The following is a 55,578-nucleotide window of genomic DNA, read 5'->3' as shown; positions in this document are numbered from 1 at the left end:
CGGGCTTCTTCCTGCAACGCGGCCTGGCCGGCCTCGTCGGCGGCGAGCGCGGGGTGTGCGTTCATGTGTTTGTCCAATTTATTACCTAGAAGCAAAAACGCGTCACTCCCACCTGCCCGACCTCGCGCCGGGAGGTGGGAGCGACGCTACCCACATTCAGGGATTGCTCACCTTGGGTTTGCCCGATTACCAGATCGCCTTGCCCGAACCGTCTTTCAGGTTGTTCTTCCAGGCGGCTTCCACCAGCTTGGTGACGGACTCCGGCATCGGCACGTAGTCCAGCTCGTTGGCGGCGGCGGTGCCGCTCTTGAAGGCGTAGTCGAAGAACTTCAGGACTTCCTTGCCCTTGGCGCCATCGGCCTGCGACTTGTGAACGATGGCGTACGTCACGCCGGTGATCGGCCATGCGTTCTTGCCCGGCTGGTCGGTCAGGACGACGCCGAAGCCCGGTGCCTTGATCCAGTCCGCGTTGGCGGCGGCGGCCTTGAAGTTGTCGTCGTCCGGCTGCAGGAAGTTGCCGTCGCGGTTCTTCAGCTGGGTGTGGGCCAGCTTGTTCTTCTTGGCATATGCCCACTCGACGTAGCCGATCGAGCCCTTGATGCGCTGGACGTTGGCGGCGACGCCGTCATTGCCCTTGCCGCCCACGCCGACAGCCCATTTCACGGCGGTGCCTGCACCGATCTTCGCCTTGAAGTCCGGATTGGTCTGCGACAGGAAATTCGTGAACAGGAACGAGGTGCCCGAACCGTCGGCACGGTGCACGACCGTGATGTCTTCGGCCGGCAGCTTCACGCCCGGGTTCAGGGCGGCGATGGCCTGGTCGTTCCACTTGGTGATCTTGCCCAGGTAGATGTCCGCGACGACCGGACCGGTCAGTTTCAGCTGGCCCGGCGCCACGCCGTCCAGGTTGACGATGGCGACGACGCCACCCATGATGGTCGGGAACTGCATCAGGCCCGCTTCGTTCAGCTCTTCGACCGGCAGCGGCATGTCCGATGCGCCGAAGTCGACGGTCTTGGCCTTGATCTGCTTGATGCCGGCGCCCGAGCCGATCGATTGGTAGTTCAGGCCATTGCCGCTGGTCTTCTTGTACATCTCCGCCCATTTCGCGTAGATCGGGTAGGCGAAGGTGGAACCAGCACCGGTGATGTCGGCGGCCAGGGTCGCGGTGCTCGCGAACGCGGCGGTGGTGCCGATGATGATGGTTGCCAGCAGTTGCTTCATGCGCATATCAAGGTCCTTTGGTTAGGTGTGACACGGTTGATGCTGCGCAGTGTAGTGAGCAAATATGACGGCTTTATGACATGACCAACCTTGCCATATGACATGCGGGATGCATCATGTGACGGCCCGAAAAAAACATGTCACACAGCCCTGCGTGCCTTGTCACAATGTGCGGCTCCACCCTCTCCCACCGTCGAGAAAAGTGCCTTGTAAATACTTTTTCTTATGCTAATTTGAAAGTGTTTATGCAGTATGGAGGAGTAGTCCTACAATCTCGAATGACAAATGAGGGGGGGGAGCGCTCAACGGCGTTCGAACGGTATGTTATTCATTACAGGGATGCTGACCGGGATGGTCGTCCTCGTGCTGTATGGGGTGATTTCCGAAGGCATCGGGTGTTCACAAAAGTTGCACGACCGCTATCACGAATAGCATTGGGGGCCGCAGAGGTCTCATCAAAGAAAAAGCGGCGGGGCCCAAGGCACCCGCCGCTTTTCTTGTCAACCGGCCAATGAATCAGCGCAGGAAGCGTGACACCTGGCTCATCGCCGCCAGGTCCAGGTTCATGAACTGCAACCCGGCCTTGAATTCACCATTGCTGAAAATACAATACATCACCTTGACGCGCCCATGCAGGGGGAACGGCGTGCCGTCGACGAGCAGGTCGAAGCCGACCTGGCCCGTCTGCCCCGCCTGCAGCGGATGCGGCACGGTAATGCTGACGCCATTGGCGCCGATGTCGGATGTACGTCCCTGGACGGGGGCCTGGCCTTCCATCGCCAGGACGGCCCGCACCTTCAGGATCTTGCGTGCGGATTGCCTCTGATCTATTGCCACGATTAACCTGTGAGCCTTTTAAAAACGAGGTGGCATTATAGGTGCAAACGATAACCTTGCGTGTTACCGCTATTTAAGTTACGGCGATCAGTCGAGCTCGCGCAGCTTGCTGAATGCTTCATCGATCCGCTCGACGGCCACGATATTCATTCCCTCGATCTTTTGCTTCGGCACATTGGCTTTCGGGATCACGGCGACGGAAAAGCCCAGCTTCGCCGCCTCGCGCAAACGCTCCTGCCCACGCGGGGCAGGGCGGATCTCGCCGGCCAGGCCCACCTCGCCGAACACGACGAGGCCGCGCGGCAGCGGCTTGTTGCGCATCGACGAATTGATCGCCAGCAGGACGGCCAGGTCGGCCGCCGGCTCCGTGATCTTGACGCCGCCCACCGCATTGATGAATACGTCCTGGTCGAACGCGGCGATGCCGGCATGGCGGTGCAGCACCGCGAGCAGCATCGCGAGGCGGTTCTGCTCGAGGCCGACGGACAGCCGGCGCGCATTCGGCAAATGACTCGCGTCGACGAGCGCCTGCACTTCGACCAGCAGCGGCCGGGTACCCTCCTGCGTCACCATCACGCAGGAACCGGGCACCTGGTTGTCGTGTTGCGACAGGAATAGTGCGGACGGGTTCGACACGCCTTTCAGTCCCTTTTCCGTCATCGCGAACACGCCCAGCTCGTTGACGGCGCCGAAACGGTTCTTGATGGCGCGCACGAGACGGAAGCTGGACTGCGTATCACCTTCGAAATACAGCACGGTGTCGACGATGTGCTCCAGCACGCGCGGCCCCGCGAGCGCGCCCTCCTTCGTCACGTGGCCGACGAGGATGATCGTCACGCCCGTCTGCTTGGCCACGCGCGTGAGCTGCGCCGCGCATTCGCGCACCTGCGAGACGGAACCGGGGGCCGACGTCAGCGCATCCGAGTACAAGGTCTGGATGGAGTCGATGACGGCGACGTCCGGCTTGAGGTCGGCAATGGTGCCGAGGATTTTTTCCAGCTGGATCTCGGCCTGCAGCTTCAGGTCTTTCGCCTCGACCTGCAGGCGGCGCGCGCGCAGGGCGATCTGGGCGCCGGACTCCTCGCCGGACACGTACAGCGTGCTGCGCGCCGCAGCCAGGTTCGCCAGCGCCTGCAGCAGCAAGGTCGACTTGCCGATGCCGGGATCGCCGCCGATCAGCACGACGCCGCCCGCGACGAGGCCGCCGCCCAGCACGCGGTCGAATTCGTCGATGCCGGTGCCGAAGCGGGGCACATCGATCGCCTCGATGTCGGCCAACGACAGCACGGGGGCCGTCTGCGCCAGGCTTTTATGCATATGCGGCGTCTGCGACATGCGGTTCAGGCCGGCGGTCTCGACCTGCTCGGTCATCGTGTTCCAGGCCTTGCAATCGGCGCATTGGCCGGTCCAGCGGCTGGCGACGCTGCCGCAATCGCTGCAGACGAAACTGGTACGGGGTTTAGCCATGATTCCTTTTATTTACAAGACGGGATCGCACCCGAGCGGCGCCTCGGCCACGCGTACGCGCGGCGCCACGGCGCACATCAATTCATAGCCGATCGTGCCGGCGGCATGCGCCACCTCGTCGATCGGGAGACCATCGCCCCACAGGGTGACCTTGCTGCCCACGCGCGCGTTCGCAATGGGCGACAGGTCGACGGCCATCATGTCCATCGACACCCGGCCGACGAGCGTCGTGCGGATGCCGTCCACCAGCACGGGCGTGCCGTGCTCGGCGTGGCGCGGGTAGCCGTCCGCATAGCCGCAGGCAACGACGCCCACCGTCATGTTCCGGTCCGCCTGGAAGCGGCTGCCGTAGCCCACGCTGTCGCCCGGCTCGATGTGCTGGATGCCGATGATTTCCGATTTCAGCGTCATCGTGGGCAACAGGCCGTAATCCTTCGCCGAGCGGCCGCCCGGCGTGCCGCCGTACAGCATGATGCCGGGGCGCACCCAGTCGCTCTGCAATTCCTGGACGAGCTCCGCCGTGTGCAGCACGCCGCCCGAATTCGACAGGCTGCGCTCGCCCGGCAGACTGTCCGCGCCCAGGCGGAAGCGGCGTACCTGCTCGCCGATCGACAGGCGCGGATGCTCCAGCTCGTCCGCGTTCGCGAAATGCGTCATCAAGGTGATGTTGCGGATGCCCGGAATGGCGCGCAGCCGCTGGTACGCCGCGGCGAACTCGTCCGGGAGGAAGCCGAGGCGGTTCATGCCCGTGTTCATTTTCAGGTGCACGTCGATGGGACGGTAGAGCTGGGTGTACTCCAGCATCTTGACCTGCTCGATGCAATGGACCGTGCTGTTGACATTATGTTCAGCCAGCAAGGGGATGTCCGACGTGTCGAAGATTCCCTCTAATAACAGGATCGGCTTCACCCAGCCCAGCTCGCGCAGGCGCAGCGCGTTTTCCGTTTCGATCAGGGCCAGGCCGTCGGCCTGCGCGAAGCCGCGCATGCCCCGCTCAAGGCCGTGTCCGTACGCATTCGCCTTCACCACCGCCCAGACGTTCGCCTGCGGCGCACAGGCGCGCGCACGGGCCAGATTGTGCTGCATGGAGTCGAGGTGGATGGTGGCGTGCAGGGGACGTGGCATGGCTTGCAGATGGGGGCGACGGCTGAGAACGAAAGGTTTATTTTACTCCCGGCAGTGAAATGCCGTATTGTCGATTCCTTGGGCTAAGCGGTCTTTCATGGTATAAAGCAACCCATCCAGTTTTTTGAACCTTTCGAATGAACCGTGGTTTTTATACCATCATGGCGGCGCAGTTCTTCTCGTCGCTGGCCGACAACGCGCTGATATTTGTCTCGATCGGTCTGCTAACGGCGATGAAAGCCCCGGCTTCGCTCACTCCGCTGCTGAAGCTGTCGTTCGTCTTGTTCTACGTCCTCCTGGCGCCATTCGTCGGCGCGTTTGCCGATTCGATGCCCAAGGGACGGGTGATGTTCACCGCCAATTTAATCAAGGTTTTCGGCTGCTGCCTGATCTTCTTCGGCGCGCACCCTCTCATCGCCTGCACCGTCGTCGGCTTCGGCGCCGCCGTCTATTCCCCCGCCAAATACGGCATCCTGACCGAGCTGCTGCCGGCCGAACGACTCGTCGCGGCCAACGGCTGGATCGAGGGCCTGACCGTCATGTCCATCATCCTCGGCGCGGCCATGGGCGGCGCCCTCGTCAGTGCCCACGGCAGCGCCTGGCTGATGACGCTGGACGTGCCCTATATCGACACCGGCATCAACTCCTCGACCAAGGCCCAGCTCGCCGTGCTGATCGGCGTGTACGCGCTGGCGGCCGGCTTCAACCTGCGCATCCCGGACACCGGCGCCCGCTACGAGCACCAGGAACGCAATCCGGCCAAGCTGATCGCCGATTTCGCCGACTGCTCCGCCACGCTGTGGAAAGACAAGCTGGGCCAGATCTCGCTGGCCGTGACGACGCTGTTCTGGGGCGCCGGCGCGACCCTGCAATTGATCGTGCTGGAATGGGCCAAGCGCTCGCTGCACATGTCCCTCGACAAGGCGACGGGGCTGATCGGCGTCGTCGCCATCGGGTCCGCGATCGGCGCGGCGATGGCGGCGAAGATGATCCCGCTGAAGAAATCGCTGACCGTGATCCCGCTCGGCATCATCATGGGCCTCGTCGTGACCTCGATGACGATCGTGTATTCGCTGCCGATCGCCGTCGTGCTGCTGCTGCTCATCGGCCTCCTGTCCGGCTACTTCGTCGTGCCGATGAACGCCCTGCTGCAGCACCGCGGCCACGTGCTGATGAGCGCCGGCCACTCGATCGCCGTGCAGAACTTCAACGAGAACCTCTCCATCCTCACCATGCTGGCGCTGTACGCCATCATGATCACGCTGAGCCTGGACCTGGACATCATCATCGTCCTGTTCGGCCTGTCGCTGGCCGGCATCATGTGGCTGATCGGCCGCCGCCACGCGGCGAACCAGCGCGAGCACGACTCGCTCGCGCTGATCGGCGAGCACAAGCACTGATTCAAGGCGTCGGTCGTAACACCGGGGTCAGAGCCCAAATTTTGGCAAGGTCCATAACGCAATTTCCAAAAACCGGGCTCTGACCCCGGTTTGCGGCGGTTAAGGATGCAGGCGGGCGTTGGCGCGGTCGCGCCAGTCGTCCGGGACGATGAAGCCTCGTTCGAATTCCACGATGTTGTCCGGCTCTTCGCGCACGAGCGCCACGAGCACGGGCGCGCTCGAGGCCATGAAGTGGTCTTCCAGTTCCGCAGCCAGCTGGGCCTTGTCCAGCATCCACACAGCCGATTGCGCGCGGAACGGCGGCAGCCATTGCAGGCGCGGCAGGATCAGGAAGCGGTCGCCGGGCAAGGCATCGAGTTCGGCCAGCGGGCACCAGAAGCCGCGGCAATGGCCCGCCGTGATGCCCTGCATGGCCTGGTACGTCCCGCGCGGATAAAACAGCCAGCCCTTGACGAGCGCGCGCGCCGCGACGACGGGCCGCGGCAGCACGTCCTGCGCGGCCGGGTGGCTGCCCAGTTCGAGCTGGCGCTCGAACACCTTGCGCATCTTGCGGCCGAGGCTGTCGGCCAGGTTCGGACCGACGAACGTGTCGAAGCCCGTCGTGGCATCGCCCTGCAGCAAGTAGAATTTGGTGGCGAACTCGATGTGCTCGACGCCGCCCTCATTCCCCCCACCCTCCGCATCCAGCAGAAAATCGAACTCGCCGACGGTGTCGTTGCGGCTGGCCCGTACCTGCAGGCCATGCGCGACGAGGCGGCCCTGGTGCGCGAAATAAAAGGCCATCAGCTTTTCCGCGTACAGGCCGAGGCGCGTATACATTTTCGAACCGAGTGCCGCGTCCAGCGGTGCGGGATCGGCATCGAGTTCGGCCAGCCAGCGCGCTGTCTCTTCCGTCATCGGACCGAGCGTCGCGATGCGGCCTTCCCAGTGCGGGTCGTGGATATCGAGGAGGTCGGGGGCGTCCAGCAGCCAGGCCAGCGCCCGCACCCGCGCACGCCGCAGATGGCGCCAGCGGCGTTCGAACAGCGCCTGGTACGTGTCAGCCTGAGCGCGCACGGGCGTTCCTTGCCCTGCACAAGTCGGCCCACGCGAGGGCCTTGTCGGCGCCGCGCCGCAGCAGTTCGCCCGGATGCAAGGTCGCCACCAGGTTCACCGTGCGTCCGCCCGTCTCCAGCGCGTGAGCGCTGCCCCGCGCGCCGGCCAGCGGTTCCGGCAGCGGGCGGCCCAGCAAGGTGTTGGCGGCGATCTGGCCCAGGGTCAGCACGGTCTCCGCGCCCGTCAACGCCACCTCGCGTTCGAGATAGGGACGGCACGCGGCCGCCTCCTGCGGCGTGGGCGCGCGCTCGCCGCCGTTCGGCGTCGTCGGGCGGCATTTGATGAGGTTCGTCACGTAGACGTCGCGCTCGCGGCCCATGCCAACGGCTGTGAGCATATTGTCCAGCAGCTTGCCGGAATCGCCCGCGAGCGGGACGCGCGCCTTGTCATCGGCAGCCGTCGTGGCCCCGGCCGCGACGACCCAGCGCGCCTGCTTCGCGCCCGTGCCCGGCACCGGCGCGCGCCCTTCGCGGCACGCGCTGCAGCGGCGGCACGCGGCGATGGCGATGGTGAGCTGGTCCCAGTCCATGGCCGCGATCTCTTCCGGCGTCGCGTCGCTCGGCAAGGCGGCATCGTCCCAGGCGGAATCGTGGTCGGCCGGCGGCGCCAGCGCGGACACGGATTGCGCGACGGGTTGCAGCGGCGTCGGTCCGGGCGGACGCGGCCCCGCCGGCGCAGGCCGTGGCGGGAGCACGGCCGGCGCCGGCTGCGGCGCGGCCGGCTCGGCGACCGGCGCCAGTGCGGACGCCGACTGCGCCACCGGCTGCAGCGGCGTCGGTCCCGGGACGATGGCCACGTCGGCCTCGACGGCAGCGGCAGCAGATGCCGGCGCCGTGCGCAACTGCCACAGCGGCCCGAGGCCCATCTCGTTCAGGAAGATGGCGTCGCGTTCGCTGACACCGTTCATAACACATACCTCATCACGATCGCATCCTCGCGCCGCCCTTCGTGCGCGGGATAATAGCCCTTGCGGCGGCCGATCTCTTCATAGCCGTAGCGCCGGTACACCTCGAGTGCGCGCGTGTTCGACGGCCGCACCTCGAGCAGGATCGACGCCATGCGCTCTGCCCGCGACCTGGCCGCGATGCGGTCCAGCAGATAGCGCCCGACGCCGCGCCCGTGCAGCGGCGCCGCGACGGCCACGTCGAGCAGATGGGCTTCGTCCAGCGCATACATCAACAGGAAATACCCGGCCAGCGCGCCCGTCGGCGCGCGCAGCACCCAGGCGTCATAGCCGCTCGCGAGCGAGTCCATGAAATTCGCGCGGCTCCACGGATGCGGAAATACGCTGCATTCGAGGGCATGCACCTCGTCGACGTCGCCCACGACCATCGGGCGCAGTTCCAGGTGCGCGACCTCCGTCATCGCGCATCCGCCTTGGCCGCGTTGATGGCCTGGCGTTCGGCGCTCGTGTACGCGACCTTGTTGCGCAGGTAGAGCGGTTGCGCCTCGTCGGCCGGCACCGCGCGGCCCGCCGCCAGTGCAGCCACGCCCAGCACCGCGAATTCGCGCGCATGCGGCAGGATGTCGCCGTGCGCACCGGCCGCAAAAGGCGCGTCCGCGAAGGCTTCCGGATACGCCGCGAAGCCATTTCCGCACGCGGCCAGGCCGTCGACCATCTCCGGCGCGACTGCGCCCGGCGCGCTCAGCGCAGGCTCGCGCACGGCCTGCCATGCGCCGGTCCAGCGGTACTGCGCCCAATAGACTTCGCCCATGCGCGCATCCAGCACGGCAAGCACGTCGGCCGCGCCCGTGCGTGCGCGGCACGCCTCGGCCATCGCTTCCAGCGTCACCAGCGGCAGCACGGGTTTGCGCGCGCCAAACGCGAGACCCTGCGCCACGCCACACGCCGTGCGCACGCCCGTGAACGAACCCGGACCGGCGCCGAATGCGATCGCGTCGCAGTCGGCCAGGGCGATGCCGGCGTCGCGCAGCAGTGCCTGCACCATGGGCAGGACGGACTGCGAATGCGTGCGTACGCCGGACGATTCGCGGGTCAATACGCGGGGCAATAGAGGGGTGTCCGCGCCGTCCGCGCTGTTCAATAACGCGCAGGACGCCAGCTCGGACGAGGTTTCGATGGCGAGGATGATAGGCATGGCGTATTGTAACCCGGCGGCCCGGCCAGCCAAAAGCGCGGAACCGTTGTAGAATCGCGCCCATGTCCAGTCTGACCCTCGAGCCCGATACCCGCGACCAGGTCGCCGCCGCCCTCCACGGCGACGGCTGGATCGTCGCCTGCCTGTGCGCCGCCTGGTGCGGCACCTGCTCGTCCTACCGCGCCGCGTTCGACGGCCTGGCCGCGCGCCATCCCGACAAGACCTTCGTCTGGATCGACGTGGAAGACCAGGCCGACATCGTCGGCGACCTCGACGTCGAAAACTTCCCCACGCTGCTCGTGCAGCGCGGCGATGACGTCGCGTTCTTCGGCACCATGCTGCCGGATCCGAAAGTCGCCGACCGGCTGATCCAGGCGCAGTCGGAGCTGAGCAGCGCCGAACTCACGCGCCAGGCGGCCTCCACGCCGGAACGGCAGGCGTGGCAGCGCGAGTGCAACCTGCGCACCCTCATCGCCAACGCCGACGAGTGATCAACTCAAGCGCAGCGGCAGGCTGCGCAACCGCTGCCCCGTCAGCTTGAACACGGCGTTCGCCACGGCCGGCGCGACGGGCGGCACCGCGGGTTCGCCCATGCCTTCCGGCGGTTCCGCACTCGGTACGATGATGGTCTCCACCTCGGGCGCCTGCGTCATCCGCAGCACGGGATAATCGCCGAAATTCGTCTGCTGCGGCCGGCCATCCCTGAACGTGATTTCCCCCGCCAGCGCGGCCGACAGGCCGAACACGACGCTCGATTCGACCTGTTGCGCGACGATGTTCGGATTGACGACGAGGCCGCAATCGACGGCGCACACGACCTTGTGCACACGGATCTCCCTGTCTTCCACCGACACTTCCGCGACCTGCGCGACCACCGTGCCGAACGACTGGTGCACGGCGACGCCGTGCGCGCGGCCGTCCGCGGGCGTGCCCGCGCGCGCGAGCGCGGCGTCCAGCACGGCCAGGTGGCGCGGATGGTCTTTCAGCAGCGCGCGCCGCCACGCGACCGGGTCCTGCCCCGCCGCATGCGCCACCTCGTCCGCGAAGCTCTCCTTGAAGAACGTGTTGTGCGAGTGGCCGACCGAACGCCAGTACCCGATCGGCACGGCGCTGTCGACGGTCACGTGGCGGCTGCGGCGGTTCGCGATCGCGTACTGCAGGTCGTACTCGCCTTCCGCCGTCGTCTTGTCCGGACCGACGCCGGGCAGGCCGAGATTGCGCGGGAAGTACTGGTGGCCGATGGCGCCGCTCGCCAGCTTGCTGTCCCACGCGAGCACGCGCCCGTCCGCGCCGACGTGCGCCGTGTAGCGCGCCAGCGCGGCCGGGCGGTAGACGTCGTGGCCCGTGTCGTCCTCGCGCGTCCAGAGCAACTGCACCGGGCGGCCGCGCGTCTGCATGGCCACCGCGACGGCCTGCGCCACCATGTCCGTCTCCAGGCGCCGGCCGAAGCCGCCGCCCAGCATCGTCACCTCGATGGTCACGTCCTCGCGCGCGACGCCCGCAACCTTCGCCGCCACGTCCACCGCGATGCTCGGGACCTGCGTGGGCGACCACAGCGTTACTTTGCCGTTCAGGACCTGCGCCGTGCAGTTCTGCGGTTCCATCGTCGCGTGCGCGAGGAAGGGCGCGCGGTATTCGGCCTGCACGGTGCGCGTACCCGCGAGTTCGGGCGCGTCCTGGCTGCCGGCCTCGAAATACGCATGGCCCGATTCTTCATCGAGCGCCTTCGCAAAACCGGCGAACACGGACTCGCTCGACAACGCGGCATGCGGGCTCGCGGTCCACTGCACGGGCAGCGCCAGCGCGGCCTGCCTGGCCTGCCACCATCCCTTCGCCACCACGGCGACGCCGGCACCCGCGCCGGACAACGACGCGAGCGCGGACGATACGTCGACGACGTGCTCCACGCCCGGCAGCGCCGCCACCTTGCCCGCGTCGAACCCCGCGACACGCGCACCCAGCACGGGCGCCATGCACAGCGCCGCGTACAGCAGGCCTTCCGGCCGCACGTCGATGCCGAACACCGCGCGGCCGTTGACCTTCGATGGCGCGTCGCGCCGCGGCACGGGCTTGCCGATCAGGCGGAAGTCCGCGGGCGTCTTGAGGCGGACGTCGTCTGCATCGATGTCGCCGCCCAACGCGGCCGCGCGCCGCGCCAGCAGGCCGTACGGCGCGCGCCGTCCGTCCGGATGGAGCACCATGCCGTCGCGCGTCGACAGCGTCTCCGGTGTCGTCTTCCACTGTTCGGCGGCCGCGCGCAGCAGCATCGCGCGCGCGACGGCGCCGGCCGTACGCATCGTCGGCCACGCATCCTTCACGCTCGTCGAGCCGCCCGTGAACATAATGCCCAGCTCGCGCGCCACCTTGCCCGCGACCCAGCGTGCGCCCAGCTGGAAGTTGCCGGCATCGTCCGGATGGAACGGCAGGGTGTCGCGCAGGACGGTGAGGTTGGCGAAGATCTTGTCGATGGGCGCCTGCACGACGCGCACGGCTGCCAGCGGCGCGTCCAGCTCCTCGGCCAGCAGCACGGGCAGCGCCGTGTGCACGCCCTGCCCCATCTCGCTGCGCGGGACGACGACGTCGATGGTGCCGTCGGGAGAAATCGCGACCCAGCCGTTCAGGGCAACGGTGCGGGCATCGTGCACGGCAGCCGGCCCGGTCGCGCGCAAGCGCTGGCGCGGCGGCGCCACGCCCCAGCCGACGACGAGCGCCGCGCCCGCGGCCAGGCCTTTCATCAGGAACCGGCGCCGGCCCCCGCGCACGGTGCGTACCGGACCGCCGTCCTCCTTATCCGAACCTGGTCCGCCCGTGTCCCGCATCGTCCTGCCTCCATGTCTCCAACAATTCAGCCGGCTCCACCGGCCGGCCGTACAGATAGCCCTGCGCGCGCCGGCAGCCGTGGCGCAGCAGGAAGGCCGCCTGCTCGGCGGTCTCCACGCCTTCCGCGATCACCGCGAGATCCATGCTCTTGCCCAGCTGGACGATGGCGACCGCGATCGCCTCGTCGTCCTTGTCGGCGGGGATGTCCTTGATGAAGCTGCGGTCGATTTTCAAGGTCTGCACCGGCAGCTGCTTCAGGTACGCGAGCGACGAGTAGCCCGTGCCGAAATCGTCGATCGCCAGTTCCACGCCCAGCGCGTGCAGGTCGTTGATGTACTGGAGCGCGTCGCCCGTATTCATGATCACGGACTCCGTCACCTCCAGCTGCAGCCGCTGCGGCGCCAGGCCGGTGCCGGCCAGCGCGCACGCCACGAGCGGTGCGACGCTGCCGCGGTCGAACTGGCGTCCGGACAGGTTCACCGCCACCTTGGGCACGTACAGCCCGGCCTTCTCCCAGCATACCACCTGGCGGCACGCCTGTTCCAGCACCCAGGCACCCAGCTGGCAGATGAAGCCGATGTCCTCGGCGAGCGGGATGAAGCGCGCGGGCGGCACGTGGCCCAGTTCCGCGCTGTGCCAGCGCACGAGGGCCTCGACGCCGATCAGGCGGCCCGTCTCGATCTCGACCTGCGGCTGGTAATGCAGGCGGATCTCGCCCCGCTCGATCGCGCGCCGCAGCAGGCCTTCCATGCGCAGTCTCTCGGCCCCGTCGCCGTCCATCGACGGCGCATACAGCTGGTAGCCGTTGCGGCCGCGCGCCTTGGCCTGGTACATGGCCACGTCGGCATTCCGGATCAGCATGTTCATGTCGGCGGCATCCTGCGGGAACAGGCTGATGCCGACGCTGCCCGTGACGAACAATTCGTAGTCCGACACGAGCACGGGCCGCTCGAACAACTGCATCAGCTTTTCCGCCACCAGGCGCGCGCCGCGCGCGCCGTCGACGTCTTCCAGCAACACGATGAATTCGTCGCCGCCCAGGCGCGCCAGCGTGTCGCCGTCGCGCAGGCACTCGGCCAGCTGGCCCGCGACCTGCTTCAGCAGCTCGTCGCCGATGTGGTGGCCGAGCGTGTCGTTGACGGTCTTGAAGCGGTCGAGGTCGATGAACATCACCGCGAGCTCGCGGTTGTTGCGGGCCGCGCGCACCATCGCATGCCGCAGGCGGTCGTGGAACAGCAGGCGGTTCGGCAGGCCCGTGAGCGGGTCGTGGTGCGCCAGGTGGTCCAGCTTGTCCTGCGATTCCTTGACCTTCGTGATGTCGGAAAATACGCAGACGTAGTGCGTGACGGCGTCGGCATCGTCGCGCACCGCGGACACGGTCAGCCACTCGAGGTAAGTCTCGCCGTTCTTGCGGCGGTTCCGGAGTTCGCCGCGCCAGAAGCCCGTCTCCGCCAGGTCGGCCCACAGCGTCTCGGAGAACCCGGCGTCGTGGCTCGCCAGGCGCGTGAGGCTCGAATGCGTGCCGACCGCTTCGCTCTCCGTGTACCCGGTGATCTGCGTGAAGGCGGGGTTCGTCGCAACGATCTTGCCGTGCAGGTCGATCACCATCACGCCGTCGGCGATGTGTTCCAGCACGGTGGCCGACAGGCGCAGCTTTTCCTCGGTCTGGCGCCGCTCCGTGATGTCGGCGAACACCCAGATGCTGCCGTCGTCCTGGCGTTCCGGGTCGAGCGCGCGGCCGCTCACCGTGCACCATACCAGGCTGCCGTCGCGGCGGCGGAACTGGCGCTCGTCGCCGAAATCGCCGCCGCGCGCCAGCACGGGTTCCGCCACCTCGATGCCCTGCACGTAATCCTCGACGGTCGGGAACAGCACGCCGATCGGATCGCCCAGCAGCTCGCCCTCGCCGTAGCCGAACAATTCGTCGAAGCGGCGGTTGGTCGACACGACGCGGCGCTCGCGCACGTACATGATGCCGAACATGACGTTGTCCAGCACCGCGCCCTGCTCGGCCAGCAGCGCCTCGATGCGCATCTCGTTGTATTTGCGCTCACTGATGTCGGAGATGATCCCGTCGATCCAGAACGCGGCGTTGCCGTCGAAGCCGACCGGCTGGCCGCTTTCCAGCACCCAGCGCTCGATGCCGGCGGCGTCCGTGATGCGGTATTCGATCTCGTAAGGCCGCACGGCCAGCACGGCCTCCTTGACGAAGTGCCGCTGCATCCTGCGGTCTTCCGGGCAGATGACGTCGGCCCAGCGGTCCGTGTGCGCGCCGATGAATCGAGCCGCAGGATAGCCGGAGATGTCTTCGATGGCGTCGCTGACGAAGTCAATCAGGCCACCCGGCCGGGCGCGGAACACGGCGCCCGGCACCTGCGTGACGATGGTGCGGAAGCGTTCCTCGCGCCGCGCGATGTCCTGGAACAGGTCGCCGATCGCGATCCGCATGTGTTCCAGCTGGCCGCCGAGCCGGCCCAGTTCGTCGTTGGTGGACAGCGCGAGCGGCGCGTCGAACTGGCCGCGCGACAGGTGGTCGGAAAAGCTCATCAGGGTGCCCAGCGGCGCCAGCAGGCGGCGCCGCAGCAGCATCAGGATCAGCAGCAGCGACACGCCCAGCTGCACGGCCAGCACCAGCGCGTAGCGCACCTGCTTGGCGCGCAGCGATTGCTGGCTCAGGCTGTCGTCCATCTCGACCGTCACGTGGCCGATCGGCTGGCCGTGCACGACGACCTCGCGCTCGGCGCGCAGCACGTGGCCGGCGGGCACGGCGGCCGCGCGGCGGTCGATGAAATCGCCCTCCGCCTGCGCGCCCACGTGCACGCGCACGACGGCCGGGTCGCGCATCAGCGAATCGACGAGCGAGCGGGCCGCGTCGATGTTCATGTTCCACAGCGATTCCTGCATGCCGAGGGCGAGGATGTCGGCATTGCGCTGCAGGGTCTCGTCCAGCTCGCGGCGCGCGGCCTGCTGTTCCTGCACGCCGATCATGAAGTAGCCGCCCACGACGGCCGGTATCGCCAGGCCGCCGGCCACCAGCACGAGCAGCGCGGCGTACAGCGAGCGGCCGTACAGCCGCGCGAGGCGCGACGGTAACGCGGACAGGGCGGCACGAGATATGAAGGCCATGGCGGACGGATGCGGTGCCGGTCAGCCTGTGGCTGATACGACAACTTTATGTGGTAAATCAATAAGTTAATGCTTTTTTTGATTATGCACGCAACAGTTGCCGTACGTCACATCTTTTTAACGGCGCGCGCATGGTGGTAGCGGAAACCGTTACCTGGTTGCCACGTTGGCGATGCAAACTTACGTGATTTCCCATGCCGGTTGTGGAATTTCGCGATTGCGGGCGGTCTCCATGTTGCGTCCTGGCTGGACGTCTCTTTTCAATCCGGCAATGTCCCAAAGTATCTTTTCGAATGCGCTGTTCCCTGTAGAATTTTTTTAATCGACTCCTAGGAGGATACGAATAATTGAAGTTTTACATGCCAAAAGTGTTATTTGCGGGCGCCAAGCGGCAATGATGCAGGCTTGCTATCATCGGGGTCTTTATATATTGAGGAGGCATCCATGACACTTTCCCTGTACACGGCTTCGGTCCCCGTGTTCCGCCAGATCCTGGGCAGCCTGTCCGCCATCCTGACGAAGGCCGAGGCGCACGCGGACGCGAAGAAGCTGGATCCGAACGCGCTGCTGCAGGCGCGCCTGTTCCCGGACATGTTCCCGCTCGTGCGCCAGGTCCAGCTGGCGACGGATTTCGCCAAGGGCGCGGCCGCGCGCCTCGCGGGCGCCGACGTGCCGCGGTACGACGATGTGGAGACGGATTTCGCGGGCTTGCAGGCACGCCTTGAAAAGACGCTGGCCTTCCTGGACACGGTGGCGCGCGAGGCGGTGGATGCCGGCGGCGACCGCGACGTGACGATCGGCACGGGCGCCAACCAGCGCCAGTTCAAGGGCCAGGTTTATTTATTGCACTACGCGCTGCCGAACTTCTATTTCCACGCCGCGACGGCGTACGACATCCTGCGCCATAACGGACTGGAGATCGGCAAGCGGGATTTCGTCGGGACGTTCTGATCAGGTATTGCGGCGCGGGTAGCCCTGCGCCAGGATGCGCTGCCACACCACTTCCTTCTGCTCGGCCGTCATCGAGACCCAGTGGGCCACCTCGACGACGGTCCGGCCGCAGCCGCGGCAGATGTCGTCGAAGGTGGTCGAGCAGACTGCGACACAGGGCGTGTCCGGCCTCACCGGCAGGGGCGTTCCCTGCTGCGCGTCAACGGGCGGGGCCGACATCGAGCTTGTCCCAGCCTTCGTGGCCGAGCTGTTCCATGGTCTCGATATTCTTCTCGAAGATCTCGGCCGCATCGGGGATCGCTTCCACGGCACGGTCGATGCTGTCTTCGCGCAAGAGCTGCAGCACCGGGTAAGGCGAACGGTTCGTAAAGTTCTCGATGTCGTTCGGGTCCGTGTCCGCGAACTGGTAGTCAGGGTGGAAGCTGGCGATCTGCAGCTCGCCGTCCAGGCTCATGTCTTCGACGGCGGCGTCGGCCACGTCGAGGAATTCATTGAAGTCCAGGAAATCCTGCAGCACGTACGGGTGGATCAGCAGGGTCGTGTCGACCTGCTCCGGGTCCGTGTCGGCCAGCAGCTGCAGCTCGTCCATCAGCGTGTCCAGCAGGGATTCCGGCGTGCGCGCGTGGGAGACGACATAGCGCACCTGGTCCTTCACTTGCACCGCCTTCGCGAACGGACAAAGGTTCAGGCCGATCACGGCGCGGTCGACCCAGCGCCGGGTGGCGGCGATGATGGCGTCATCGTCCACGTTCTCGTTGGTAGTGCTCATTCGATGCTTTCCAAAAATACAAAACTGCTTGGTGCAGAGACGGCAATTGTACGCTTTTTGCGTCCTCTCATGGAACATCCGACAAGCCGGACTAACTTGAAAGACAGGCTGGTATTACCCGGCAGTCCATGAAGTCCAGGTACAAATTTGACAATGCCAGGCTCGTGAAAGCACCGATTTTCTCCGTCGAAATTTCATATACACCCAGGGGTATCCATAGAAGCGCTTGATTTTCGTCAGTCAAAGACAAGCTTGATGGAGCCATACCCCCGAATATATCGTCTTAACGGGTGTCCTCGTTAGCAAAAAGAATAGACAAGATTTTTTGTAACTGCGCCGACATATTTCTTGACTGACTCGGTAACTGGTCCGTACACTCCGACTTCACTCGTCAGTCCTGCCGTTCCTGGACGCAACACTGGAAAGCTATGAACGAAACGACTCGCTCCACTTACGCCCTGGCCATCGCGCTCCTGTCCGTCTCCGCGATCAGCCACGCCGCCGACAGCGCCCCGAGCCCGATCGCCCAGAGCAGCAGCAGCGCGGCCGCCATGGCCAAGGCGATCCTGCCGCAATCCCCGACCCCGTCCAAGTCCGACGACTACAAGGACCCCGACCTGTGGGCCCGCATCCGCAGCGGCTACGCCATTCCCGACATCGACAACGCCCTCGTCGCCAAGCACGTGCAGTGGTACGCGAGCCGTCCGGACTACCTGACGCGCACCTCGGGCCGCGCGTCGCTGTACCTGTACCACGTCGTGCAGGAGCTGGAAAAGCGCGGCATGCCGACGGAACTGGCCCTGCTGCCCGTGATCGAATCCGCGTTCAACCCGCAGGCCCTGTCGAACGCCGACGCGGCCGGCATCTGGCAGTTCGTGCCGGGCACGGGACGCGACTTCAACCTGCAGCAGAACATGTTCAAGGACGAGCGCCGCGGCGTACTCGCCTCGACCGACGCCGCCCTCACCTACCTGCAGCGCCTGTACACGATGTTCGGCGACTGGCAGCTGGCCCTCGCTGCCTATAACTGGGGCGAAGGCAATGTGCAGAAGGCGATCCAGAAAAACCGCGCGCTGGGCAAGCCGACCGACTTCGAGAGCCTGGCCGAGCTGATGCCGGCGGAAACCCGCAACTACGTGCCGAAGCTGCAGGCCGTCAAGAACATCATCGCCAATCCGGCCCAGTACGGCGTCGCGCTGCCGACGATCGACAACACGCCGTATTTCGTCGCCGTCGACAAGACGTCCGACATCGACCTGGCCGTGGCCGCCCAGCTGGCGGAGATGTCAGTCGACGAATTCAAGGCCCTGAACCCGCAATTCAAGAAGCCCGTGATCACGGGCGAATCGACCAAGATCCTGCTGCCGAAGGAAAACGCCGAGAAGTTCAACCTGAACCTCGCGCAATGGGGCCGCGCGCTGTCCACCTGGACCACGCACAAGATCACCTCGGCCCGCGAAAGCATCGCCTCGCTGGCCGCGAAACTGGGCACGACCCCGGAAGTCATCCGCCAGGCCAACAATATCCCGCCGCAGATGCGCCTGAAGGCCGGCTCGACCATCCTCGTGCCGAAGACCAGTGCTACCGCGGGCAACGACATCGCCGAAAGCATCGTCGAGAACGCGTCGATGGTGCTGGAAGCCGACCGCGGCGAATCGCGCCGCAACGGCCGCAAGCTGTCCGGCGCCCAGCGCTTCAAGGCCAGCGCCGCGCATGCCGTGGCCGAGATCAAGAGCCGCGTGTCGCGCGGCTCGAAGCCGGCCGTCAACGCCAACGGCCGCAAGCGCCGCTGATTTCGTATCGTTTCGACCACGCGACGGGCCCACGGCCCGTCAATACGCGCACATCTGGACGCGTGCCGTGCACGCTATTCAAAAGTGCGGTATAGTGTTGGTTGTGCGCTGCAATAAACATGGCAGTTCGCCGACAGCAGTACCACTAGCAGCTACGCAAGCCCAGGCACCCACGAAGGGTGCCTCTCCATAAAGCCCTCCCGCCCTGTGTGCCGAAACTGGCACCGTCCCGGCGCAAAGCTTTTGTGCCGAAATTTCTTTCGTTTCAGAGTCATTTCGTATCGTTGGCTCGCGTTGCTATTTCGCGTTCCGCTCCGAATAGCGTGGACGCTCACTGATCCATACCGAAAGTAAAGTTAAACAATGAGTTTTGAAGCACTAGGCTTACACGCGTCCATCGTCAAGGCAGTCTTCCAGGCCGGCTATGAAAAGCCGACCCCGGTGCAGGAGCAGGCGGTGCCGGCAGCGATCGCGGGCCGCGACCTGCTGGTCTCGTCGCAAACCGGTTCCGGCAAGACGGCGGCATTCATGCTGCCCTCCCTGCACAAATTCGCCGACGCCGAACCGGCCGCGGCCGGCCGTACCCCTGCGCAGGAAGCGCAGGCAGCACGTGCTCGTGGCGAGCGCGTCCGTTTCAAGGCAGCCCAGCCGAAAATGCTGGTCCTGACCCCGACCCGCGAACTGGCCCTGCAGGTGACCACCGCGACCGAACAGTACACCGCACACATGCGCCGCATCCGCGCCGTGTCGATCCTGGGCGGCATGCCGTATCCGAAGCAGATGCAACTGCTGGCCAAGAATCCGGAAATCCTCGTCGCGACCCCGGGCCGCCTGATCGACCACATGGAGTCGGGCAAGATCGACTTCTCGCAGCTCGAGATCCTCGTGCTGGACGAAGCGGACCGCATGCTGGACATGGGCTTCATCGACGACATCGAGAAGATCGTCGCCGCGACGCCGGAAACGCGCCAGACCATGCTGTTCTCGGCCACGCTGGATGGCGTCGTCGGCAACATGGCGCGCCGCATCACCAAGAACCCGCAGGTGATCCAGATCATGAGCGCGGCCAACCGCCACGAGAACATCACGCAGAAGGTGCACTTCGTCGACGACCTGTCGCACAAGAACCGCCTGCTCGACCACCTGCTGCGCGATGAAACCATGGACCAGGCCGTCGTGTTCACGGCGACCAAGCGTGACGCCGACATGATCGCCGACCGCCTGAACATCGCCGGCTTCGCGGCCGCCGCACTGCATGGCGACATGCACCAGGGCGCCCGCAACCGCACGCTGGACAGCATGCGTCGCGGCCAGGTGCGCGTGCTCGTGGCAACCGACGTCGCCGCGCGCGGCATCGACGTGCCGTCGATCACCCACGTGGTCAACTACGACCTGCCGAAGTTCCCGGAAGACTATGTGCACCGCATCGGCCGCACGGGTCGCGCCGGCCGCAACGGTACGGCAGTCTCGCTCGTGAACCACGCGGAAAGCATGAACGTGCGCCGCATCGAACGCTTCACCAAGCAGACCATTCCGGTCGACGTGGTGGAAGGCTTCGAGCCGAAGCGTTCGGCAGCACCCCGTTCGGGCGCGCGTCCGGGCTGGAAGCCGGGCGATGGCCGCAACGGCAAACCGGGCCAGCGCAGCTTCCACAAGCCGGCCGGTGAAGGCTACCGTGGCGACGCACCGCGTCGCGAAGGCGGTTACCGCAGCGAAGGCGCACCGCGCACCGAAGGCGGCTATCAGGGCCAGCGCCGCGAAGGTGGCTATCGCACTGAAAGCGCACCGCGTAGCGAAGGCGGCTACCAGGGCCAGCGTCGCGAAGGCGGCTTCCGTAGCGAAAGCGCCCCGCGCCGCGAACGCCCGGCCTTCGGCGCGCATCCGCGCTCGGCCGACTCGGCTCGTCGTACGTTCGGCGACCGCTAAGCTTCAGCAGGCATAAAGAAACCCCCGGCATCGCAAGGTGCCGGGGGTTTTGCTTATTTGTTTCATAAGGCGCAGCTGCGGAATCCGGCGAAGATGTCGTCCCGCTCCGGCGTGAAGAAATTGCGGAAATGCGGCGAGCGCAAGCGCGCCGGCGTCGCGAACGACGCGCCGCGCAAGGTCTGGCGCGTGCCGAACCACGGCGCCGAATAATCGCGGTAGCGGTCCGCCTCGAAGCCCGCGAACGGCAGGAAGGGGGACGCCGTCCATTCCCACAACTGCCCCCACGCAAAGCCCGGCTGGTTCGACCCCGCCGCGTATTCCCACTCGTCTTCCGTCGGCAGCCGGCGGCCCGCCCACGCGCACCAGGCCTGCGCTTCGTACAGGTTCACGTGGCGCACGGGTTCCGCGAGGTCGAGCGCGACCGGCCGGCCGAAGCGCACCGTGTACCAATCCTCGCCCTCGCGCGCCCAGTAGCGCGGCGCCGAGCGCTCCTGCGTCATCAGCCACGCGCGGCCGGCCTCCGTCCAGTACTGCGAACGCTCGTAGCCGCCGTCGTGCACGAAGTCGAGGTAGGCGGCCGTGCTGACGAGTCCCGCGTCGATGGCGAACGGGGCGACCTTGACGAGCGCGGCGTTTCGCTCGTTGTCGAACACGAAGCCCCTCGACTGGTCGCCGCCGCGCATGAACGACCCGCCGGGGAACGCGATGTCGCCCGCGCTGCCCGCGGCCGTCGACTGCGCGCGTGGCGCCAGCGCCCCCGCCGGCGCCGGCGCCGGCGCGCCGCGCGACTGCAGCGTCTGCAGGGAGTACAGGAAGGCTTCGCCGTGCATGTCCTCATGCGCCAGTGCCAGACGATACGGATACAGCGCGAGGTCGTCGTCGGCCTCGTGCGCGAGACGGTCGAGGATGCGGTCGAGCACCTCGTGGCAATAGGTTTTCACCGCACCCGGCGGCGGCAGGTCGAGCGTCCAGCGCGCGGCGTGCGGGACGGTGCCGGAATCGAACCAGTCGTCGCCGCGCGCCAGCAGCGAGTGGCCGCTGGCGGCGCCCGGCCGGCTGTCCAGTGCGCCGCGCAGCACGAACCATTCGGCGAACCAGGCCGTATGACCCAGTTCCCACAACGGCGGATTCACGATGGGCAGGCGCGGCACGCGGGCCGCGTCGTCGTAGCCGGCGGCCGCGAGGGCCTCGAACAGCGCGAGCGTATAATGCCGCGCATCCTGCAATGCGACGGCCAGTTCCCTGGGTCCCGCGTGGCGGAACGATGCTTGATTGACGGTCATGCATCATTGTACGACCAATTCCGACTCCGATTCCTACCGATGGCACGAGCGCACATCCACATCGTCAGCCCCGCATCCGCCCGCGAAAACAATGGCAACTGGCAGACCGCAAGCCGCTGGCGGCGCCACCTCGCGCGCGACTACCGCGTCACGATCGGCCCCGGCTGGCAACCGGGAGATGGCGTACCGGACCTGTTGATCGCGCTGCACGCGCGCCGCTCCGCCGCCGCGCTGACCGCGTTCAGCGATGCGCATCCGGACCGGCCTGCGCTGCTCGTCCTGACGGGCACTGACCTCTACCGCGACATCCACGACGACGCCGGCGCGCAAGGTTCGCTCGCCCGCGCGCGCGCGCTCGTCGTGCTGCAGCCGCGCGGGCTGGACGAGCTGCCTGAGGCCGTCCGCGCGAAGACGCACGTGATCTATCAATCGGCGCCGCGCCTGCGTCCCGCCCGGCCGCGCATGCCGCGCGACGTCGCGATGATCGGCCACCTGCGCATCGAAAAGGATCCGCAGACGTTCATGGATGCGGCCCGCCTCGTCGGCACGCCGGGCGTACGCCTCGTGCACATCGGCGCCGCGCTCGACGCGGACCTCGGCCGCCGCGCGCGGGAAACGCAGGACGCGACGTCCACCTACCGCTGGCTCGGCGCCCTGTCCCACATGGCGACGCGGCGCCGGCTGCGCCGCTGCCACGCGATGGTCATCGCATCGCGCATGGAGGGCGGCGCGAACGTCATCATCGAAGCGGTGACGAGCGGCGTGCCGGTGCTGGCATCGAACATCTCCGGCAACGTCGGCATGCTGGGCGACGACTACGCGGGCCTGTTCGCACCGGGCGATGCGCAGGCGCTGGCCCGCCTGATCGAACGCAGCGCGAACGACCCGCGTTTCGCCGAGCGCCTGCGCCGCCAGTGCGCGGCGCGCGCGGCCCTGTTCGCCCCCGCCGTCGAGCGAGCACGCCTGCTCGACTTGGTGGATAATCTTCTTCTTCAATCAACGCAAGCACACGAAGGCACCGTATGAACACATCCGCCGACCAACCCATCAAACTGACCTCGTTCTCCCACGGCGGCGGCTGCGGCTGCAAGATCGCGCCGGGCGTGCTGTCCGAGATCCTGAAAAAGTCGAGCGGCTTCCCCGTGCCGAAAGAGCTCATGGTCGGCATCGAGACGGCCGACGACGCGGCCGTCTACAAGCTGAACGACGAGCAGGCGCTGATCGCCACGACCGACTTCTTCATGCCCATCGTCGACGACCCGTTCGACTTCGGGCGCATCGCCGCCACCAACGCGATCTCGGACGTGTATGCGATGGGCGGCACGCCGATCATGGCGCTGGCCCTCGTCGGCATGCCGATCAACAAGCTGCCGCTGGAGACGATCGGCAAGATCATCCAGGGTGGCGAATCGATCTGCGCGGAAGCGGGCATCCCCATCGCGGGCGGTCACACGATCGACTCCGTGGAACCCATCTACGGCCTCGTCGTGATGGGTCTCGTGCACCCGTCGAAGGTGAAGCGCAACGCGGATGCGCGCGCGGGCGACGTGCTCGTCCTCGGCAAGCCGCTGGGCGTGGGCGTGCTGTCGGCCGCGCTGAAGAAGGATCAACTGGATGCGGACGGCTATGCCGCGATGGTCGCGAACACGACGAAGCTGAACAAGCCGGGCAAGGCATTGTCGGAACTGGCGGGCGTGCACGCGCTGACGGACGTCACCGGCTTCGGCCTGCTGGGCCACCTGCTCGAGCTGGCGCGCGGCGCGCAGCTGACGGCGCAGCTGGACATGGCGAACATCCCGCTGCTGCCGGGTGTCGAGGCGCTGGCCCACGCCGGCTATTTCACGGGCGCGTCGGGCCGCAACTGGGATGCGTACGGCCACGACGTCGAACTGGGCGCCGCGATCACGGACACGCAGCGCGTGCTGCTGACGGACCCGCAGACGTCGGGCGGCCTGCTCGTCGCCTGCGATCCGGGCAGCGTCGACGAGGTGCTGGCGCTGTTCCGCCGCGAAGGCTTCGGCGACGCGGCCGTCATCGGGTCGATGGCGGCCGGCGCGCCGAAAGTCGTCGTCGGCTGAACGCCCGGTCAAACCATAAACAGGCCGCCGTCGCGGTCCGGATGCGTCGCGTCCGGATCGATGTCGAGCACGACCCCGTCCGCGCCGGGAATGCGCACGGGCAGCAGCTGGATGATGTCGTAGCGTTTCTGTTCCGCGTACAGGCGCGAGCCCGCGAAGGCGGTCGACTGCGACAGCCAGGACAGGGTCGCCTGGCCCCGCTCGACCAGCGTGCCGCAGCACAGGCCCGAGCCGTACACGCCCACGCGGTACGACGGTTTGCCTTCCGCCGCCACGTACAGCGCCGCGTGCACGCCGGTAAAATAATTGCTGACGGCGCCGTCGAGATCGGGCTGCGTCGGATCGTAGTCGACTGCGAAATAGATCGCGGAGCCGAACGGTTGCCCGATCACGTCACGGGCCATCTGGAAGGCCGCCGCGCCGTCCGCCAGGCCCTGCGCGCGCGTAAAAAAGCCGGCGCGGGTGCCGCTCGTTTCCCACACGACGCCGAGCGCGAGTCCCGCCTGCGACAGCGCCCGCGCCTCGCCCAGCGACAAATTCTTGGCCGCGTTGTGGCTGTAGTAGCGCAGCGCGAACGCGTAGCCCTGTTCCTTCAGCGCCTGGGCGTGGCGCGTCAGTTCCATCGTCGTGTCGAGACCTTTCAGTACGGGCATGGTGTCCTCCTGGCGACATGAAGCGCGTACTGTGACACTCGGCTCATCCAGAGAAGTTGATTGTTCGCAAAAACCGTGGTGACCAAACGACAACACACGAAACGCTTGACACGCCAAACAAAATTCACTTAGAGTGGAGAAATGTTCTCCCCTCTGCCTCTGTCGACTTCCCTATCGCTTGCCCGCGCGCTAACGCCGGCAGCCCTGCTACTACGCGCGTAAATCGCCGCTGTCCCGCCCGGCCAAGCTTGCCGGATTCGTAGCCCAAGGAAAGTTGTACCGATGTTTGCCACTACCACATCCACGCTGTCTGTTATTTCCGCCGGAGCTTTCCTGCTGTCTGCCGGCGCACGTGTGGTGTTTCGCTCGCTAAAACTACCGATCGGTTGCCGGGCCTAGCGTCCGTGGCCCGTCCGGCAGCCTCCCGCCACCACGATCGAAACGACACCTTCACCAGCATTTGATAATCAGGAGCACCGCCATGTTGACCAACCCTTCCGCCAAATACCGCCCCTTCCCCGCCGTCCCGTTGGCCGACCGCCAGTGGCCGAACCGCATCATCGACAAGCCGCCGGTCTGGATGAGCACCGACCTGCGCGACGGCAACCAGGCACTCATCGAGCCGATGAGCCCGGAGAAGAAACTGCGCTTCTTCGAAAAGCTCGTGCAGATCGGCGTGAAGGAAATCGAGGTGGGCTTCCCGTCCGCGTCGCAGACGGACTTCGACTTCGTACGCATGCTGGTCGAGGAAAAGCGCATTCCGGACGACGTCACCATCATCGTGCTGACGCAGGCTCGTGAAGAACTGATCCGCCGCACCGTCGAATCGTGCGTGGGCGCCAGGCAGGCCATCGTCCACGTCTACAACTCGGTCGCGCCGGTGTTCCGCCGCGTCGTGTTCGGCATGAACCAGGACGAGATCGTGCAGATCGCCGTCAACGGCACGAAGCTGATCAAGGAACTGGTCGCCCAGCATCCGGACACGAAATGGGGCCTCGAATACTCGCCAGAGTCGTTCTCGACGACGGAACTGGATTTCTCCAAGCGCATCGTCGACGCCGTCGTCGACGTGTGGCAGCCGAGCGCGGACAACAAGGTGATCGTCAACCTGCCGTCGACCGTGGAAGCGGCGACGCCGAACGTCTACGCCGACCAGATCGAATGGATGTGCCGTAACCTGAAGCAGCGCGAGAACCTCGTGATCAGCGTGCACCCGCACAACGACCGCGGCACCGCCGTCGCCGCCGCCGAGCTGGCCGTGATGGCCGGCGCCGACCGCGTCGAAGGCTGTTTGTTCGGCAACGGCGAGCGCACCGGCAACGTCGACCTGGTCACCCTCGCGCTGAACCTGTACACGCAAGGCGTGCACCCGGGCCTGGACTTCTCGGACATCGACGCCGTCCGCCAGCTGGTCGAGGAATGCAACCAGATCCCCGTGCACCCGCGCCATCCGTACGTCGGCGACCTCGTGTTCACCGCGTTCTCCGGCTCGCACCAGGACGCGATCAAGAAGGGCTTCGCGAAGCAGCAGGCGGACGCGATCTGGGAGGTGCCGTACCTGCCGATCGACCCGGCCGACCTGGGCCGCAGCTACGACGCCGTGATCCGCGTGAACAGCCAGTCCGGCAAGGGCGGCATGGCCTACCTGCTCGAGCAGGAATACGGCCTCGAACTGCCGCGCCGCCTGCAGATCGAATTCTCGCGCGTCGTGCAGAAGCATGCCGACGCCACCGGCGGCGAAGTGGCCGCCGCCGACATCCACGCCCTGTTCGACCGTGAGTACTTCAACCAGGAAAACGCGGCCTACCGCTACGTCTCGCACCGCCTGGTCGAGAACAGCGAGGGCGAGGAGCGCGTGCAGATCGACACGACCGTCCAGCACAACCGCGTGACGGAGCCGCACCAGGGCACCGGCAACGGCCCGATCGACGCCTTCGTCAACGCGCTCGGCCTGGACATCCGTTTGATGGACTACCACGAGCACTCGATCGGCTCGGGCGCCGATGCGCGCGCCGCCTGCTACGTCGAGCTGCGCCTCGCGAACGGCCCCACGCTGTTCGGCGCCGCCATCGACAGCAATATCGTGACCGCGTCGTTCAAGGCCGTGTTGTCGGCCGTGAACCGCCAGCTGGCGCTCAGCGCGGAACAGGCGCCGCAGCAGGCCGCCTGACCAGTCCTTCCAGCACCCCGGCGACCGTCTCCGCCTGACGGTCCGCATCGAACGCCGCGTGGCGCCGCGCAAATGCCTGCGCCGTCACGCGGAAGTCGCTCCCCGCCAGCATCCGGCCCACGACGGCATCCCAGTCGAGCGGGCGCGCCATCTCGTTCACGTTGATACCGGCCCCCAGCCGGCGCACGCGGCGCGCCGTCAGGAACGACTCGGCCGTGCGCGGCAGCAGCAGCAAGGGCACGCCGGCCAGCAGCGCCTGCGACACGGTCGATTCGCCTGCATGGCAGATTGCGAAGGCCGACTGGCGCAAGGCCTGGTCCAATGCCACCGGCCCCGCGGCCCACTCGACCAGCGGATGCGCGTACGGCGGCGCGGCGCCCGCCGCCACGTCGGGCAGGTAGCACAGCGTGCGGCAGCCGGCGCGCGCGAGCGCTTCCAGCATCGCGCCATGCTCCGGGTGCGGCCCGCGCAGGTAGGCGAACACGCGCGGACCGGCGCCTTGCGGCCAGGCCGGCACGCCCGCGCCGGTGCCGCCGATCGTGGGGCCGAACCAGCGCGCATCCGTCTCCGCGCGGCCCCACGGATCGAGTTCCGGCCACGTGCACAGCAGCGGCGCATCGCCCCGCAACAGGTCGGCCGCGCGCGCGTACGCCGGCGCGCCATGGCGGGCCAGCACGGCATTGGCGGTCGCCAGCACGCGTGCCTCGGTCGCCGCCATGCGCGCCTGCGGGACCGCTTCCCAGTCGCGCAGCGGCGGCAGCGGTCCCGCGGGCGGAATCTGGAAGCCCGCGCCGACGGCGCTGCTCGCGATGCCGAGGCTGCGCGCGGCCAGCAGCGCGCCCGGTGCGTAATCGCCCACGACGACGTCAGCCTGGAGCGCGCTGAATAAATGGCGCCAGCCGTCGACGAGCCCCGTCATCGCGTCCGCATCGAGCCAGCCGCAGGCGAGCAGGATGTCGGCGAGACTCGCCTCGCCGGGCGGCAGCGCTTCCACGCGGTGCAGCCACAGGGGTGCCTGGTAGACGGGGAGGCGCATGTCGGCCAGCAGGCGGCGCGTGTGCACGAGGTCGCGCAGCACGAACGATACGGCGTGCCCGCGCGCGATGAGCGGTCGTGCGAGCGCTTTCAGGCGGCCGGCGTGGCCGAGGGCCGCGCCGAGTTCCCAGCAAAAGACGATATTGGCCATCAGGGCGCCGTCCGCATCGGCAGCGGATCTTCTCCTTGCCCCTTCTGCCCCACGCGCTCGTATTCCGCGATGACCTGGGCGCCGAACAGCAGCAGGCTGGCCGCGATCTCGAGGCTGAACATGACGACGATCGCGGTGCTCATCGAGCCGTACACGAGGTTCACCTTCGACAGCGTCGTGAAGTACCACACGAGCACATGGCGCGCGACTTCCCACAGCAGCGCGGCCGTCACGCCGCCGATGAGCGCATGCGACAGCGACAGCCGCCCCACCGGCATCACGAGGTAGATCGACGTCAGCACGAGGATCTCGCCCACGAGTCCCAGCAGGTACAGCAGCGCGCCGGACACGCCGTGCAGCGACCACGCGTGGCCGAACAGTTCGACGCTCTCCGAACCGATCACCTGCAGCGTGCCGGCGACGAGCGTCACGATCATCACGCCAAAGCCCAGCGCAAGGATGTAGCAGTACGGGAGCACGGCCGACACGAGGAAGTGGCGGCGGCGCACGGCCACGCGATGCACGAAGATCACGCTCATCGCGTTTTCCAGCACGGTGAACGCGAGGGAGCTGAAGAACAGCATCGTGAAGCCGAGCACCCACGTGATCAGGTCGCGCGTGTCGAGAAAATGCGCGACCTCCGCCACGATCGAGCCGGACTGCCCCGGCACGAGCAGTTCCAGGTAGCGGCGCAGGGTGAGCAGCAGGTTGACCTGGTCGATGAAGTGCGACAGCACGACGACGACCAGCATCAGGAACGGCACGATCGACAGCAGCGCGTAATAAGCGACGGCGCCGGCCAGCAGCAGGCCCTGGTTGGCGCGGAAGGCGCGTACGCACTGCAGGGTGAAGTCGAGCGGGTGCGCGACGATCCACGCATTGGCGCGCCGGTTCAGCACACGCAGGCGCAGGCCGCGCGCCGGCTTCATCGCGCCAGCCTGATCCCGCTGAACTGCCAGCGTGCGCCGGCCGGGAAAAAGTTGCGGTAGCTGGCGCGCGCATGCCCGTGCGGCGTTGCGCACGACGAGCCGCGCAGCACGTACTGGTTGACCATGAACTTGCCGTTGTACTCGCCGATCGCACCCGCGGCCGGGGCGAAGCCCGGGTAAGGCGCGTAGCTGCTCGCGGTCCACTGCCAGCACTCGCCGAACATCTGCGCGAGACCGCTGCTGCCCGCCGCGCGCGGATGCAGGTCGCCGCAGGTCAGCGCGGCGTCGCGCGCCGCGAACTCCCATTCCGCTTCGGTCGGCAGGCGCGCGCCGCGCCAGCGCGCGTACGCGTCGGCTTCGTACAGCGACACGTGCGCGACGGGCCGCGCCGGGTCCAGCGCCTGCAGGCCGTGCAAGGTGAACTCGCGCCGGCGGTCGCCGTCGTCGCCCCAGTACAGCGGCGCGTCCAGCGTGCCGTTCGCGACGAGGTCCCAGCCGTCGGACAGCCACAGCGCCGGATCGCGGTACCCGCCCTCCTCGACGAATTCGAGGTACTCGCCGTTCGTCACGAGGCGCGACGCGAGCGCGAACGGTTGCAGGTACTGGCGGTGGCGCGGGCTTTCGTTGTCGAAGGCGAAGCCGTCGCCGGCGTGGCCGATCTCGGCGAGGCCGCCGTCGAACTCGATCCAGGCCAGCGGTTCCACCGGGCCCGATGCGGGCAGCGGCGAATCGATATAGGCCGGGTACAGCGGATTGCGCGACAGCAGGTGCTTGACGTCCGTGAGGATCAGTTCCTGGTGCTGCTGCTCGTGCTGCAGGCCCAGCTCGACCAGGGCCGCGAGTTCGGCGTCGTCCGGCCTGGAAGCCAGCAGGCGCAGCAGGCGGGCGTCGACGGCGGCCCGGTAGGCCTGCACCTCGGCCAGCGTCGGCCGCGTCAGGAGGCCCCGCTGGGCGCGCGGATGCTTCGCGCCGACGCCGTTATAGTATGAGTTGAACAGTACGCGGAACGCCGCGTCGTGGGGCCGAAAGCCCGGTTCGCGCGGCTCGAGGATGAAGGTCTCGAAGAACCACGTGGTATGCGCCAGGTGCCATTTGATCGGGCTCGCGTCGGGCATCGACTGGGCACAGCAGTCCTCGGCCGTCAGCGGCTCGGCCAGGTGCAGCGTGCGCTGCCGCACGTGTGCGAACGCGGTGGACAGGCGGTGTTCGGAGGCTCCCATCGCGACTCCTTCAATGCGACAGTGCGCGCGCGTAGATCACGGCGAACCACTGTTTCGGGTCCGTCCATGCGCGCGCGGCCGCGAAGCCCGCCTGGGCCAGCAGGCCGACGGCGTCGCTCTGGCGGTATTTGTAGCTGTTTTCCGTGTGGATCCACTCGCCCGCCGCGAACCGGCGGCTGCCGCCGCGCCACGTCACCTGCTGCGCGGTCTGCGCCTCCAGGTGCATCTCGACGCGGCCCTGGGCCGGGTTGTAGAAGCCGCGATGGCGCCACTGGCGGATGTCGAAGTCGGCACCCAGCAGGCGGTTCACGTGGCGCAGCACGTTGAGGTTGAACGCGGCCGTCACGCCCAGCGCATCGTCGTAGGCGGCGTCCAGCACGGCGTGCTCCTTGGCGAGGTCGATGCCTATGAGGAGCCCCCCGTCGCGCCCGCACTGCGCATGCACGCGCTGCAGGAAATCGCGCGCCTCGTCGGGCGTGAAATTGCCGATCGACGAGCCGGGATAAAAGAACAGGCGGCGCTCCTCGCGCACGCTGTCGGGCAGTTCGAGGCTGCCCGAGAAATCCATGCCGAGCGGGCGCATCTCGATGTGGCGGAAACGCTGGCGCAGGCGCTCGACGGCATCGAGCAGGAATTCGGCCGAGATGTCGACGGGGACATACTGGCGCGGCTGCAGCAGCGGGAACAGGTTCGCCGCCTTGGCGCAATTGCCGGCGCCCAAGTCGATCAACGTGGCACCGGTGCCGACCGTACGCGCGATCTCGGGGCCATGCAGGTCGAAGATGCCGGCTTCCGTCCGCGTGGGGTAGTACTCGGGCAATTCGCAGATCGCCTCGAACAGCTTCGACCCCAGCGGGTCGTACAGGAACTTGGGCGAGATCCAGGGCTGGCGCGCGCTCAGGCTTTCTGCCAGCTCGGCGGGTATGTGCAATCCATCGTTGTTTACTACGGGCACTGCGGGCGACGTGGCGTTCAGCATCGGGTGTCCTCGTTGGTGCGGCCGCACCGTGCGGCCGGCTGGAATGTTGCCGTTCCGGCCATGATACGCGATTCCGCGATTCCGCACGCACGCCCTTACCCTGCAAGAATTCGCATACACCGGGGTCAGGGCCCGAATTTAAGCAATTGCCCATAACAGGGCTCTGACCCCGGTGTTGGGGGCGTGCTAGAGTAGTGGTTTTGTCAATCGGCGTTCCATGCTCGAACTCGTCAATCTCAGCAAATCCTATGGCGGCCGCGCCGTGCTCGCGGCGTTGTCGCACCGGTTCGAACCCGGCGAGTTCGTCGCGATCATGGGGGAGTCGGGCGTCGGCAAGTCCACCTTGCTGAACCTGATTGCCGGACTCGACGCGCCCGATAGCGGCGAGGTCCGCGTCGATGGGACGCCGATGTCGGCGCTCGACGACGATGCCGCCACCCGGCTGCGCCGTACGCGCATGGGTTTTATCTTCCAGGCGTTCCACGTGCTGCCGCACCTGACGCTGCTGCAGAACGTCGCGCTGCCGTTGCTGCTGAACGGCCGCCCCGACCCCGCCCGCGCCACGCAGATGCTCGACGCGGTCGGCCTCGGAGGACGCGGCGCCGATTTCCCGCGCCAGTTGTCCGGCGGCGAGCTGCAGCGGGTGGCCATCGCGCGCGCGCTCGTGCACCGCCCCGCCCTGCTGCTGGCGGACGAGCCCACCGGCAACCTCGACCCCGACACGGCCGCCGGCATCCTGCACCTGCTGCGCACCGAGATCAAGGCCAGCGGCGCCGGCGCCATCATGGTCACCCACTCCCACGCGGCCGCCGCCCTGGCCGACCGGACCTTCGTCTTGACCCGCGCCGGACTGAAATTAGCGTAAGTTCCTGCAAGAAAGACGCATCTTATGGCGTTTTAGTCATGAACAGTGCGTCATAGTTGTCAACTCCGTAGTAGCATTCCAACAAACCCACCAGGCATAAGTCATCAATAAATCGGTCGGGCTGGATTCCGTTCGGGCAGGGCATGAGGCGGACGGACCCCGCAACTCTCCAAAACAGTCGATCTGTCTTGAACATAACCCCAATGCGGAGGAGTTCATGAGCGTACGGCAGAAAAAACAGGAGTTGCTCGAGGCGATGCAGCGCGCCCGGGCCATGGAGCCGTCGAGTTTTGTTCCGAACAAATTGCTCGACACATTAATTCAACGAATGCAGCTGAAGAACGACGCGGAACTGTGCCGCGTCCTGGAGGTACAGCCGCCCATCATCAGCAAGATCCGGCACCGCAAGCTGAACGTCGGCGCCACGATCCTGCTGCGGATGCACGAGAAGTCGAATATCCCGATCCGCGAGCTGAAGGAGCTGACGGCGGAAGCGCGCACGGAGCCGCCGCCGACCCATCACTGAATGCGGTTCACTCGCCGGGCGGGCGGCCGGTCTTGAGCTGGGGCAGGCTGTCGAGCACGGCGCGCAGCGACGCCGTGTCCAGCTGGCCGAGCAGCGCCACGCCCATGCGCAGCAGCTCGCTCTTCTTGACTTCGAAGCCGGCCTTCAGGCAGGCCTGCTTGACAGTGGCGAGCACGGCGTATTCCTGCTCGGGCATGGTGAAGCTGTCGCGCACGAGGAGCGGCCGCGCGGCCGGTGCAGGCGCGGCCTTGGCACGCGTGGCTTTCACCGGCGCCGCGATCGCGCGCGCGGCCTCGCGCGCCACCTTCGCCGGCGTGGGCGCGGCCTTCGCGCGCACCGGCTTGGCCGGCGCAACAGCCGCCTTCTTCACCGCCGCCACCTTCTTCGCCGGCGCGGCTTTCGTCGCCACCGCCTTCTTCGCCGCGGGCTTCGCAGCTGTCTTTACGGGCGTTTTCGCCGCCGTTGTCCTCGCCATGGAACCTCCATCTTCAAACAAGCCAAACAATATATATCATTTAGCCGTCTTCCGGAAGATCAGGCGTCCGGCTCCGCGTCGCGGAACTCCTCCGCGATCGCCGCGAACTGCCCTTCGATCTCGAAGAACGCATCCAGCACGTCCGGATCGAAATGCGTGCCGCGCCCCTTGCGCATCACGTCCAGCGCCTGCTGGTGCGTGAACGCGGGTTTGTACACGCGGCGCGAAATCAGCGCGTCGTACACGTCGGCCACGGCCATCAGGCGCGCCGACAGCGGGATCTGTTCGCCCGCCAGGCGGTCCGGATAGCCGGAACCGTCCCACTTCTCCTGGTGCGAGTGGGCGATCTCGCGTGCGAACATCAGGAAGCCGTTGGTCCCGCCGATGTGCTTCTCGACGAGCATGATGGTGTCGCGCCCGTACACGGCGTGGAGCTTCATGACCTCGAATTCCTCGCGGTCGAGCACACCGGGTTTCAGCAGGATGCGGTCGGGGATGCCGACCTTGCCGATGTCGTGCAGCGGCACGGAGCGGTACAGGAGCTCGATGTTCTCGTCGGTGAGATCCGCCGCGAAGCGCGGATGGTGCTGCAGGTGCCGCGCGAGCGCGCGCACGTAGTGCTGCGTACGGCGGATGTGGTGGTCGCCGAGGCTCACGGCCGCGTTGTCGCGCGTCTCGGCCAGGGTGCCCATGGCCATGATGATCGCTTCCTGCATCAGCGCCAGCTGCGCCGTGCGGTCCTGCACGAGCTTTTCCAGGTTCTCGTTGTGCGCCTGCAGCTGGCGGCGCGCGCCCGCCAGCGTCAGTTGCGTGGCCACGCGGGCGAACAGGATCGGGGGGCTGATCGGCTTGGCGATGTAGTCGACGGCGCCCAGCGACAGGCCCATCGCCTCGTCCTCGACCTGGTTTTTCGCGGTCAGGAAGATCACGGGGATGTCGGCCGTGACGGGGTTCGCTTTCAGCTGGCGGCACGTCTCGTAGCCGTCCAGGCCCGGCATCATCACGTCGAGCAGGATCAGGTCCAGGCCGGGCGTCGACTGCGCGATCTGCAGCGCCAGGCTGCCGTTGTTGGCGACCTTCGTGTTGTAGCGGTCCTTGAGCAGGCGCGACAACAGCATGATGTTGTCGGGCGTGTCGTCGACGATCAGGATCGTCGGCTTGTCCTTGTGGCTCGTGCTCGTCTTTTCGGTGGTGACAATGTTCATCAGGTTTCCGCGGTATCGGGGCGGGTTGCGGCGGGCAACTGCTGGCGCGCCTCTTCGAATTCGTAACGGGACAGGTGCTGCTCCAGCCGCGCCATGTGCTCGGCGTCGAGCACGCCGGCCAGGCGCGCGCGCACCGTCTCGAAGTAGTCAATGGCATCGCCCGAGTACTCGGCCAGCAGCTGGTCGAGCTGGGCCACGGCGTCGAGCGCGGCATCGTCCGCATCCGTGGCGACCGACGGCGGCGCGGGCGGCGCGGGCGGCGGCGGTGCGATGGCGGCGCGGGCAAAATAGCGGTCGAGCGACTCCATGGTCGCATCGACGGCCGCTTCCAGCGCGCGCACGCCGGCCGCGAGGCGGCCGCGGTCGGGCGCCGCCAGTCCGAGGCCCTCTTCCACCGACTGCGCCAGCGTCTGCAGCTCGCGCGCGCCGATGTTGCCGGCCACGCCGCGCAACGTATGCGCCCGCGCGGCCGCCTGGCGCAGGCGGCGCGCCTGGTAGTCGGCGCGGATCTGGGCGCCCGCGTCGCGCTGGGTGGCGCGGAAGCGGTCCAGCAGCTGCACGTACAGCGCGACGTTGCCGGCCACGTGGCGCAGGCCGTACGCGGAGTCGATGCCGGACACCGTCGACAGGCCCGGCAGCGTGGGACCGTCCGCCACGACGGCGCCGCCGGACGACAGCGGCGGCGGCACGGCCTGGCCGATCCAGCGCGCCAGCGTGGTATACAGCTTCTCCGGCTCGACGGGCTTGGTGATGTAGTCCTGCATGCCCTCGCGCAGGCAGCGCTCGCGGATCTCGGCCAGCGCATGCGCCGTCATCGCGACGATCGGCAGCTTGTCGAAGCGCGCATCCTTGCGCAGTTCGACGGTGGCCGCGTGGCCGTCCAGCTGCGGCATCTCGAGGTCCATCAGCACGAGGTCGTAGGCCTGCGGGCCGCCGTCGTACAGCATGTCCAGCGCCTCGTTGCCGGTGGCGGCGACGTCCACCGCGATGTTCTGCGCCTGCAGCAGTTCCAGCGCGATCTCCTGGTTGACCTGGTTGTCCTCGACGAGCAGCACGCGCGCCGCGTGATCGCCCGGCGCCCCGAATTTTCCATTCCTCCTGCTGTGCGCATGCGGCGCGCGCGGCGGCGCGAACAGGGCGACGAGCGTGTCGACGAGGGCCGACTGGCCGATCGGCTTGCACAGGAAACCGCGGATGCCCGCCGCTTCCGCTTCTTTCTGCACTTCCTCGCGGCCGAACGCGGTCACGAGCACGGTCGACGGCGGATGGCGCAGCGCCGGGTTGCCGGCGATGCGGCGCGCCAGCTCGATGCCGTTCATGCCCGGCATCTGCCAGTCCGTCAGCACGACGCGGTAAGGGTCGCCCGCCGCGTCGGCCGCGAGCAGCGCGCTTTCCGCCTCGGCGCCGCTGGCGGCGAGATCCACGCGCAGCGGCAGCGTCTGCAGCGCTTCGCTCATGATCTCGCGCGCGACGTCGGAATCGTCGACGAGCAGCAGGCGCGCGCCGTCCAGTTCCGGCGGCGCGACGGCTACGCGTTCCGGCTCGCCGGACAGCGGGAAGTCGAGGTCGAAGTGGAACGTCGAGCCCTTGCCCGGGCTGCTCGCGACGACGATGCGCCCGCCCATCAGGCCGACCAGCTGCTGCGAGATCGACAGGCCCAGGCCCGTCCCGCCGTACTCGCGCGTCGTGCTGCCGTTGGCCTGGCTGAACGCGCGGAACAGTTTCGCCTGCTGCTGTTCGTTCATGCCGATGCCCGTGTCGCGCACGGCGAATCGCAAGGTGGCATAGCCGTCGCGGAAGCGGTCCGCGGCCGGATCGTCGAGGCGCATGCACGACAGTTCCAGCTCGCCCGCCGGCGTGAATTTCACCGCGTTGTTGACGAGGTTGATGAGGACCTGGCCCAGGCGCAGCGGGTCGCCCACGAGCATGCGCGGGATCGCGTGCGGCACATGGAACAGGTATTCCAGGTGCTTGTCGGCCGCCTTCTGGCTCGTCACGCTGGCCACGTTCGCGAGCACGTCGTCCAGGCAGAACGGGATGTGCTCGACGTCCAGCTTGCCCGCCTCGATCTTGGAAAAGTCGAGGATGTCGTTGATGATCCCCAGCAGCGACAGCGCGGCGCGGTGGATCTTGCCGACGTAGTCCTGCTGCTTGGGCGAGAGCTCGGTGCGCAAGGCCAGATAGGCCATGCCGATGATCGCGCTCATCGGCGTGCGGATCTCGTGGCTCATGTTGGCCAGGAATTCCGACTTGGCGACGTTGGCCGCCTCCGCGCGCACGTTGGCCGCGACGAGCGACTGCTCGCGCTCGCGCCGCTCGGAGATGTCGCGGATGAACGAGCAGAATTCGTAGTCGTCGCTCGTGGCCAGCTGGACGCGCGTGATGGCCAGCTCGATCGGAAACTCCACGCCGTCGCGGCGCAGGGCGTACGTCTCGATGCGGCTGTCCAGCACCCCGCCCACGCCGCTGCGCTCGTAGCGCGCGAGGCCGTTGCGGTGCGCGGCGCGGTGGCGCTCCGGCACGATGCAATCCGAGAGGTCGCGGCCCAGCACTTCTTCGCCCTTCCAGCCGAACATCTTTTCCGCCTGCGCGTTCCAGCCGACGATGCGGCCCTGGCGGTCCATGCGCACGACGGCGTCCAGCGCCGTGTCGACGATGGCCTGCAGCTTGGCCTGGCTGCCCTGCGCCATGCGCATCGAGTCCAGCAGCTCGCGCGTGCGCGCAGCGATCTTCTGCTCGAGGTCTTCGTTCAGGTCGCGCAGCTGCTGTTCGATCACGCTCTTTTCGCGCAGCAGGCCGTTCGTCACCTGCTCGGCGCGGCGCAGCCGGTTCAACGTGTCGCGGAAGCTGCGCACGGCCGAGGACAGGCGGCCGATCTGGTCGCGCCGGCCGATGCCGGACAAGTGGATGTCGGTCTCGCCGCGCGCCAGCTTTTCCAGCGCTTCCTGGATGTCGGCGAACGGCTGCGTCATGCGGCGGCCGATCAGCAGCACGCACAGGGTGATGGCCAGGGTGAGGATCAGGTTGCCCAGCACGGTCTGGATGATCTGGCGGCGCAGGTCGGCGTCGATCTGGCGGCGCGAGATCGCCAGGTCGATCGAGCCGACCAGGTATTCGCGGTTGCCGTCGTGGTAGACGACCTTCTGCTGCACCCGTTCGGCGCCCTCCTCGTCAGCGCCCGAGCCGAGCGACGCGAGCACCATGCCGTTCGGCGCCAGCACGCGCAGCATGATCACTTCCGGCGTGCCGCCCAACGCATCGACGACCGAGGACACGGCCGCGCTGTTGATGTCGAACAGCGGCCGCGCCAGCGCGTGCGACACCACGTTGGCCTGGCGTTCGACCCGCTCCCCCAGCCGCGCGCCCGCTTCGCGGTGCAGCGAATGCATCACCCAGGTCGTGTACACCGTCGTCGACAGCGCCACCGCCAGCACGATGCCGGCGCCGAGCCGGAACACGATGTTCTGGCGCCAGCTGTCGACGAGGCCCCGTACGAGTCCCCCCGGGCGGCGCGCGCCGGTGGACGCCAGCGGATTAATGACCGCCTCCCGGATGGCCGGTCAGCTCGCGCTCGCGGCGGCGGTAGGCGGGGCTCGTGCGCACGTCCTCGATCGTCTTCCAGATGCGTTCCGCGAGGTCCGGCTGCTGCGCGACGAAGGCGTGCGACAGCAGCAGGTAGTACGGCTTTTCGATCAGCGGCACGGGCAGCATTTCGATCTGCGTGGCGTACGCCGACCGCATCAGCCGCATCGCGTCGCCGCCGCCGAGGGCCGCCGCCACGAGGCGGCCGGCCAGCATCTTCTGCACCAGTTCGTCGGCCTGCTGGCTGCCCTCGTCCACGGTCACGTTCCGGGCACGCAGGAAGTCACCGATGGAGTAGCCGAGCTGGAAGCCGATGCGGCCGTCCACGTTGGCGAAACGCTTGCCGTCCCAGTCGACCTTGCCGCCCTTGCGCCGCACCAGGACGTAGCGGTCGACGTGCATGCGCCGGGCCGGATCGGCCTCGCCATCGCCGCCTTTCACGCCGGGATAGGCGCCGAGCGCCAGGCGCTCGCGGCTGAAGCTGACGGCGAAGGCGCCGTTGACCTGGTTCGCCTTGACCTGCGCGAGACAGCGCTTCCACGGCATGCTCTGGTAATCGAGCGTGAGCCCGAGGCGCCGCGCCACTTCGGCCAGCAGTTCGAAATTCAGGCCGCCGCCGTCCAGGGTGCGCCACGGCAGCACTTCCTGGCGCTCGAAGCACAGCGACACGGTGCCCGCCGCGAACGACGGCGCGCCGGCGAGCAAACAGCAGGCGATCGATCCGTGGCGAAGGAAGCGCAGCATGGCTTGGGTAGGGCGGCAGCGGCAATAATGATTAAAAACAGACAACAGTATGCCAGACCTTGCCGACAAAACCTACGTGGACCGTCAAGCCGCCAGCGCGGCGCGGCCGTGGCGCAACTCGGCCAGCACGCCGGCGCGCAGCCCGGTCTTGGGCACCTCCAGCTCCTCGATATCCAGCTCCGCCATGAGCCCCAGCAGGATGGCCAGCGCGGCCGTCACGTCGCGCAGGCGCAGGTGACCGAGGCCGGCCAGCGGCGCCCCGCCGCCACCCTGGCCGAGCGCGCGTGCCGCGAGCGACTCGAGCCGGGTGCGCGTGATGGGACCGGCCAGGTCGTTGTCGGCCAGCAGCCGCGCCAGGGTGTGGATGGTGCCGGAGGCACCGCACGCGCGGTCGCGGCGGCCGGGGCCGAACGCGGGCGTCTCGTCGCCCAGCTTGGCGCGCGTGGATGCGATCGCGGCCGCGAACGACACCGCGTCGATGCGTCCGCCGCTGAAGAACGTGAGCGCCAGGCGCGACGTGCCCAGGCCCAGCGACGCCACCTTCTGCACGTGGCGCCCGGTGCCCAGCGCGAGCTGGGTCGAGCCGCCGCCGATGCCCAGCACCAGCGTGCGCGTGTCCGGGTCGTGCGTCGCGCCGTCGGCCACGCCGAGATAGGTCAGGACGGCTTCCTGCTCGCCGGTCAGCACGTGCACCGGATGGCCGAGCAGCTGCTGCGCGGCCGGCAGGAACAGGTGGCTGTTGCGGGCCATGCGCAGGGTCGACGTGGCGACCACGCGCACGGCGGCCAGCGCATGGTCGGACAGGCGCGCGCGGATCGTGCGCAGGCAGTCGAAGGCGCTGTCCATCGCCTCGGGGCTCAGGCAGCCCTGCGCGTCCAGCGCGGCGGCCAGGCGCAGCGGCGCATGGAAACTGTCGAGGGGCCGCAGCGCGCCGTCCTCGACGATGCCGACGAGCAGGCGGAAACTGTCCGAGCCAAGGACGAGTGCGGCGTGAATGGGAGGTGTGGTGCTCATGCAGACTCCGAAGTCGAAAACGGCGCCACGATAGCGGGGCTGGATGACGGATCGATGACAGGAGCATCGTTGATCACATCATCATAAGCCATGCGCGCCCAAGGCGCCATGGCGGACACGGGTGTTCGTACGCGCCCCGGCGCGGGGGCGTTCATTCTTCTTCTACCGGCGCCAGTACGGCTGCCGCCACTTCGACCCGGTTGCGCCCCGCCTTCTTGGCCACCCGCAACGCCTCGTCGGCGCGGGCCAGCAAGGTGACGGTGCTGTCGTCGGGGCGGATCGTCGTGACGCCGAAGCTGGCCGTCAATGAAATCATCGCGCGCTCGGTCTTGACGCGCTCCGCTTCGATCGCGGCGCGCATGCGCTCGGCGACCATCGCCGCATCGTCCAGGTTCGTGCGCGGCAGCAGGATCGCGAATTCCACACCCACCAGGCGGCCCAGCAGGTCGCTGTCGCGCAACTGGCGCTTGCACGTATTGATCAGGTGCGCGAGCACGACGTCGCCGGCCGGGTGGCCGTAGCCGTCGTTGATGCGTTTAAACTGGTCGAGGTCGAACACGACGAGGGCGGTCGGCTGGCCGGGACGGCGCGCCAGCGCCATCCATGGGGCCAGGGCCTGGAAGAAGCCGCGCCGGTTCGGCACGTCGGTGAGCGGGTCGTTGACTTCCAGGCGCGCCAGCTCGGCCTGTTCGCGCTCGCGGCCCAGCAGCAGCCAGCCGAAGCCGCCGACGAGGGCCAGCAGATACAGGGCCCCCGAGTGCAGCTGGCGCAGGATGTCGCTCGTCATCCAGCCCCAGCCCGCGGGCGCCAGCAGCACGAGCGCGCCGCGCGCGCCGACGACGACGGCCAGCGCGGTCGTCGCCAGCGCGAGGAAGCGCTGCAGCATCGATGCGGCCGCCCAGCCGCGCGCCAGCGCCGCCGCGAGCGACAAATAAAAGCCGCCGAGGACCAGCGACGCGGCCACGGCGCGCAGGCCGATCGGGTCGATCAGCCAGCACAGCAGGAAGGCGGCGACGGCCAGTCCCAGCGCGGGGAGCGTGGCGCGGCGCCAGCGCAGGCGGCCGGCGCGTTCCCACGCGGCGCCGGATTCCCAGGCCACGCCGGCGAACACGAGGACGTAGGCAATAGGCAAGGCAAGGCCTTCCGGCACGACGCCCGCCGCGCCGATGGCCAGCAGCAGCCAGCCGGCGCCCTGGTACAGGCGCGACCAGCCCCACGTCGGCACGGCCGGACGGCCGGCATGACCGGATTGTTCGAAGAAAAACAGGGTGGCGCACAAGGCCAGGTTGCCGAGTGCCAGTGCCAGGACCATCGTGGTGGCATCCATCGTCACCTCAGCATTCGTGCACGACTGCGGTCGTGCCGTCGCCGACGCGGCTGGACCAGGCACGCGTCCAGTACTCCCGTTCGGCCCCGGTGGGCGGTTCGTGCCAGAACACGATCAGGGTCCCTTTATGGTCGTGGATCTGGGTCAGCTTCTCGACGAAACCCGGGTTGCCGTCCACGTCCGCCAGCGCCATCGCATATCCATAGACGCGATCCAGGCGCTCGATGCGGTCCGGTTCGGTCTGGCTGTTGGTGGCGGTAATGGTCGGGTGGTCCAGGAACATGAGGTCTCCGCGTGGGCTGCAACGGCCAGCTTATCAGAAACCTATCGACCGCAACAAGTTCACCTATACTTGGCGGCATGCCTCACAACAGCCCCACCCCGCCGCTCGTACGTACGCACCGGGGCCGCCGGACACTCGAATTCGTCCCCGGCGACATCCAGAGCGAGATGCTGCTGGCCCGGCCCGACGCCCTCGTGCTGGCCTATTTGCGCGCCATGATGGGTTTTGTCCTGTTCGCGCCGTCTCCCATCCGCATCGTGATGGTCGGGCTCGGCGGCGGCTCGCTGGCCAAGTTCTGCCACCGCCATTTTCCCGACGCGCACATCACCGTCATCGAACTCCGCGCCGACGTGATCGCCCTGCGCGACGCCTTCCACGTGCCGCCCGACAGCGCGCGCTTCGCGGTCGTCCATGCCGACGCGGCCGAGTGGCTGGCCGCGCATCCCGGCTCGGCCGATGTACTTCTGGTCGATGGCTTCGACGCGCGCGGGCTGCCGCCCAGGCTGGCCGACACGCCCTTTTATACGGACTGCCGGCGCGCGCTGCGGCCCGGCGGCGTGCTCGTGGCCAACGTCTTCACGTACGATCCGCGCTACCCGGACGTGATGGACGCGCTGGATACCGTGTTCGCCGGCCACACCTGCTGGTTCGACAAGGTCGCGGGCAACAACCGCATCGTGTATGCGTTGCACGCCCCCGCGGATGCCGCCCTGCGCCGCATGACGGCGCTGCGGCGGCGGCGCGGGCTCGGCCTCGGATTATTGAATCGGCTAGCCATTCGATCCATCCTTGCCTGGATCGCATCGCGATCTGTTTTGGCCCTACCACACCTTCGCGCTACGCGGTCCCGCTTGTGACAATTTGTTTGCGGAAACTAGAGTTTCTGTGACAAACTGATGCCTCTTCATGCCTTAGGGCAAGCTCTCATCTTTCATGCATAGGGAACCCTGGATGTCGCGTCGTCGACTGCCGTTTTCGCTCACGCTCGCAGCAGGCCTCACGCTGGCCGGCGGCCTGGCCGCAACCGCGGTGCTGACGGTTGCCGTCAGCCGTCTCGAATACGACAACAAGGCGCTGGCCTTCGAACAGGGGACCGGTGTGCGCGTGGCCGCCCTGCGCCAGGGCATGGACGATGCAGTCGAAGTCCTGAACGTGACCAACCAGCTGTTCACGACCGTGCAGCCGGTCACGCGCGCGCAATTCCACGATTTCACGACGCCGCTGCTGCAGCGTAATCCGTACATCCGCGCCTTCAATTTCCACCGCGTCGTGGACGCCGCCGACCGCGCCGCGTTCGAAGCGGACCTGCGCCAGTTCCAGCCCGACCTCGTGGTGCGCGAGATGCGCGGCCGCGCGCGCGTGGCGGCGCCGGCGCGCGAACGCTACCACGTCGTCGACTATCTCGAACCCATGCAGGGTAACGAGGCGGCCCTCGGTCTGGACGTCAGCCAGAACCGCCAGGTCATGGACGCCCTCGGTCGGGCGCAGGCGAGCGGCCGTGCCGCCCTCACCAGCCTGCTGCAGATCGCCCAGGCGCCCGGCGCCCCCAGTTTCGAAGTGCTGATGCCCGTGTACGCCCGCGGCGGCCGCCTGCTGGGCGACACCGCCGCCGTGGTCTCCGTGCCGACCCTTGCCAATGCCACGCTGGCCAGGGCCGGCCTGCTGGACGACCACAGCATCCAGTTGAAGTTCTATGCCGGCGGCCGCGCCGATCCGGCCCACCTCGCCTATGCGAGCCGCGCCGTGACGTCGTCCGAAGCGCCCGTCCCGCTGATGTCGGGCGGCTACACGGGCCGCGCCTTGAACACCTTCACGGTCGGCGGCCAGTCGTGGACCGTGGAAGCCATCGCCGCGCCCAGCCCGTGGCTGGCCGACCATCTCGGCTCGACCCTGCTGCTGACCGGCGGCGTGCTGTCGACCCTGCTCCTGTGCGCCTTCGTGCAGGCGGCCGGCGAGCGCGCGCGCAAGGTGCAGGAACTGGTGCGCGAGCGCACCGCCGACCTGAAACTGACGAACCAGCGCCTGATCGACGACGTCCTCGCGCGCAAGCGCACGGAAAAAGCGCTGCAGGAAAGCGAGCAGCGCTTCCGCCAGCTCGTCGCCATGTCGTCCGACTGGTATTGGGAACAGGACGAGGAATTCCGTTTTACCCACGTCACCGGCGACTTCACGGAAAAATCCGGCATCACCACCGAGCGCGTGCTCGGCCGCCGCCGCTGGGACTACGTGCCGGCGCTGACAGACACCGAGCTGGGCCGCGACCACGTCGCCACCCTGGAAGCGCACGAACCCTTCCGCAACCTCGAATACCGCGTCGTCGACGACAACGGCGAGGAGCGCTGGTTCTGCATCAACGGCCAGCCGACGTTCGACGAGACGGGCCGCTTCACCGGCTACCGCGGCACCGGCAGCGACATCACGGCACGCAAGGTCACCGAGCAGCGCGTGCACCACGTGGCCCAGCACGACGTGCTGACGGGCCTGCCCAACCGCTCGCTGCTGCAGGACCGCCTGGGCCAGGCCGTCGCGTACGCCACCCGCAGCGGCCACCAGGTGTGGGTGATGCTGATCGACCTGGACCGCTTCAAGTACGTCAACGACAGCATGGGCCACAAGGCCGGCGACGTCCTGCTGATGACGGTCGCGGCGCGCCTGCGCTCGTCGCTGCGCGACACGGATACCGTCGCGCGCCTGTCCGGCGACGAATTCGTCGTGATCCTGTCCGAGCACCACGACCAGCCGCTCACGCCGGACATCGTGCAGCGCGTCATGGATTCCGTCGCGCAGCCCGTCATGCTGGGCACCAAGGAGTTCTTCGTCACCTGCAGCATCGGCGTGGCCGCGTTCCCGAGCGACGGCACGCCGTCCGAGAACCTGATCGAGCACGCGGACATCGCCATGTACCGCGCCAAGAAACTGGGCCGCAACAACTTCCAGTTCTACACGCCGGCCATGAACGAGGAATCGCTGGAGCGCGTGCGCATCGAGAGCGCGCTGCGCAATGCCCTCGAACGCAACGAATTCGTGCTGCACTACCAGCCGCAGGTCGACCTGCAGACGGGCCGCATCGTCGGCATGGAAGCGCTGATCCGCTGGAAGCATCCGGAACTGGGCATGGTGCCGCCGTCGCGCTTCATCGGCATCGCCGAGGACACGGGCCTGATCGTGCCGATCGGCGCCTGGGTGATGCGCACCGCGTGCGCCCAGAACAAGGCCTGGCACGATGCGGGCCTGGGCAAGCTGCGCGTGGCCGTGAACCTGTCGGCGCGCCAGTTCGGCGCGGCCGACCTGCTGCCGGGCATCGAGGCGGTGCTGGGCGACACCGGCCTGGATCCGTCCTGCCTCGAACTGGAACTGACGGAAAGCCTGTTCATGAGCGACGTCACGCCGGCCGTGGAATTGCTGCACCGCATGAAATCGCTGGGCGTGAACCTGTCGATCGACGATTTCGGCACGGGCTACTCCAGCTTCTCGTACCTGTCGCGCTTCCCGATCGACGTGCTGAAGATCGACCGCTCGTTCGTCAACGACATCACGCACGACGCCAACGATGCCGCCATCGTCGCCTCGATCATCGCGCTGGCGCACAACCTGCGCCTGTCCGTGATCGCCGAGGGTGTCGAAACGGCCGAACAGCTCGATTACCTGCGCCACCAGGGCTGCGACGAAATGCAGGGATATTACTTCTCGAAGCCGCTCCCGGCCCATGAATTCGAGCAATTGCTGCGCCAGCGACGCGGCCTGACGGCCCCGGAAGACGAGCCGCAGACGGCCGCCGCCTGAAGAAATCTCGAATCCGCTTTAAGTTTGGATTACAAGTGCGATATTTCGTGCAATTTCCTGTGGCTTAATCAATATCGTTCTCATACAATACTCCGTGATTCTTTGGCAATACACTCACCGAGCATTGATGATGATGACTGAACTGAATATCGACACCGCCGCGGCCACCCTGGCGGAACGCAGGCCGCGCACCGACATGCGCACGCGCGACCTCGTCAACCAGGCCGTCGCGTCCGTTCCCACGCTGGGGCTGCAGCGCGCCGCGGAATTCCTCGCGGCGATGGGCGTGCCGGCGGAGATCGCGGTGCGGGCACTGGTGTACCCGAACCGCCGCCGGACGAATTAATTTTGCTGTGATGCGATGTCGGCCAGGGATTCGCGTCCCCGCGCCGTCAATTCGAACCCGCCCTCGGCCCGCGCCGCAATGTGCGACTTGCGGCTGAGGAACTGGACGACGTCGTCATCCACATTCGCCGCCGGGTCCGCCTCGAGCGCGCGCAGCGCCTGCACGCAGCGGCGCAGGAACAGCAGTTCCGTCCCCTGCGGCGTCAACGCCAGGTTCCCGTTCTTCGCATACTGGATCAGCTTCAGGCCCGACAGGCGCTTTGCGTTGCGCCCGACACAGGCATTGACGCGGTCGGTCTTCGCGCCGCGCCGGATGAATTCGAGCGCATCGTATTCGTCGCCCGTCAGTTTCAGATTCTTCATTACCACTTTCCAAGAGAACAAGCCCGCCATGGTAACGGCGACGGGCCGTCCCGGCAACCTGTCTGGCGTCAGCGCAACGCCCGCACGGCGGCCCAGACGAGGCCCGCACCCGCCAGCACACCCAGCGCCACGGCCGCGTGCATCTTGTGCGACCCCAGCAGCGGGCCGCGGCCCAGCGGAATCTTGTTGTACAAGGTGGTGCTCATGCTTTTCTCCTCCGAAAATCGTTGGCCTTCGCGCCTATTATTAAAAAGTTCCTGCAAGATATATGTGCGCCAGCGTACACAAGCGGCGATCCTATTGCGCGCCGGGGCCGGACGTGGACTGTTAGTATTGCGCCAACACGACAACGCAATGGAGCACACCATGAGAACCGACATTCCGAAACCGGATCCGGGCGCCGACGCCCCGCCGAACATGCACGAAGCGGACATCGGCAGCGGGGAGCGCTCGCCCGGCCAGCATGAAACGGACGAGATGATCCGCGACATTCCCAAGCGCGGCAGCGACGAGGGAAATAAACGGGACGCCGGCCAGGCCGGCAGCCAGCAATCGACGTCGAACAAGACCTGAACCTCGGGCCTGAACCTCGGGCCTGACCCTCTCGTGACAAAGGATGGGGCGACGCGACGGTCCGCCCCATCCTTTCCCCTTCACCTACTCATTCCGCCTTGATGGGCGGTTCCGGCGCGTCCGGCTCCTTCACCGGTGCGCGCGCCGGCGCCGGCACGTCGTCCGGATCCGGCCTCGGCTGGGGCGGCGGCAGTTCCGGGTCGGGCGTCGTGGGGTCCGGCGTGGAATGTGCGTACTCCGGCAAACTCATCGATTTTCTCCGGCGTACAGGCTCAACGGCCTTCTTTCTGCTTGGCGCCGCCGCCCGCACCTTTGCCCTTGCCGGCCTTCACGGTCGACATATGGTCGTGGCTGCTTTTCTCCTTGACCCCCGCCTTCTGTTTCTGGACGTCCTCCTCGGACGGGTTACCGGACTGCTTGTTCTGGCTACCTGTGGATTTCGATTGGGTCATGATGATCTCCCTATGGTTGCGGTTGACGTTGTGTGCAGCCTAGCATGGAAGATCGCGGCGGGTTTTCAATCGTGCGGGCCGCATCCGCTTTGCTATAGTCGAGCCCATGACACGCCTCGCCGCCCTCGCGCTCACTCTCGCCATGACCTCTACCGTGCACGCCGCCCCGATGACGCTGGACGACTACCTGGCCCTGTCCGGCCCCGCGCCCGCCGCCACCCTGCGCTACGGCGCCGCGCCGTCGCAGTACGCCGAACTGTTCCTGCCGTCCGGCACGGGGCCGTTCCCCGTGGCCGTGCTCGTGCACGGCGGCTGCTGGACGAAGGAATTCGGCGGCATCACGCAGCTGCGCAACATGGCGGGGGCGCTGGCGGCGCGCGGCATCGCCGTGTGGAACGTGGAATACCGCCGCGTCGACGAGGCCGGCGGCGGCTACCCTGGCACCTACCAGGACATGAACGCGGCCCTCGACCTGCTCGCGCGCACGGCCAGGGAACATCCGCTCGACCTCGGCCGCCTCGTGGCCGTCGGGCACTCGGCCGGCGGCCAGCTCGTGCAATGGCTGGCGGCGCGGCCCCGCATCCCCGCGTCGAGCCCGCTGTACCGCAAGGACATCGTGCCGGTGCGCCAGGTCGTCAGCCTGGGTGGCCTGGCCGATCTGCGGCGCGAGGCCGCGCTGCTGAAGACGAGTTGCGGCCGCGAGACCGTCGAACTGGCCGGCACGCCGAGCGCGGACCGGCCGGACGTGTTTTCCGACACGAATGCAGGCGACCTGATGCCGAACGGCAGCCATACGATCCTCGTCACCGGCGAGCTGGACACGATCTCGCCCCCGCGCGTCGCGCACGACTTCGCGGCCCGCGCCCGTGCGGCCGGCGACGGCGCCGAGGTCGTGATTCTGCCGGGCGCCAGCCATTACGACGAGGTGGCGGCGACATCGGGATCGTGGCCGCGCGTGCTGCGGGCGATCGAGTCGGCGCTGGGCCTGGACGCGCGTTGACGGGGCTTGGAGCGCCTGACAAAGCTTCTCCAAGTAGCTTTAAGAGATGAGTGAGCGGGCGGGCTAGATGGCCGTCATCTTAACGCTCGGACTTCTGCGCTCTTGCTCCACGCAGGCCGACGACAACTACTTAGGGCGCGCTGAACTTCAACCGTTTCAATACTTCGAGAACAATTTCGGGGTCTGGCGCCATGCTTGTGCAACGACACTTATGGGGACATAAGACACAACGGACCTGGTTGCCCGCCTCGGACGCTGGCGAGATGCCCAGAATTTACGATCTGGTCGATGGCTTGTTCGACGGATGTTTTGGCTGCGCATTCAATCGGTCGACGCAACTCAACGTACGGCCGTTCTGCACTTGATTAACTGAGGTATTGTGGAGCGTGCTACTGATTTGCTATCTCATTTATGCGGACAAGCCTTTTTGCAACAACTGTGTAACGAGTTCATTCAATTCGACGCCGCGCTCTTTGCTCAAAGTCTGCAACTGCTTGACTAGGTCGCTGTTGAGCTTGACGGCAAACGGCACCAGACCCAGCGCGCGCTCACGTTCGCGTTGTTCGCGACGGTCGGGCATAGCTGCCGACGCTCCTACACCGTACGTTGCGCCTTTCGCACTCATTTGATTCATCAGTTTCTTCGCGTCGCTTTTTGCCAGGTCTGTCTTTTTCATTGCTTGCCTTTGATTTGAGTAGATTGAGGCCGCATTTTACTCGCGAAAGGAGCGGGACAATGCGGCACCTACACCGATGTGACTGCAACGTCCGTTTCTGGCCGATCTACATGCGGCTACTGGCCCACACAAATAACTTTAGTTTCATACTGTTGGGCATTTTCTTTTTTCTTTGCGGCCCACGTGACCACTTCCTGAGCTTCAGCGGATGTCATGACAGTTGCTTTCTCTTTATTCTTAATAAATGACACGCCCTCGAACTTGCCTTCCTTGCTACGCATGACTCTGGCAAAAACGGGCGCCGCCTTACCGTCGTCAGTGCGCTTGTTTTGCTGGACGAGGTAACGCTGGTCGATTGTTTCCATGATAAGACCCTATACTTGCAGACGAAATCAGCATTCTACGGCGCGTGAAGCGCCACCAGGAAAACATGGCGGGAGCAATGATCATTCTTGCCAGGATGACGCCGGTTGCTGAACGTCAGGACTCAACGGAAAGCGTACCTATTCGCGGCTTTCGCCGCTCTCAGGTTTTCGATGCGCTTCCGTGGGTATGATCCTGCCTGTAACGTACCCCACAAGCGGGGTCGTGAGGTTGTTGCCACCGAAGCAAGTCAGCGGCTATGCCACGGGCTCTTACTCGGGAAACACGATCTTCTTCGCCAGCCGCTGGTCGACCACGAGATCTTCCTGCGCGACGGCAACGCACGGCAGGATATAGCCCTCGCGCTTTTCGTCGAGGGACAGCCCCGGCCATTCCACGAGATAGCGCACGCTGCCGCCCGCGAGGCGGCAGATGCATGTGCGGCACGTGCCGTTGCGGCAGGAACTGGGCAGGTCGATGCCGGCCCGTTCGGCGGCGTGCAGCACCGTCGTCTCCGTGTCGGTGTCGAAGGACCAGCCGGACGGCTGCAGGGTGATGGTCAACATGGTCATGCGGCGGATTGTACCTCCGGCCTGACAGGCCTGGGTTCGTTCCCGCACAGAGCCCCGTCTTGCGCGGCACTAACCTGAAGCCAACGCAATTTCAGGCAGGACACCATGTTGAAAACGACCCGCATCCCCCTTTTGATCGCCCTGCTGGCCGGCCTCGCCGGTCCGGCGGGCGCCGCGCAACCGCAGGCGCAGCCGACCCTGGCCGCAGCACAGGCGACCGAGTTCGAGCGTCTGCTGCGCGCGCAAGTGCTGCTCGACCGCGCCCACTTCTCGCCCGGCGAAATCGATGGCGCCTACGGCTCCAACATGCGCCAGGCGCTGGCCGGCTTCCAGAAGGCGCGCGGCCTCAATCCGACCGGCAAGCTCGACGACGCCACGTGGAACGCGCTGAACACCGACCAGACGCCGACCCTGCTGACCTACACGCTGGCCGACACCGACGTCGCGGGCCCGTTCCAGCGCGTGCCGGACGACATGATGGAAAAGGCCAAGCTGCCCACGCTCGGCTACGCCACGCCGGCGGAAGGTCTCGGCGAGAAATTCCACGCGAGCCCGGCGCTGCTGGAAAAGCTCAACCCCGGCAAGGACCTGGGCCGCGCCGGCGAGCAGATCGTCGTGCCGAACGTCGTCGGCACCCCGGCGCTGGCGCCGGCCGCGCGCGTCGTCGTGTCGAAGGAAGGCCGCATCCTGCAGCTGCAGGACGCGGCGGGAACCGTGCTGGCCCAGTATCCCGTGTCGAGCGGCAGCGAACACGATCCTCTGCCGATCGGCGACTGGAAGATCGAAGGCGTGCACCGCAACCCCACGTACCACTACAACCCGAAACTGTTCTGGGACGCCAAGCCGGGCGACAAGAAAACGACCGTCGCGGCGGGTCCCAACAACCCGGTCGGCGTCGTGTGGATCGACCTGACCAAGCCGCATTACGGCATCCACGGCACGCCGGTGCCGGCCTCGGTGGGCAAGAGCGAATCGCACGGCTGCATCCGCTTGACGAACTGGAGCGCATCGGAAGTGGCGGGGCTCGTCCAGGCGGGCACGGAGGTCGTACTGCAAGACTAAAACGAAGCAAAGGAGACGACGATGAGATGGTTGATGACCTTCCTGCTCGGCGTGCTGGTGGGCGCCGGCGGCCTGTTCGTCTGGCTGCGCCAGATGCCCCACGCCCCCGCCACCCCACCGGCCGTGGCCGCGGACACGGGCGCCCTGCCCGCGCCGCCGCCGCCATCGAGCGGCATCGACGGCAAGCTGCCGCCGGCGCCGCAGGTCATGCCCGACCTTACGGAACTCGACCTGCCGCTGCGTCCCGCCGCGTCGGACACGCCCGTCGCGGCAGCGGGCACGGCGCCCGCGCCGTCCGTCCCGCCGGGCAAGCTGCTCGTACCCGTCGACGGCATGCCGTTCTCCAAACTCGCCGACACCTACGACCAGCCGCGCGGCACCGAACGCCACCATGAAGCGCTGGACATCATGGCGCCGAAGGGCACGAAGGTGGTCGCGGTGGCGGACGGCAAGATCGTGAAGCTGTTCACAAGCAAGCCAGGCGGGCTGACCGTGTACCAGTTCGATCCGGCCGAAAAATATGCCTATTACTATGCGCACCTGGAACGCTATGCGGACGGCCTGCAGGAAGGCGCGCAGGTCAAGCGCGGCGACCTGATCGGCTATGTGGGCGCGACCGGCAATGCCGATCCGAACGCGCCGCACCTGCACTTCGCCGTGTTCGAACTGACGCCCGAGAAACAGTGGTGGAAAGGGACGCCGGTGAATCCGTATCCGTTGCTGCAGCCCTGAAGTTTTCTGCTCGGCTACTCCTCAGCCATTGCGATAATATGAACAAAATCGCTGCCTGAGGGGACTATGAAGAACATCGATCGACGCCGTCGCACCGTATGCATGGGCATGCTGGGCGGACTTGCCGGACTGACCATGGGCAATGCCGCCCGGGCGCGTCCCACCATCGACGACGCGGCGCACGTCTTCCGGCTCGACGGCGGCGCCGTCACCTACGCGTTCGGCGTCAACCCGGATGGCCGCCTGCAGACCATGTACTGGGGCAGCGCACTGTCCCCGGACGATCCGCTGCCGGCGCCGGCACCGGTCGCCGAGAACTCCAGCAACGAAACGTCGATCACCGTCACGCCGTTCGAGTATCCCGGCTTCGGCGCGGGCCTGACGGTGGAGCCGGCCCTGAAGGTCACCTTTCCCGACGGCGTGCGCGACCTGGACCTGCGCTACGTGGGCCACCAGCTCGACGGCGACCGCATCCTGGTCAGGCTCAAGGACGTCAGTCGCGCCGTGCACGTCACGCTCGCCTATGCGATGGAAGCCGCAACCGGGATCCTGACGCGCAGTGCCTTGGTCGAGAACCGGACGAACGGCTGGATCCAGGTCGACCAGATGGCCGCGGCCAGCATCAACCTGCCGTACGCCGACGATTACCGGCTGTCGTACCTGACGGGACGCTGGGCCGGCGAATTCGCGCTGCAAACCCGCCCGGTCGGTCCCGGCGCGACGGTGATCGAGAGCCGCAAGGGCGTGACGTCGCACCAGGCCAACCCGTGGATCGCGCTGAGCCGGGCCATGACCGAAGAGGAGTCCGGCCCCGTGTGGTTCGGCGCACTGGGCTGGAGCGGCGCGTGGCGCATCGGTGTCGACGTGGATGCGCTTGGCGGCGTCCGCATGACGGCCGGCTACAACCCCTTCGATTTCGCCTATCGGCTCAAGCCCGGCGAACGCCTCTCCTCGCCCGTGTTCCACGCGGGATATTCCGGCGAAGGGTTCGGCGGCGCGTCGCGCCTGTTCCATCGCTACCAGCGCACGCGCATCCTGCCGGGCGCGCCGGCGTTGCGTCCGCGGCCCGTTCTCTACAATTCATGGGAGGCGACCGAGTTCGCCGTCGACGAAGCGGGCCAGATGGCGCTCGCGGAGAAGGCCGCCGGCCTCGGCATCGAACGCTTCGTCGTCGACGACGGCTGGTTCGGCGCGCGCAACAGTTCGAAAGCGGGCCTCGGCGACTGGGTCGTCAACACCAGGAAATTCCCGAACGGGCTGACGCCACTGATCAAACGCGTCAACGACCTGGGCATGGAATTCGGGCTGTGGGTCGAACCGGAGATGGTCAATCCGGACAGCGATTTGTACCGGGCCCATCCCGATTGGGTCATCCACTTTCCGGGACGCACGCGCTCCGAAGCCCGCGACCAGCTGGTGCTCAACCTGGCGCGCAAGGACGTGTACGACCACCTGCTGATGGTATTGGACAGGCTGCTCGGCGCGAACAACATCGCGTTTCTGAAGTGGGACCATAACCGCGCCTGGTCCGAACCGGGCTGGCCGCAGGTGCCGCCCGCGGAGCAGCAACGCCTGTACGTGACGTACGTGGACAATCTCTACAAGCTGCTCGGCGAACTGCGCCGGCGCCACCCGAAGGTCGAGATCGAATCGTGCGCCAGCGGCGGCGGCCGTGTCGATCTCGGCATCATGGCCCTGACCGACGAGGTCTGGGTGTCGGACAATACCGATCCGTACGACAGGCTGTTGATCCAGGATGGCTTCAGCCAGGCCTATGCGCCGGCGATCATGATGGCCTGGGTCACCGACTCGCCCAACTGGGTCAACAAGCGCGCCACGTCGCTGGAATACCGGTTCCTGTCGTCCATGCAGGGCGCGCTCGGGATCGGCGCGAACCTGAACCACTGGAGCGCGAACGACTTCACGCAAGCGAAGCGCCTTATCGCCGAGTACAAGCGTATTCGGGTGACCGTCCAACAAGGCAATTTGTACCGCTTGATCTCGCCGCAGGGCGGCTCGGCACGGTCGGCGACGCTGTCGGTCGCGCAGGACGGCAACCAGGCCGTCCTCTTCGCCTTCCTTCATTCCGGCGGCATGCGCAATCCGGCGCCCCATATCCAGTTGCGCGGACTCGATCCACGGAAGACGTATGCGCTGCGCACCATTGCAGGGGGCGTGGCGCCGCGCACACCAAAGCAGGCGAGCGGCGCCTATTGGATGGGACAAGGGATCCAGCCCAACCTCGTCGGCGACTTCCAGGCCGCGGCCATTGTCCTGGAAGCCGCCTGACGAGGAGCGCTTTTACTGTCCCGGCGGCTCATCCACGTCCGCGCCCACGTTGATCGCGGCATACGCCCGCTGCACGGCAATCAGCTCGCGGCTGCTCTTGCCGTACAGCTCGCCCGCAGCCTCGATCATCTTGGCGCGCGCATCCGCGTAATTGGTACTCGACGTGAACTTGGTCGTGTTCGCCTTGAACCAGATCCGGTAGGCCTTGTCGAGCCCGATGCCCGTCATCGCGGCCGGCGTCCTGACGAGGTATTTGCTGTAATAATCACCGGCCTTGTCCGCGCTGGAGCCCTGTGCGAGGAAGTAGAACATGCGGTTGTTCGGGCCGCTGCTGTAGTGCACGTCCAGGCGCTTGATCGAGCTGTTCCAGGCGTCCGGGCTGCTGCCGTCCTTGCTGGGGCGGTACATCCAGCGCAGCGGCGTGCCCGACTTGCTGATCTCCTTGCCCAGCACCCAGTCGTTGCCCGTGAGCGGGACGGTGTCGCCCTTTCCGCCCCCGCGCGCATACGCTTCGACGGCCTCGCCGTTGATGTCCGACGACGATTCGTTCAGGCCGCCCGATTCTCCCGCATACGTCAGGTTCGACGTGGCGGCCGTCACGCCATGGCCCATCTCGTGGCCGATCACGTCGATCGAGCCCAGGCTGTTGAAGCTGGAGCCGTCGCCGATGAACATGCAGCGGCACGTGTCGCTGTAATACGCGTTGTCGTATGCCGTGTTGACGTGTGCCGCGATGTACGTGGCCGTATTGTGCCCGTCCAGCGACAACCAGTTGAACACGTTCTTCATCGTGTCGTACGTGTTCATCAGGCCCCACATCGCGTTCACGGCGGCCGTCTGGCCGTTCGCGTTCGTCGTCGAGCCGCCGTTCACGTACTGCTTGCCGTCGCCCCACGTGTTCGTATCGTTGACGTAGACGCTGCCCGCGCTCGTGCCATGGTTCGCGTTCGTGATCGCCATCGCGCCGAACGTGCCGCCCGTGCCTCGGGTGTCGTCGATCATCCTGTATTTGCCCTCGGCGAGCGTCGTGTTGATGGGCACATCGCCGTTGTACTGGCTGTGGCCCACGCCGACCACCGTCTGCAGCATGTTCCACTGGGCGAGAATGGCGCCGTCGCCCGCGCTCACGATGGTGTCGTGGTACACGGGCTTGTCGCCAGCGACCATGCGCGTGTGCACGAGGTAGGCGAGTTCGTAGTGATCGACGACTTCCTGCACGTCGAGCGCGTTGAGCTCCTGCTCCTGCTTGTCGCGCGCGTCCGGCACGCGTTCCGTGCGCATCGCGGGCCAGATGATCAGCTCCGCGCTGGGCGGCGTCTCGTGGCGCGCCGAGGCGCCCAGCGAAGCCAGCGCCGCATCGATCGCGGCCTTCGACGAGATCGCCGGCACGATGCTGAAATCCGAACCCGGCCCGGCGGCGTCGGCCTTCACGAAGTTGGTGCGCTGCTCGGAATCCGATTCGGACAGGATCTTGCCGTTGGCATCCAGGACGAGCACGGATTCGAAGCCGAAGATGCGCACGTTCTTGTACGTGTGGGCCACGCGCGCGACCTGCGTGCCCTGCGTGCCGGGATGCCGCGCGACGATCGCATCACCGAGGCGCGCATCCTGCCCGCGCGCGGCGCGGCGCGCGTCCAGCTGGGCCAGCAATGCCGCGTCCAGCTGCGAGGACGCGGCAACTGCCGGGCTCATCGTGCCGGGGCCGGCCGCGCCCGCGGGCACGACGACCGCCAGGGACAGGGCGCCGAACGACGCCAGCAACATCTTGCGCTTGTTCATGAGATTTCCTTTCATTGAGCGGGCACACCGATGCAGTGTGGCCGAGCTCGCTTAAAGGAATTTGCTCAAGCGCAAAGAGCCCCACGGCGCCTTGCGGCTGCCGTGAGGCGGATGAAAAGGTGCGGATGACGGTGCGCCCAGGCGCACCTCACGGGACGCTCAGCGCTCGCGCCGGCGCATCAGGTACACGGCCGTGCCGACGACGGCACCGGCCAGCACCGCCTTCTTCACGAGGCCGGCCCGGTTGTGCTCCCACTCGGCCTTGATGCCCATTTCGCCCAGCACGTTCGGCACCTTGCCGTGGGCGAGGTCCTCGCCGATGCCCTCGACGACGTTCACGCGGTCCGCCGCCAGCAGCAGGAGCCAATGGCGCAGATCGTTTTCCGACCATTTGAACGCGAGGCGGCGCATCATGCCGGACAGGCCTTTCGGCGGCTG

The 55,578-nt window shown here is 67.0% G+C and carries 52 protein-coding genes (1 of these 52 only partly in view); 18 read left to right on the top strand and 34 right to left on the bottom strand.

The window, feature by feature from the left end; all coding sequences use genetic code 11:
• Positions 1-186 precede the first annotated feature (186 nt).
• The 4 genes from pstS to alr all read right to left on the bottom strand — a co-directional run bounded on the left by pstS (position 187) and on the right by alr (position 4,653).
• Positions 187-1,230, bottom strand: a complete 1,044-nt coding sequence (pstS, locus tag QPK29_RS15195; protein ID WP_056127946.1) for a phosphate ABC transporter substrate-binding protein PstS — start codon at positions 1,228-1,230, stop codon at positions 187-189.
• A gap of 510 nt (positions 1,231-1,740) precedes the next feature.
• On the bottom strand, positions 1,741-2,061 hold the full coding sequence (locus tag QPK29_RS15190; RefSeq protein ID WP_082577727.1) for a PilZ domain-containing protein: 321 nt from the start codon (positions 2,059-2,061) through the stop codon (positions 1,741-1,743).
• An 87-nt stretch (positions 2,062-2,148) separates the two neighbouring features.
• A complete protein-coding gene (radA, locus tag QPK29_RS15185) occupies positions 2,149-3,528 on the bottom strand; it encodes a DNA repair protein RadA (protein ID WP_371769894.1) in 1,380 nt (459 codons plus the stop codon).
• 12 nt (positions 3,529-3,540) lie between these two features.
• Complete coding sequence (alr, locus tag QPK29_RS15180; protein WP_371769895.1) at positions 3,541-4,653, bottom strand: alanine racemase; 1,113 nt, start codon at positions 4,651-4,653, stop codon at positions 3,541-3,543.
• A gap of 137 nt (positions 4,654-4,790) precedes the next feature.
• On the opposite strand from alr, the gene lplT reads away from it, so the two are divergent.
• Positions 4,791-6,053 carry a lysophospholipid transporter LplT gene (gene lplT, locus QPK29_RS15175; protein ID WP_056127936.1) on the top strand — a complete coding sequence of 421 codons (1,263 nt, stop codon included), beginning with the start codon at positions 4,791-4,793 and terminating at the stop codon, positions 6,051-6,053.
• A 99-nt stretch (positions 6,054-6,152) separates the two neighbouring features.
• Here the strand turns inward: lplT and QPK29_RS15170 are convergent, their stop codons facing one another.
• The 4 genes from QPK29_RS15170 to tsaB are packed head-to-tail and all read right to left on the bottom strand — an operon-like array spanning position 6,153 to position 9,247.
• Positions 6,153-7,109 carry a DUF1853 family protein gene (locus QPK29_RS15170; protein WP_371769896.1) on the bottom strand — a complete coding sequence of 319 codons (957 nt, stop codon included), beginning with the start codon at positions 7,107-7,109 and terminating at the stop codon, positions 6,153-6,155.
• A complete protein-coding gene (locus tag QPK29_RS15165; protein WP_371769897.1) occupies positions 7,093-8,055 on the bottom strand; it encodes a uracil-DNA glycosylase in 963 nt (320 codons plus the stop codon). Before QPK29_RS15165 ends, QPK29_RS15170 begins: the two co-directional genes overlap by 17 nt.
• Positions 8,052-8,513 (bottom strand): ribosomal protein S18-alanine N-acetyltransferase, encoded by a 462-nt coding sequence (gene rimI / locus QPK29_RS15160; protein WP_056127931.1) that lies wholly within the window; start codon positions 8,511-8,513, stop codon positions 8,052-8,054. The genes QPK29_RS15165 and rimI overlap by 4 nt, the downstream gene beginning before the upstream one ends.
• Positions 8,510-9,247: a tRNA (adenosine(37)-N6)-threonylcarbamoyltransferase complex dimerization subunit type 1 TsaB gene (tsaB, locus tag QPK29_RS15155; protein ID WP_371769898.1), complete on the bottom strand. Its 738-nt coding sequence runs from the start codon at positions 9,245-9,247 to the stop codon at positions 8,510-8,512. The genes rimI and tsaB overlap by 4 nt, the downstream gene beginning before the upstream one ends.
• A 62-nt stretch (positions 9,248-9,309) precedes the next feature.
• Between tsaB and QPK29_RS15150 the strand changes: the two genes are divergently transcribed.
• A complete protein-coding gene (locus QPK29_RS15150; protein ID WP_371769899.1) occupies positions 9,310-9,738 on the top strand; it encodes a thioredoxin family protein in 429 nt (142 codons plus the stop codon).
• Here the strand turns inward: QPK29_RS15150 and QPK29_RS15145 are convergent, their stop codons facing one another.
• Complete coding sequence (locus QPK29_RS15145) at positions 9,739-11,982, bottom strand: xanthine dehydrogenase family protein molybdopterin-binding subunit (protein WP_371770034.1); 2,244 nt, start codon at positions 11,980-11,982, stop codon at positions 9,739-9,741.
• 52 nt (positions 11,983-12,034) lie between these two features.
• Positions 12,035-15,193, bottom strand: a complete 3,159-nt coding sequence (locus QPK29_RS15140) for a sensor domain-containing protein (RefSeq protein ID WP_371769900.1) — start codon at positions 15,191-15,193, stop codon at positions 12,035-12,037.
• A gap of 444 nt (positions 15,194-15,637) precedes the next feature.
• On the opposite strand from QPK29_RS15140, the gene QPK29_RS15135 reads away from it, so the two are divergent.
• Entirely contained in the window at positions 15,638-16,144 is a 507-nt protein-coding gene (locus tag QPK29_RS15135; protein ID WP_056127887.1) for a DUF1993 domain-containing protein, read from the top strand.
• On the opposite strand, the gene QPK29_RS15130 is transcribed toward QPK29_RS15135, so the two are convergent.
• Together QPK29_RS15130 and QPK29_RS15125 are read right to left on the bottom strand one after the other, a co-directional pair.
• Entirely contained in the window at positions 16,145-16,363 is a 219-nt protein-coding gene (locus tag QPK29_RS15130) for a DUF1289 domain-containing protein (protein ID WP_371762546.1), read from the bottom strand.
• On the bottom strand, positions 16,344-16,913 hold the full coding sequence (locus QPK29_RS15125; protein WP_160408613.1) for a DUF1415 domain-containing protein: 570 nt from the start codon (positions 16,911-16,913) through the stop codon (positions 16,344-16,346). Before QPK29_RS15125 ends, QPK29_RS15130 begins: the two co-directional genes overlap by 20 nt.
• 428 nt (positions 16,914-17,341) lie before the next feature.
• Here QPK29_RS15125 and QPK29_RS15120 point away from each other — a divergent pair, with 428 nt between their 5' ends.
• Entirely contained in the window at positions 17,342-18,706 is a 1,365-nt protein-coding gene (locus QPK29_RS15120; protein WP_056127877.1) for a transglycosylase SLT domain-containing protein, read from the top strand.
• A 363-nt stretch (positions 18,707-19,069) separates the two neighbouring features.
• Positions 19,070-20,632 carry a DEAD/DEAH box helicase gene (locus tag QPK29_RS15115; RefSeq protein ID WP_056127874.1) on the top strand — a complete coding sequence of 521 codons (1,563 nt, stop codon included), beginning with the start codon at positions 19,070-19,072 and terminating at the stop codon, positions 20,630-20,632.
• Between the two features lie 62 nt (positions 20,633-20,694).
• Here QPK29_RS15115 and senA read toward each other — a convergent pair whose 3' ends face one another.
• Entirely contained in the window at positions 20,695-21,915 is a 1,221-nt protein-coding gene (gene senA / locus QPK29_RS15110) for a selenoneine synthase SenA (protein ID WP_200949097.1), read from the bottom strand.
• A 39-nt stretch (positions 21,916-21,954) separates the two neighbouring features.
• On the opposite strand from senA, the gene senB reads away from it, so the two are divergent.
• A complete protein-coding gene (gene senB, locus QPK29_RS15105) occupies positions 21,955-22,941 on the top strand; it encodes a selenoneine biosynthesis selenosugar synthase SenB (protein WP_371769901.1) in 987 nt (328 codons plus the stop codon).
• Positions 22,938-23,993 (top strand): selenide, water dikinase SelD, encoded by a 1,056-nt coding sequence (gene selD / locus QPK29_RS15100; protein WP_371769902.1) that lies wholly within the window; start codon positions 22,938-22,940, stop codon positions 23,991-23,993. The genes senB and selD overlap by 4 nt, the downstream gene beginning before the upstream one ends.
• Positions 23,994-24,001: 8 nt before the next feature.
• Here the strand turns inward: selD and QPK29_RS15095 are convergent, their stop codons facing one another.
• Positions 24,002-24,646: a DUF1906 domain-containing protein gene (locus QPK29_RS15095; protein WP_371769903.1), complete on the bottom strand. Its 645-nt coding sequence runs from the start codon at positions 24,644-24,646 to the stop codon at positions 24,002-24,004.
• Between the two features lie 481 nt (positions 24,647-25,127).
• Here QPK29_RS15095 and leuA point away from each other — a divergent pair, with 481 nt between their 5' ends.
• A complete protein-coding gene (gene leuA / locus QPK29_RS15090) occupies positions 25,128-26,816 on the top strand; it encodes a 2-isopropylmalate synthase (protein ID WP_056127864.1) in 1,689 nt (562 codons plus the stop codon).
• Here the strand turns inward: leuA and QPK29_RS15085 are convergent.
• The 4 genes from QPK29_RS15085 to egtD are packed head-to-tail and all read right to left on the bottom strand — an operon-like array spanning position 26,782 to position 31,130.
• On the bottom strand, positions 26,782-28,002 hold the full coding sequence (locus QPK29_RS15085; protein WP_371769904.1) for a glycosyltransferase: 1,221 nt from the start codon (positions 28,000-28,002) through the stop codon (positions 26,782-26,784). The two genes, leuA and QPK29_RS15085, sit on opposite strands and share 35 nt — an antisense overlap.
• A complete protein-coding gene (locus QPK29_RS15080; protein ID WP_371769905.1) occupies positions 28,002-28,931 on the bottom strand; it encodes a YihY/virulence factor BrkB family protein in 930 nt (309 codons plus the stop codon). Before QPK29_RS15080 ends, QPK29_RS15085 begins: the two co-directional genes overlap by 1 nt.
• Positions 28,928-30,151: an ergothioneine biosynthesis protein EgtB gene (egtB, locus tag QPK29_RS15075; RefSeq protein WP_371769906.1), complete on the bottom strand. Its 1,224-nt coding sequence runs from the start codon at positions 30,149-30,151 to the stop codon at positions 28,928-28,930. The genes QPK29_RS15080 and egtB overlap by 4 nt, the downstream gene beginning before the upstream one ends.
• A gap of 10 nt (positions 30,152-30,161) precedes the next feature.
• The gene (egtD, locus tag QPK29_RS15070) at positions 30,162-31,130 is read right to left on the bottom strand and encodes an L-histidine N(alpha)-methyltransferase (protein ID WP_371769907.1); all 969 of its coding nucleotides are present in this window, start codon (positions 31,128-31,130) and stop codon (positions 30,162-30,164) included.
• Positions 31,131-31,347: 217 nt separating this feature from the next.
• Between egtD and QPK29_RS15065 the strand changes: the two genes are divergently transcribed.
• The gene (locus tag QPK29_RS15065) at positions 31,348-31,995 is read left to right on the top strand and encodes an ABC transporter ATP-binding protein (protein ID WP_371769908.1); all 648 of its coding nucleotides are present in this window, start codon (positions 31,348-31,350) and stop codon (positions 31,993-31,995) included.
• A gap of 217 nt (positions 31,996-32,212) precedes the next feature.
• Complete coding sequence (locus tag QPK29_RS15060; protein WP_056127852.1) at positions 32,213-32,521, top strand: hypothetical protein; 309 nt, start codon at positions 32,213-32,215, stop codon at positions 32,519-32,521.
• Between the two features lie 7 nt (positions 32,522-32,528).
• On the opposite strand, the gene QPK29_RS15055 is transcribed toward QPK29_RS15060, so the two are convergent.
• The 7 genes from QPK29_RS15055 to QPK29_RS15025 form a co-directional block, all read right to left on the bottom strand.
• Positions 32,529-32,996: a hypothetical protein gene (locus tag QPK29_RS15055; RefSeq protein WP_371769909.1), complete on the bottom strand. Its 468-nt coding sequence runs from the start codon at positions 32,994-32,996 to the stop codon at positions 32,529-32,531.
• 59 nt (positions 32,997-33,055) lie between these two features.
• Entirely contained in the window at positions 33,056-34,201 is a 1,146-nt protein-coding gene (locus tag QPK29_RS15050; protein WP_371769910.1) for a response regulator, read from the bottom strand.
• A complete protein-coding gene (locus tag QPK29_RS15045) occupies positions 34,201-37,659 on the bottom strand; it encodes a response regulator (protein WP_371769911.1) in 3,459 nt (1,152 codons plus the stop codon). Before QPK29_RS15045 ends, QPK29_RS15050 begins: the two co-directional genes overlap by 1 nt.
• A gap of 76 nt (positions 37,660-37,735) precedes the next feature.
• Complete coding sequence (locus tag QPK29_RS15040; protein ID WP_056127838.1) at positions 37,736-38,527, bottom strand: substrate-binding periplasmic protein; 792 nt, start codon at positions 38,525-38,527, stop codon at positions 37,736-37,738.
• A gap of 84 nt (positions 38,528-38,611) precedes the next feature.
• On the bottom strand, positions 38,612-39,541 hold the full coding sequence (locus tag QPK29_RS15035; protein ID WP_371769912.1) for a Ppx/GppA phosphatase family protein: 930 nt from the start codon (positions 39,539-39,541) through the stop codon (positions 38,612-38,614).
• 151 nt (positions 39,542-39,692) lie between these two features.
• Positions 39,693-40,868: a GGDEF domain-containing protein gene (locus QPK29_RS15030; protein WP_056128444.1), complete on the bottom strand. Its 1,176-nt coding sequence runs from the start codon at positions 40,866-40,868 to the stop codon at positions 39,693-39,695.
• 7 nt (positions 40,869-40,875) lie between these two features.
• Positions 40,876-41,151 carry a hypothetical protein gene (locus tag QPK29_RS15025; RefSeq protein WP_056127832.1) on the bottom strand — a complete coding sequence of 92 codons (276 nt, stop codon included), beginning with the start codon at positions 41,149-41,151 and terminating at the stop codon, positions 40,876-40,878.
• Between the two features lie 77 nt (positions 41,152-41,228).
• Between QPK29_RS15025 and QPK29_RS15020 the strand changes: the two genes are divergently transcribed.
• The 3 genes from QPK29_RS15020 to QPK29_RS15010 all read left to right on the top strand — a co-directional run bounded on the left by QPK29_RS15020 (position 41,229) and on the right by QPK29_RS15010 (position 45,280).
• On the top strand, positions 41,229-42,008 hold the full coding sequence (locus tag QPK29_RS15020; RefSeq protein ID WP_371769913.1) for a fused MFS/spermidine synthase: 780 nt from the start codon (positions 41,229-41,231) through the stop codon (positions 42,006-42,008).
• Between the two features lie 94 nt (positions 42,009-42,102).
• Positions 42,103-44,934, top strand: coding sequence for a bifunctional diguanylate cyclase/phosphodiesterase (locus tag QPK29_RS15015; protein WP_371769914.1), 2,832 nt, complete (start codon positions 42,103-42,105; stop codon positions 44,932-44,934).
• Positions 44,935-45,067: 133 nt separating this feature from the next.
• A complete protein-coding gene (locus tag QPK29_RS15010) occupies positions 45,068-45,280 on the top strand; it encodes a hypothetical protein (protein ID WP_400189774.1) in 213 nt (70 codons plus the stop codon).
• Here the strand turns inward: QPK29_RS15010 and QPK29_RS15005 are convergent.
• Together QPK29_RS15005 and QPK29_RS15000 are read right to left on the bottom strand one after the other, a co-directional pair.
• Positions 45,277-45,642, bottom strand: a complete 366-nt coding sequence (locus QPK29_RS15005) for a hypothetical protein (protein ID WP_056127822.1) — start codon at positions 45,640-45,642, stop codon at positions 45,277-45,279. The genes QPK29_RS15010 and QPK29_RS15005 overlap by 4 nt on opposite strands.
• A gap of 68 nt (positions 45,643-45,710) precedes the next feature.
• Positions 45,711-45,848 (bottom strand): hypothetical protein, encoded by a 138-nt coding sequence (locus QPK29_RS15000; RefSeq protein ID WP_181158819.1) that lies wholly within the window; start codon positions 45,846-45,848, stop codon positions 45,711-45,713.
• A gap of 160 nt (positions 45,849-46,008) precedes the next feature.
• Here QPK29_RS15000 and QPK29_RS14995 point away from each other — a divergent pair, with 160 nt between their 5' ends.
• Positions 46,009-46,215: a hypothetical protein gene (locus tag QPK29_RS14995; RefSeq protein WP_056127816.1), complete on the top strand. Its 207-nt coding sequence runs from the start codon at positions 46,009-46,011 to the stop codon at positions 46,213-46,215.
• An 88-nt stretch (positions 46,216-46,303) separates the two neighbouring features.
• Here QPK29_RS14995 and QPK29_RS14990 read toward each other — a convergent pair whose 3' ends face one another.
• Both QPK29_RS14990 and QPK29_RS14985 read right to left on the bottom strand, forming a co-directional pair.
• Complete coding sequence (locus tag QPK29_RS14990) at positions 46,304-46,465, bottom strand: hypothetical protein (protein ID WP_371769915.1); 162 nt, start codon at positions 46,463-46,465, stop codon at positions 46,304-46,306.
• Between the two features lie 22 nt (positions 46,466-46,487).
• Positions 46,488-46,667, bottom strand: coding sequence for a hypothetical protein (locus QPK29_RS14985; RefSeq protein WP_371769916.1), 180 nt, complete (start codon positions 46,665-46,667; stop codon positions 46,488-46,490).
• Between the two features lie 106 nt (positions 46,668-46,773).
• On the opposite strand from QPK29_RS14985, the gene QPK29_RS14980 reads away from it, so the two are divergent.
• The gene (locus QPK29_RS14980) at positions 46,774-47,667 is read left to right on the top strand and encodes an alpha/beta hydrolase (protein ID WP_371769917.1); all 894 of its coding nucleotides are present in this window, start codon (positions 46,774-46,776) and stop codon (positions 47,665-47,667) included.
• 409 nt (positions 47,668-48,076) lie between these two features.
• Here the strand turns inward: QPK29_RS14980 and QPK29_RS14975 are convergent, their stop codons facing one another.
• From QPK29_RS14975 to QPK29_RS14965, 3 genes are all read right to left on the bottom strand, one after another.
• Positions 48,077-48,343 (bottom strand): hypothetical protein, encoded by a 267-nt coding sequence (locus QPK29_RS14975; RefSeq protein WP_056127812.1) that lies wholly within the window; start codon positions 48,341-48,343, stop codon positions 48,077-48,079.
• Between the two features lie 116 nt (positions 48,344-48,459).
• On the bottom strand, positions 48,460-48,708 hold the full coding sequence (locus tag QPK29_RS14970) for a hypothetical protein (RefSeq protein WP_056127809.1): 249 nt from the start codon (positions 48,706-48,708) through the stop codon (positions 48,460-48,462).
• A gap of 270 nt (positions 48,709-48,978) precedes the next feature.
• Positions 48,979-49,278, bottom strand: a complete 300-nt coding sequence (locus QPK29_RS14965) for a 2Fe-2S iron-sulfur cluster-binding protein (protein ID WP_202114361.1) — start codon at positions 49,276-49,278, stop codon at positions 48,979-48,981.
• A 105-nt stretch (positions 49,279-49,383) separates the two neighbouring features.
• Here QPK29_RS14965 and QPK29_RS14960 point away from each other — a divergent pair, with 105 nt between their 5' ends.
• The 3 genes from QPK29_RS14960 to QPK29_RS14950 all read left to right on the top strand — a co-directional run bounded on the left by QPK29_RS14960 (position 49,384) and on the right by QPK29_RS14950 (position 53,361).
• Positions 49,384-50,340, top strand: a complete 957-nt coding sequence (locus QPK29_RS14960) for a L,D-transpeptidase family protein (protein ID WP_371769918.1) — start codon at positions 49,384-49,386, stop codon at positions 50,338-50,340.
• A gap of 21 nt (positions 50,341-50,361) precedes the next feature.
• Positions 50,362-51,072, top strand: coding sequence for a M23 family metallopeptidase (locus QPK29_RS14955; RefSeq protein WP_371769919.1), 711 nt, complete (start codon positions 50,362-50,364; stop codon positions 51,070-51,072).
• A gap of 66 nt (positions 51,073-51,138) precedes the next feature.
• Positions 51,139-53,361: an alpha-galactosidase gene (locus QPK29_RS14950; RefSeq protein ID WP_371769920.1), complete on the top strand. Its 2,223-nt coding sequence runs from the start codon at positions 51,139-51,141 to the stop codon at positions 53,359-53,361.
• A 12-nt stretch (positions 53,362-53,373) separates the two neighbouring features.
• Here QPK29_RS14950 and QPK29_RS14945 read toward each other — a convergent pair whose 3' ends face one another.
• Positions 53,374-55,140, bottom strand: coding sequence for a M4 family metallopeptidase (locus QPK29_RS14945; RefSeq protein ID WP_371769921.1), 1,767 nt, complete (start codon positions 55,138-55,140; stop codon positions 53,374-53,376).
• A gap of 159 nt (positions 55,141-55,299) precedes the next feature.
• Positions 55,300-55,578, bottom strand: partial view of a hypothetical protein gene (locus QPK29_RS14940; RefSeq protein ID WP_156404038.1) — the end only. 297 nt of this gene lie beyond the right edge of the window; 279 of the gene's 576 nt are visible here — the last part of the coding sequence; the start codon falls outside the window, past its right edge; its stop codon occupies positions 55,300-55,302.

The organism is Massilia orientalis, assembly GCF_030411975.2.
In the GTDB taxonomy this organism is placed as follows: domain Bacteria; phylum Pseudomonadota; class Gammaproteobacteria; order Burkholderiales; family Burkholderiaceae_D; genus Telluria; species Telluria orientalis.
This window is presented reverse-complemented; position numbering and strand designations above follow the sequence as displayed.

Excerpts from the sequence above, each read along its gene's own strand:
- QPK29_RS15120 (WP_056127877.1), top strand. The coding sequence starts at position 17,342 with ATGAACGAAACGACTCGCTCCACTTACGCCCTGGCCATCGCGCTCCTG.
- QPK29_RS14985 (WP_371769916.1), bottom strand. The coding sequence starts at position 46,667 with ATGACCCAATCGAAATCCACAGGTAGCCAGAACAAGCAGTCCGGTAAC.
- egtB (WP_371769906.1), bottom strand. The coding sequence starts at position 30,151 with ATGGGAGCCTCCGAACACCGCCTGTCCACCGCGTTCGCACACGTGCGG.
- lplT (WP_056127936.1), top strand. The coding sequence starts at position 4,791 with ATGAACCGTGGTTTTTATACCATCATGGCGGCGCAGTTCTTCTCGTCG.
- QPK29_RS15000 (WP_181158819.1), bottom strand. The coding sequence starts at position 45,848 with ATGAGCACCACCTTGTACAACAAGATTCCGCTGGGCCGCGGCCCGCTG.
- egtD (WP_371769907.1), bottom strand. The coding sequence starts at position 31,130 with ATGCTGAACGCCACGTCGCCCGCAGTGCCCGTAGTAAACAACGATGGA.
- QPK29_RS14980 (WP_371769917.1), top strand. The coding sequence starts at position 46,774 with ATGACACGCCTCGCCGCCCTCGCGCTCACTCTCGCCATGACCTCTACC.
- QPK29_RS14960 (WP_371769918.1), top strand. The coding sequence starts at position 49,384 with ATGTTGAAAACGACCCGCATCCCCCTTTTGATCGCCCTGCTGGCCGGC.
- tsaB (WP_371769898.1), bottom strand. The coding sequence starts at position 9,247 with ATGCCTATCATCCTCGCCATCGAAACCTCGTCCGAGCTGGCGTCCTGC.
- QPK29_RS15010 (WP_400189774.1), top strand. The coding sequence starts at position 45,068 with ATGACTGAACTGAATATCGACACCGCCGCGGCCACCCTGGCGGAACGC.
- QPK29_RS15095 (WP_371769903.1), bottom strand. The coding sequence starts at position 24,646 with ATGCCCGTACTGAAAGGTCTCGACACGACGATGGAACTGACGCGCCAC.
- senA (WP_200949097.1), bottom strand. The coding sequence starts at position 21,915 with ATGACCGTCAATCAAGCATCGTTCCGCCACGCGGGACCCAGGGAACTG.
- QPK29_RS15060 (WP_056127852.1), top strand. The coding sequence starts at position 32,213 with ATGAGCGTACGGCAGAAAAAACAGGAGTTGCTCGAGGCGATGCAGCGC.
- QPK29_RS15035 (WP_371769912.1), bottom strand. The coding sequence starts at position 39,541 with ATGAGCACCACACCTCCCATTCACGCCGCACTCGTCCTTGGCTCGGAC.
- QPK29_RS14995 (WP_056127816.1), top strand. The coding sequence starts at position 46,009 with ATGAGAACCGACATTCCGAAACCGGATCCGGGCGCCGACGCCCCGCCG.
- QPK29_RS14970 (WP_056127809.1), bottom strand. The coding sequence starts at position 48,708 with ATGGAAACAATCGACCAGCGTTACCTCGTCCAGCAAAACAAGCGCACT.
- radA (WP_371769894.1), bottom strand. The coding sequence starts at position 3,528 with ATGGCTAAACCCCGTACCAGTTTCGTCTGCAGCGATTGCGGCAGCGTC.
- QPK29_RS15130 (WP_371762546.1), bottom strand. The coding sequence starts at position 16,363 with ATGTCGGCCCCGCCCGTTGACGCGCAGCAGGGAACGCCCCTGCCGGTG.
- QPK29_RS15150 (WP_371769899.1), top strand. The coding sequence starts at position 9,310 with ATGTCCAGTCTGACCCTCGAGCCCGATACCCGCGACCAGGTCGCCGCC.
- QPK29_RS15125 (WP_160408613.1), bottom strand. The coding sequence starts at position 16,913 with ATGAGCACTACCAACGAGAACGTGGACGATGACGCCATCATCGCCGCC.
- rimI (WP_056127931.1), bottom strand. The coding sequence starts at position 8,513 with ATGACGGAGGTCGCGCACCTGGAACTGCGCCCGATGGTCGTGGGCGAC.
- alr (WP_371769895.1), bottom strand. The coding sequence starts at position 4,653 with ATGCCACGTCCCCTGCACGCCACCATCCACCTCGACTCCATGCAGCAC.
- QPK29_RS15015 (WP_371769914.1), top strand. The coding sequence starts at position 42,103 with ATGTCGCGTCGTCGACTGCCGTTTTCGCTCACGCTCGCAGCAGGCCTC.
- QPK29_RS15040 (WP_056127838.1), bottom strand. The coding sequence starts at position 38,527 with ATGCTGCGCTTCCTTCGCCACGGATCGATCGCCTGCTGTTTGCTCGCC.
- QPK29_RS15065 (WP_371769908.1), top strand. The coding sequence starts at position 31,348 with ATGCTCGAACTCGTCAATCTCAGCAAATCCTATGGCGGCCGCGCCGTG.
- selD (WP_371769902.1), top strand. The coding sequence starts at position 22,938 with ATGAACACATCCGCCGACCAACCCATCAAACTGACCTCGTTCTCCCAC.
- QPK29_RS15055 (WP_371769909.1), bottom strand. The coding sequence starts at position 32,996 with ATGGCGAGGACAACGGCGGCGAAAACGCCCGTAAAGACAGCTGCGAAG.
- QPK29_RS15050 (WP_371769910.1), bottom strand. The coding sequence starts at position 34,201 with ATGAACATTGTCACCACCGAAAAGACGAGCACGAGCCACAAGGACAAG.
- QPK29_RS15025 (WP_056127832.1), bottom strand. The coding sequence starts at position 41,151 with ATGTTCCTGGACCACCCGACCATTACCGCCACCAACAGCCAGACCGAA.
- senB (WP_371769901.1), top strand. The coding sequence starts at position 21,955 with ATGGCACGAGCGCACATCCACATCGTCAGCCCCGCATCCGCCCGCGAA.
- QPK29_RS15030 (WP_056128444.1), bottom strand. The coding sequence starts at position 40,868 with ATGGATGCCACCACGATGGTCCTGGCACTGGCACTCGGCAACCTGGCC.
- QPK29_RS14990 (WP_371769915.1), bottom strand. The coding sequence starts at position 46,465 with ATGAGTTTGCCGGAGTACGCACATTCCACGCCGGACCCCACGACGCCC.
- QPK29_RS15140 (WP_371769900.1), bottom strand. The coding sequence starts at position 15,193 with ATGGCCTTCATATCTCGTGCCGCCCTGTCCGCGTTACCGTCGCGCCTC.
- QPK29_RS14965 (WP_202114361.1), bottom strand. The coding sequence starts at position 49,278 with ATGACCATGTTGACCATCACCCTGCAGCCGTCCGGCTGGTCCTTCGAC.
- leuA (WP_056127864.1), top strand. The coding sequence starts at position 25,128 with ATGTTGACCAACCCTTCCGCCAAATACCGCCCCTTCCCCGCCGTCCCG.
- QPK29_RS15115 (WP_056127874.1), top strand. The coding sequence starts at position 19,070 with ATGAGTTTTGAAGCACTAGGCTTACACGCGTCCATCGTCAAGGCAGTC.
- QPK29_RS14955 (WP_371769919.1), top strand. The coding sequence starts at position 50,362 with ATGAGATGGTTGATGACCTTCCTGCTCGGCGTGCTGGTGGGCGCCGGC.
- pstS (WP_056127946.1), bottom strand. The coding sequence starts at position 1,230 with ATGCGCATGAAGCAACTGCTGGCAACCATCATCATCGGCACCACCGCC.
- QPK29_RS14975 (WP_056127812.1), bottom strand. The coding sequence starts at position 48,343 with ATGAAAAAGACAGACCTGGCAAAAAGCGACGCGAAGAAACTGATGAAT.
- QPK29_RS15020 (WP_371769913.1), top strand. The coding sequence starts at position 41,229 with ATGCCTCACAACAGCCCCACCCCGCCGCTCGTACGTACGCACCGGGGC.
- QPK29_RS15135 (WP_056127887.1), top strand. The coding sequence starts at position 15,638 with ATGACACTTTCCCTGTACACGGCTTCGGTCCCCGTGTTCCGCCAGATC.
- QPK29_RS15085 (WP_371769904.1), bottom strand. The coding sequence starts at position 28,002 with ATGGCCAATATCGTCTTTTGCTGGGAACTCGGCGCGGCCCTCGGCCAC.
- QPK29_RS15080 (WP_371769905.1), bottom strand. The coding sequence starts at position 28,931 with ATGAAGCCGGCGCGCGGCCTGCGCCTGCGTGTGCTGAACCGGCGCGCC.
- QPK29_RS15165 (WP_371769897.1), bottom strand. The coding sequence starts at position 8,055 with ATGAACGGTGTCAGCGAACGCGACGCCATCTTCCTGAACGAGATGGGC.
- QPK29_RS14950 (WP_371769920.1), top strand. The coding sequence starts at position 51,139 with ATGAAGAACATCGATCGACGCCGTCGCACCGTATGCATGGGCATGCTG.
- QPK29_RS15145 (WP_371770034.1), bottom strand. The coding sequence starts at position 11,982 with ATGAAAGGCCTGGCCGCGGGCGCGGCGCTCGTCGTCGGCTGGGGCGTG.
- QPK29_RS15005 (WP_056127822.1), bottom strand. The coding sequence starts at position 45,642 with ATGAAGAATCTGAAACTGACGGGCGACGAATACGATGCGCTCGAATTC.
- QPK29_RS14945 (WP_371769921.1), bottom strand. The coding sequence starts at position 55,140 with ATGAACAAGCGCAAGATGTTGCTGGCGTCGTTCGGCGCCCTGTCCCTG.